The sequence below is a fragment of the Shewanella sp. S23-S33 genome (assembly GCF_043359565.1).
Taxonomy (GTDB): Bacteria; Pseudomonadota; Gammaproteobacteria; order Enterobacterales; family Shewanellaceae; genus Shewanella; species Shewanella oncorhynchi.
The window spans coordinates 1-57,671 of record NZ_JBHFFD010000047.1 but is presented as its reverse complement, the minus strand read 5'-3'; the positions used below and the strand labels follow the sequence as shown (position 1 = coordinate 57,671).

At 45.4% G+C, this 57,671-nt stretch carries 52 protein-coding genes (1 of these 52 running past the window's edge); 24 read left to right on the top strand and 28 right to left on the bottom strand.

The window, feature by feature from the left end; translation table 11 throughout:
- The 3 genes from yihI to ACHA99_RS12320 all read right to left on the bottom strand — a co-directional run.
- Positions 1-456, bottom strand: the 5' portion of a protein-coding gene (gene yihI, locus ACHA99_RS12330; protein WP_105250763.1) for a Der GTPase-activating protein YihI. The gene continues 105 nt to the left of window position 1, outside the view; the window shows 456 of its 561 coding nt (coding positions 1-456); the start codon lies at positions 454-456; its stop codon lies beyond the left edge, outside the window.
- 90 nt (positions 457-546) lie between these two features.
- A complete protein-coding gene (locus ACHA99_RS12325) occupies positions 547-1,185 on the bottom strand; it encodes a class I SAM-dependent methyltransferase (RefSeq protein WP_105250762.1) in 639 nt (212 codons plus the stop codon).
- A gap of 816 nt (positions 1,186-2,001) precedes the next feature.
- A complete protein-coding gene (locus ACHA99_RS12320) occupies positions 2,002-2,625 on the bottom strand; it encodes a cytochrome c (RefSeq protein ID WP_105250761.1) in 624 nt (207 codons plus the stop codon).
- A gap of 167 nt (positions 2,626-2,792) precedes the next feature.
- On the opposite strand from ACHA99_RS12320, the gene yihA reads away from it, so the two are divergent.
- Positions 2,793-3,452, top strand: a complete 660-nt coding sequence (yihA, locus tag ACHA99_RS12315; protein ID WP_006079362.1) for a ribosome biogenesis GTP-binding protein YihA/YsxC — start codon at positions 2,793-2,795, stop codon at positions 3,450-3,452.
- 1,022 nt (positions 3,453-4,474) lie between these two features.
- On the opposite strand, the gene polA is transcribed toward yihA, so the two are convergent.
- Entirely contained in the window at positions 4,475-7,243 is a 2,769-nt protein-coding gene (gene polA / locus ACHA99_RS12310; protein WP_393943018.1) for a DNA polymerase I, read from the bottom strand.
- A gap of 387 nt (positions 7,244-7,630) precedes the next feature.
- On the opposite strand from polA, the gene elbB reads away from it, so the two are divergent.
- Entirely contained in the window at positions 7,631-8,293 is a 663-nt protein-coding gene (gene elbB, locus ACHA99_RS12305; protein WP_393943017.1) for an isoprenoid biosynthesis glyoxalase ElbB, read from the top strand.
- Between the two features lie 88 nt (positions 8,294-8,381).
- On the opposite strand, the gene glpG is transcribed toward elbB, so the two are convergent.
- From glpG to ACHA99_RS12280, 5 genes are all read right to left on the bottom strand, one after another.
- Complete coding sequence (gene glpG / locus ACHA99_RS12300) at positions 8,382-9,227, bottom strand: rhomboid family intramembrane serine protease GlpG (protein WP_393943016.1); 846 nt, start codon at positions 9,225-9,227, stop codon at positions 8,382-8,384.
- Complete coding sequence (gene glpE / locus ACHA99_RS12295; protein WP_006084745.1) at positions 9,224-9,529, bottom strand: thiosulfate sulfurtransferase GlpE; 306 nt, start codon at positions 9,527-9,529, stop codon at positions 9,224-9,226. The genes glpG and glpE overlap by 4 nt, the downstream gene beginning before the upstream one ends.
- Before the next feature lie 101 nt (positions 9,530-9,630).
- On the bottom strand, positions 9,631-10,656 hold the full coding sequence (gene tdh, locus ACHA99_RS12290; protein WP_012090660.1) for an L-threonine 3-dehydrogenase: 1,026 nt from the start codon (positions 10,654-10,656) through the stop codon (positions 9,631-9,633).
- 11 nt (positions 10,657-10,667) lie between these two features.
- Positions 10,668-11,861: a glycine C-acetyltransferase gene (locus ACHA99_RS12285; RefSeq protein WP_006079371.1), complete on the bottom strand. Its 1,194-nt coding sequence runs from the start codon at positions 11,859-11,861 to the stop codon at positions 10,668-10,670.
- 286 nt (positions 11,862-12,147) lie between these two features.
- The gene (locus tag ACHA99_RS12280) at positions 12,148-12,795 is read right to left on the bottom strand and encodes a TetR/AcrR family transcriptional regulator (RefSeq protein ID WP_113940155.1); all 648 of its coding nucleotides are present in this window, start codon (positions 12,793-12,795) and stop codon (positions 12,148-12,150) included.
- Positions 12,796-12,937: 142 nt separating this feature from the next.
- On the opposite strand from ACHA99_RS12280, the gene waaA reads away from it, so the two are divergent.
- Positions 12,938-14,203, top strand: coding sequence for a lipid IV(A) 3-deoxy-D-manno-octulosonic acid transferase (gene waaA / locus ACHA99_RS12275; RefSeq protein WP_393943012.1), 1,266 nt, complete (start codon positions 12,938-12,940; stop codon positions 14,201-14,203).
- Between the two features lie 26 nt (positions 14,204-14,229).
- On the opposite strand, the gene ACHA99_RS12270 is transcribed toward waaA, so the two are convergent.
- Entirely contained in the window at positions 14,230-14,985 is a 756-nt protein-coding gene (locus tag ACHA99_RS12270) for a 3-deoxy-D-manno-octulosonic acid kinase (RefSeq protein WP_393943010.1), read from the bottom strand.
- A gap of 99 nt (positions 14,986-15,084) precedes the next feature.
- On the opposite strand from ACHA99_RS12270, the gene ACHA99_RS12265 reads away from it, so the two are divergent.
- From ACHA99_RS12265 to ACHA99_RS12250, 4 genes are all read left to right on the top strand, one after another.
- Positions 15,085-16,134 carry a glycosyltransferase family 9 protein gene (locus ACHA99_RS12265; protein ID WP_393943008.1) on the top strand — a complete coding sequence of 350 codons (1,050 nt, stop codon included), beginning with the start codon at positions 15,085-15,087 and terminating at the stop codon, positions 16,132-16,134.
- 24 nt (positions 16,135-16,158) lie between these two features.
- Positions 16,159-17,232 carry a hypothetical protein gene (locus ACHA99_RS12260; RefSeq protein ID WP_393943006.1) on the top strand — a complete coding sequence of 358 codons (1,074 nt, stop codon included), beginning with the start codon at positions 16,159-16,161 and terminating at the stop codon, positions 17,230-17,232.
- Positions 17,233-17,315: 83 nt separating this feature from the next.
- On the top strand, positions 17,316-18,422 hold the full coding sequence (vioA, locus tag ACHA99_RS12255) for a dTDP-4-amino-4,6-dideoxy-D-glucose aminotransferase VioA (RefSeq protein ID WP_393943004.1): 1,107 nt from the start codon (positions 17,316-17,318) through the stop codon (positions 18,420-18,422).
- Entirely contained in the window at positions 18,423-18,983 is a 561-nt protein-coding gene (locus ACHA99_RS12250; protein ID WP_393943002.1) for an acyltransferase, read from the top strand. It begins immediately after the preceding gene.
- Positions 18,984-19,058: 75 nt separating this feature from the next.
- Here ACHA99_RS12250 and ACHA99_RS12245 read toward each other — a convergent pair whose 3' ends face one another.
- Positions 19,059-19,973: a WavQ gene (locus tag ACHA99_RS12245; protein ID WP_393943000.1), complete on the bottom strand. Its 915-nt coding sequence runs from the start codon at positions 19,971-19,973 to the stop codon at positions 19,059-19,061.
- 286 nt (positions 19,974-20,259) lie between these two features.
- Here ACHA99_RS12245 and rfbB point away from each other — a divergent pair, with 286 nt between their 5' ends.
- The 7 genes from rfbB (at position 20,260) to ACHA99_RS12210 (ending at position 26,737) form a co-directional block, all read left to right on the top strand.
- Positions 20,260-21,318 carry a dTDP-glucose 4,6-dehydratase gene (rfbB, locus tag ACHA99_RS12240; protein ID WP_393942998.1) on the top strand — a complete coding sequence of 353 codons (1,059 nt, stop codon included), beginning with the start codon at positions 20,260-20,262 and terminating at the stop codon, positions 21,316-21,318.
- A gap of 91 nt (positions 21,319-21,409) precedes the next feature.
- Entirely contained in the window at positions 21,410-22,279 is an 870-nt protein-coding gene (rfbA, locus tag ACHA99_RS12235; protein WP_393942996.1) for a glucose-1-phosphate thymidylyltransferase RfbA, read from the top strand.
- Between the two features lie 47 nt (positions 22,280-22,326).
- Positions 22,327-23,208: a dTDP-4-dehydrorhamnose reductase gene (gene rfbD, locus ACHA99_RS12230; RefSeq protein ID WP_393942994.1), complete on the top strand. Its 882-nt coding sequence runs from the start codon at positions 22,327-22,329 to the stop codon at positions 23,206-23,208.
- Between the two features lie 10 nt (positions 23,209-23,218).
- Positions 23,219-23,758 (top strand): dTDP-4-dehydrorhamnose 3,5-epimerase, encoded by a 540-nt coding sequence (gene rfbC, locus ACHA99_RS12225; protein WP_263141299.1) that lies wholly within the window; start codon positions 23,219-23,221, stop codon positions 23,756-23,758.
- 20 nt (positions 23,759-23,778) lie between these two features.
- Positions 23,779-24,609: a hypothetical protein gene (locus ACHA99_RS12220; RefSeq protein WP_393942991.1), complete on the top strand. Its 831-nt coding sequence runs from the start codon at positions 23,779-23,781 to the stop codon at positions 24,607-24,609.
- A 70-nt stretch (positions 24,610-24,679) separates the two neighbouring features.
- The gene (gene coaD / locus ACHA99_RS12215; protein WP_105250747.1) at positions 24,680-25,171 is read left to right on the top strand and encodes a pantetheine-phosphate adenylyltransferase; all 492 of its coding nucleotides are present in this window, start codon (positions 24,680-24,682) and stop codon (positions 25,169-25,171) included.
- 90 nt (positions 25,172-25,261) lie between these two features.
- Positions 25,262-26,737: a capsule assembly Wzi family protein gene (locus tag ACHA99_RS12210; RefSeq protein ID WP_393942989.1), complete on the top strand. Its 1,476-nt coding sequence runs from the start codon at positions 25,262-25,264 to the stop codon at positions 26,735-26,737.
- A 72-nt stretch (positions 26,738-26,809) separates the two neighbouring features.
- Here the strand turns inward: ACHA99_RS12210 and mutM are convergent, their stop codons facing one another.
- From mutM to ACHA99_RS12170, 8 genes are all read right to left on the bottom strand, one after another.
- Positions 26,810-27,625, bottom strand: coding sequence for a bifunctional DNA-formamidopyrimidine glycosylase/DNA-(apurinic or apyrimidinic site) lyase (gene mutM, locus ACHA99_RS12205; RefSeq protein ID WP_393942987.1), 816 nt, complete (start codon positions 27,623-27,625; stop codon positions 26,810-26,812).
- A 35-nt stretch (positions 27,626-27,660) separates the two neighbouring features.
- Entirely contained in the window at positions 27,661-28,116 is a 456-nt protein-coding gene (locus ACHA99_RS12200) for a hypothetical protein (protein ID WP_393942985.1), read from the bottom strand.
- Positions 28,117-28,206: 90 nt separating this feature from the next.
- A complete protein-coding gene (gene moaA, locus ACHA99_RS12195; protein WP_393942983.1) occupies positions 28,207-29,190 on the bottom strand; it encodes a GTP 3',8-cyclase MoaA in 984 nt (327 codons plus the stop codon).
- Positions 29,191-29,206: 16 nt separating this feature from the next.
- Positions 29,207-31,018, bottom strand: a complete 1,812-nt coding sequence (locus ACHA99_RS12190) for a bifunctional molybdopterin-guanine dinucleotide biosynthesis adaptor protein MobB/molybdopterin molybdotransferase MoeA (RefSeq protein WP_393942981.1) — start codon at positions 31,016-31,018, stop codon at positions 29,207-29,209.
- A gap of 36 nt (positions 31,019-31,054) precedes the next feature.
- Entirely contained in the window at positions 31,055-31,645 is a 591-nt protein-coding gene (mobA, locus tag ACHA99_RS12185) for a molybdenum cofactor guanylyltransferase MobA (protein WP_011787491.1), read from the bottom strand.
- Complete coding sequence (locus ACHA99_RS12180; protein ID WP_011787492.1) at positions 31,629-32,339, bottom strand: ATP-binding cassette domain-containing protein; 711 nt, start codon at positions 32,337-32,339, stop codon at positions 31,629-31,631. The genes mobA and ACHA99_RS12180 overlap by 17 nt, the downstream gene beginning before the upstream one ends.
- A 3-nt stretch (positions 32,340-32,342) precedes the next feature.
- Positions 32,343-33,050: an ABC transporter permease gene (locus ACHA99_RS12175; RefSeq protein ID WP_105250740.1), complete on the bottom strand. Its 708-nt coding sequence runs from the start codon at positions 33,048-33,050 to the stop codon at positions 32,343-32,345.
- A complete protein-coding gene (locus ACHA99_RS12170) occupies positions 33,047-33,871 on the bottom strand; it encodes a substrate-binding domain-containing protein (RefSeq protein ID WP_105250739.1) in 825 nt (274 codons plus the stop codon). Before ACHA99_RS12170 ends, ACHA99_RS12175 begins: the two co-directional genes overlap by 4 nt.
- Before the next feature lie 284 nt (positions 33,872-34,155).
- Between ACHA99_RS12170 and ACHA99_RS12165 the strand changes: the two genes are divergently transcribed.
- Complete coding sequence (locus ACHA99_RS12165; RefSeq protein ID WP_219235107.1) at positions 34,156-35,538, top strand: sigma-54 dependent transcriptional regulator; 1,383 nt, start codon at positions 34,156-34,158, stop codon at positions 35,536-35,538.
- 1 nt (position 35,539) lies between these two features.
- The gene (locus ACHA99_RS12160; RefSeq protein WP_113940169.1) at positions 35,540-37,693 is read left to right on the top strand and encodes a cache domain-containing protein; all 2,154 of its coding nucleotides are present in this window, start codon (positions 35,540-35,542) and stop codon (positions 37,691-37,693) included.
- A 338-nt stretch (positions 37,694-38,031) separates the two neighbouring features.
- On the opposite strand, the gene ACHA99_RS12155 is transcribed toward ACHA99_RS12160, so the two are convergent.
- Entirely contained in the window at positions 38,032-38,490 is a 459-nt protein-coding gene (locus ACHA99_RS12155) for a GNAT family N-acetyltransferase (RefSeq protein ID WP_263179257.1), read from the bottom strand.
- 100 nt (positions 38,491-38,590) lie between these two features.
- On the bottom strand, positions 38,591-39,250 hold the full coding sequence (locus ACHA99_RS12150; RefSeq protein ID WP_105250735.1) for a 7-cyano-7-deazaguanine/7-aminomethyl-7-deazaguanine transporter: 660 nt from the start codon (positions 39,248-39,250) through the stop codon (positions 38,591-38,593).
- Positions 39,251-39,455: 205 nt separating this feature from the next.
- Here ACHA99_RS12150 and ACHA99_RS12145 point away from each other — a divergent pair, with 205 nt between their 5' ends.
- Entirely contained in the window at positions 39,456-40,196 is a 741-nt protein-coding gene (locus ACHA99_RS12145; RefSeq protein WP_173497812.1) for an ABC transporter substrate-binding protein, read from the top strand.
- 21 nt (positions 40,197-40,217) lie between these two features.
- Here ACHA99_RS12145 and ACHA99_RS12140 read toward each other — a convergent pair whose 3' ends face one another.
- Positions 40,218-41,576, bottom strand: coding sequence for an isochorismate synthase MenF (locus ACHA99_RS12140; RefSeq protein ID WP_393942975.1), 1,359 nt, complete (start codon positions 41,574-41,576; stop codon positions 40,218-40,220).
- A gap of 515 nt (positions 41,577-42,091) precedes the next feature.
- On the opposite strand from ACHA99_RS12140, the gene ACHA99_RS12135 reads away from it, so the two are divergent.
- From ACHA99_RS12135 to ACHA99_RS12125, 3 genes are all read left to right on the top strand, one after another.
- Positions 42,092-43,462: an ATP-binding cassette domain-containing protein gene (locus ACHA99_RS12135; RefSeq protein ID WP_393942973.1), complete on the top strand. Its 1,371-nt coding sequence runs from the start codon at positions 42,092-42,094 to the stop codon at positions 43,460-43,462.
- Between the two features lie 306 nt (positions 43,463-43,768).
- Positions 43,769-44,959 carry an HD-GYP domain-containing protein gene (locus ACHA99_RS12130; RefSeq protein WP_105250731.1) on the top strand — a complete coding sequence of 397 codons (1,191 nt, stop codon included), beginning with the start codon at positions 43,769-43,771 and terminating at the stop codon, positions 44,957-44,959.
- Positions 44,960-45,072: 113 nt separating this feature from the next.
- Positions 45,073-45,708, top strand: coding sequence for a paraquat-inducible protein A (locus ACHA99_RS12125; RefSeq protein WP_219254466.1), 636 nt, complete (start codon positions 45,073-45,075; stop codon positions 45,706-45,708).
- Between the two features lie 66 nt (positions 45,709-45,774).
- Here the strand turns inward: ACHA99_RS12125 and ACHA99_RS12120 are convergent, their stop codons facing one another.
- From ACHA99_RS12120 to ACHA99_RS12105, 4 genes are read right to left on the bottom strand one after another with little or no spacing between them, the layout of a single operon-like run.
- Complete coding sequence (locus ACHA99_RS12120) at positions 45,775-46,080, bottom strand: DUF3240 family protein (RefSeq protein ID WP_006079422.1); 306 nt, start codon at positions 46,078-46,080, stop codon at positions 45,775-45,777.
- Positions 46,077-49,130 carry an efflux RND transporter permease subunit gene (locus ACHA99_RS12115; RefSeq protein WP_173248412.1) on the bottom strand — a complete coding sequence of 1,018 codons (3,054 nt, stop codon included), beginning with the start codon at positions 49,128-49,130 and terminating at the stop codon, positions 46,077-46,079. The genes ACHA99_RS12120 and ACHA99_RS12115 overlap by 4 nt, the downstream gene beginning before the upstream one ends.
- 1 nt (position 49,131) lies before the next feature.
- Complete coding sequence (locus ACHA99_RS12110; RefSeq protein WP_393942970.1) at positions 49,132-50,160, bottom strand: membrane fusion-like protein; 1,029 nt, start codon at positions 50,158-50,160, stop codon at positions 49,132-49,134.
- On the bottom strand, positions 50,157-51,380 hold the full coding sequence (locus ACHA99_RS12105; protein ID WP_393942968.1) for a metal transporter: 1,224 nt from the start codon (positions 51,378-51,380) through the stop codon (positions 50,157-50,159). Before ACHA99_RS12105 ends, ACHA99_RS12110 begins: the two co-directional genes overlap by 4 nt.
- 145 nt (positions 51,381-51,525) lie before the next feature.
- Between ACHA99_RS12105 and ACHA99_RS12100 the strand changes: the two genes are divergently transcribed.
- Together ACHA99_RS12100 and ACHA99_RS12095 are read left to right on the top strand one after the other, a co-directional pair.
- Positions 51,526-52,071: a LuxR C-terminal-related transcriptional regulator gene (locus ACHA99_RS12100; protein WP_105250726.1), complete on the top strand. Its 546-nt coding sequence runs from the start codon at positions 51,526-51,528 to the stop codon at positions 52,069-52,071.
- Between the two features lie 113 nt (positions 52,072-52,184).
- Positions 52,185-52,331, top strand: a complete 147-nt coding sequence (locus ACHA99_RS12095) for a hypothetical protein (RefSeq protein ID WP_105253023.1) — start codon at positions 52,185-52,187, stop codon at positions 52,329-52,331.
- A gap of 23 nt (positions 52,332-52,354) precedes the next feature.
- Here the strand turns inward: ACHA99_RS12095 and ACHA99_RS12090 are convergent, their stop codons facing one another.
- Together ACHA99_RS12090 and ACHA99_RS12085 are read right to left on the bottom strand one after the other, a co-directional pair.
- Complete coding sequence (locus ACHA99_RS12090) at positions 52,355-53,305, bottom strand: YeiH family protein (protein ID WP_168826154.1); 951 nt, start codon at positions 53,303-53,305, stop codon at positions 52,355-52,357.
- A 286-nt stretch (positions 53,306-53,591) separates the two neighbouring features.
- Entirely contained in the window at positions 53,592-54,155 is a 564-nt protein-coding gene (locus tag ACHA99_RS12085; RefSeq protein ID WP_011845404.1) for a malate synthase, read from the bottom strand.
- A gap of 255 nt (positions 54,156-54,410) precedes the next feature.
- On the opposite strand from ACHA99_RS12085, the gene ACHA99_RS12080 reads away from it, so the two are divergent.
- Complete coding sequence (locus tag ACHA99_RS12080) at positions 54,411-55,943, top strand: DUF3612 domain-containing protein (protein WP_105250724.1); 1,533 nt, start codon at positions 54,411-54,413, stop codon at positions 55,941-55,943.
- Positions 55,944-56,617: 674 nt separating this feature from the next.
- The gene (locus ACHA99_RS12075) at positions 56,618-57,541 is read left to right on the top strand and encodes a hypothetical protein (RefSeq protein WP_113940184.1); all 924 of its coding nucleotides are present in this window, start codon (positions 56,618-56,620) and stop codon (positions 57,539-57,541) included.
- Positions 57,542-57,671: the final 130 nt, after the last annotated feature.

The window sequence follows — 57,671 nt, the reverse complement described above, 5'->3', positions numbered from 1 at the left end:
ATCCATATCGTCGCTAATGCCCAGTTTAATCATCAGAGCTTCAATTTTATTTAGCTGTTGATCTAACCACTTTTGGTCAACCTCGTTGAGGTCGCGGCCTTCTTCAAGCATATCTAACAGCTGATTTAGTCTTGGATCTTCTTCCAATTTCAGCAGTTTTTGCTCGTCAGTCAGCTTAGCTTGTTTCACTTTTGGCTGAGCGGCTTTATCTGTTACCACTGCCGCAGGAATTGCTAAAGCCACAGGCTTTTTACTGCCATGACGCGGGTCTTTTTTCTTAGCGGCCTGCTGTTGCGGCGCTTGCGCTAAAATTAAGCTTTCGTTATGACGACTACCTGATTTATTGCCAGAATCTTTACGTTTGCCAGTCGCTACAGCGCGATCTTGCTTCTTCACTCTTGGCTGTAACTTAGGGCTGTTCTCGCCGCCCTTGCGTGTTTTCTTGCTACGAGACATGGTCTTCTCAATTATTTACAACGTATGGCCTTGCAGACTAAGGGTGAGCTTGTCTACAAGGTGCGAAATTAGGCCGAGTGTTATACCAGATTATGATGTTTTTTGCATCAAAACGAGGTCCTTTGCGGCAAATAATAGTTCAAAATCGCTATTGTTTGCGAGGTACTCGAAGGTTTGTCGCTGATAAAAGCTCACATGGGTGAGGTTGTTCTTATAATGCCACTTAGCAAAACCATCTAATTCAGTCAGTAATGGTGTACTTATCGCTAACCAACCACCAGAATGCAGTAGCCGAGAGAGCAAAGTCCACTCTTTTATAGGGTTTTGAAAATGCTCAAATACCCGATAACAGCAGATAAAATCATACTCTAGCTTTAACACGTCATGATTAGGGGCAAAAAAGGGATCATATTGATTTAACTTGTGGCCCGCATTTTCTATGGTCGTCAGGCTCTCATCATCGAGTATGCGGCCAAAATTCAATCCTAATAAACTGCCCGCTTGTTGCTGCTCTAATTGCGCTAACAGCGGCAAAATAAATTGCGATAACTGTTTTTGCTTCGACGCTATGCGTGAACGACCGTATCTTTGCTTCTCTGCCGCGGGGGGTAAATGGCTATTCGCATCCGCAAAGGTTAACTCACATGTCTTGCAAACATAAAAACTCCGCTTTTTATCTTGATGAAGGAGTCGTGTCTGACTGTTATGACAAAGAGGGCATCTGGGCATTGAGTCTGCTGAAGTGGTTATTAAGGCTTTGATTGTACCAATTATATTGGTTGAGTGCACATTTTAGACATTAATGGGGTGTTATAAAAGAAAAAAGGCGGCAGTTAAACTGCCGCCTTACAAAGGGTGCTTTAGCACCTTATCCTGATTCCAAGTATCCATACTTGCTATGCGACTTTCCCGGTCGGTATCCTTCTTTTTTTTACTGCTTTCCCTGCATTATTTTTGTTAATGGTCTTCCAGACACTTTATTTTTTTCTGTCGCCATCCTGACTACAGTTTCCGTAGATGGTCTCGCGACACATCTTTTAAAGCATCGTCATCATTGACGTCGAGTTAACCATCCATGTTACTTAAGTACCTTCCTGTGATAACAAGCATCCAGCCAGTGCATCCTAAGCTTATCGCTTCCTTTGCTACAGTTTACATCATGTAAACTATGTCCTGATGGGGCAAGTTACCCTGAGTGTAAGGTGTTTTGCTAGAAGCAAATTGGCGTTATCGGCCATCCCTTACAAAATTGTGCTGACCTGGATTTCAAGTGGAAATCACGACTCTTGTTATTATTAGAGAGTGGTCTTAAGTATATTATTGTTATTGAGTATCTTTATTCTTATATCTTGAACGTTAATTATACCGAAACCTGTAAGTTATTATTAATCTTTTTGTACAAACAGATGGGTTTATCTCGGTACGGGGCTTATTAAACCGAAATCTGTGATCTATGTCAAGCACGAATCTTTGCAGTTTACGTCCACGTCAACTTTGTGGTGTAAAAAAAGGGTGACAATACACCCTTCTTTTCACTCGCGAAGATTACTTCAGGCTAGAAAGATACTTTGATAGCGCGTCGATATCGCTATCATTTAGTTTTTTAGCCACATCTTGCATCATGCCATTCAAGTCATTATGGCGGCCAGCTTCACGGAATTTTGTCAGCTGGATCTTGATGTAGTTTGCGTGTTGGCCTGCCAACGTTGGAAAACCTGCAAGCTCAGCGCCTTTACCATCTGGGCCATGACATGCCATACAAGCGGTAATGCCACGAGAAACATCACCACCCTTGTAAAGTTTAGCACCTAACTCAGGAACATCTTTTGCTTCAGCCACTTGGATTGCTTGGCTAGAAAAATATGCGCTAATGTCGAGAATATCCTGATCGCTTAGAGGCATTGCCATGCCACTCATGATAGGATCCATACGCCCATCTTTACCGCCAGTTTGTGCTGCGCTACGGAAATCATGTAGTTGCTTTTGGAGGTAAGTGGCGTGTTGGCCCGCAATTTTGGGGTACATATCGATCATACTGTTACCGTCCATACCGTGACAGGCCGAACAGACAATGATTTTCGTTTTTCCCGCTTCAGCATTACCTTCAGCAATCGCAGGTGAAGATATGGCGGCAATTACAACAGACAGCGCAAGAGCTAGCTTTTTCATGGCGTTCCAACTTCTGGTTAAATTATTATCCTGAGCTTACTAGGGTGACCCGCAAGCGTGGTAAAATATGATTAATGTGATCGGAGTAATATTTTACACGAAAACGTGGGAAAGTAAGTAATTCTTCATAAATTATGGTATTGCGTAGAAAAATTTCGGAGTAAATAGTGACTGAATCTCGTATAGATTTTCGTAGGGCAAAGTTTTTAATCAGTGCACCTGACATTGCACATTTGGATCAATATCTGCCCGGCGATGTTGGAGTTGAGATTGCATTTGCTGGCCGCTCTAATGCTGGAAAGTCTAGTGCACTCAATGCATTAACTGAGCAAAAAAGTTTAGCAAGAACCAGTAAAACACCGGGCCGTACTCAACTAATTAACGTATTTGAGTTAGATGCTCAGCGTCGTTTAGTTGACTTGCCTGGTTATGGCTTTGCGCAAGTCCCACTTGCGTTGAAAAATAAATGGCAGCAAGCATTGGGTGAATATTTGCAAAAACGCGCTTGTTTAAGTGGCGTGGTTGTCTTGATGGATATTCGTCATCCATTAAAAGATCTCGATATGCAGATGATTGAATGGGCAGTTGCTAGTGAAATTCCAGTATTAGCTTTGCTAACGAAATCAGACAAATTAGCCCAAAGTGCTAAGATGAAAACCGTAAATGAAGTGCGTCTCGCACTAAGTGAGTTTGGCGACTGGGTGCAAGTTGAACCCTTCTCATCACTCAAAGGAACCGGTAAGCCTAAAGTGTTGGCAATTCTTAATGAATGGTGTCATCCACAGTGGCTGACTGATGAGTTAGATGCAGCGAATAACGCTGAATAATATCGCCTGTTTTGGTGTACATGGTAGAATTTGACTGTGTATACCTTCTCTTTGTTTTTACTGCAATTTTTTCTCTTTTGTTCAGCCTCGTTCCCATCGGTTCTTCGTTAATTTCAAGCAAAAAAATAGCCGATGATATTATCATCGGCCAAAAATATTAGCTCTTTTGGGGAGAAGCTAAATTCAACAAGACTCAAGCACCATCAAATTAGCTTCAATGGTTCTCAATGAAACTAGCATACAGCCAATTCATCCCTTATTAAAGTAAATACTCTAAAATTTACTTAAAGTCTGAAAAAAGAGCAAAAAAAAGCCTCAGCAAACAAGTTGCTGAGGCGCCAGAATTTGGCTCATCACTATAAGTGAAATAAAGGTCTGAAAGATAGAACATCTTAACCTCTGTACCCTACGCAGAGAATATTACTCCATTTATCTTTAAATGGAAAACAGTTTTTTCAAAAAAGAGGTAATTATGTGCGCTTGATCTCAGGTTGTGAGTGAAAAAGCATCTCAAATTGATCCTAAAATTTCAGTGAAAATGGTTAATTGGCTGATTTAAAGAGAAAACTCGAAATTTATATACAAAAGTGATCAATATTTGAGATTTGATTTTTTACTCTAATCCTGACCTAAGATTTTGGTGTACGCGTGAGAGAACAACCGTTATGGCATTCTTGAGCATATATGGCTGACTTGAATGCAGTTTCAATTCGAGTAAATCACACCTTTTAATATCCATCTGCTGTGGCAGTGTATCGATGAACTCTACTGCCAAATGTATCAGGTAAAGATTGTTTGGCTGTGAGTGAATCATTTTCTGCCGATGAAGTTTGTCTAACTTAACGAGCTAATTTGTATTGTGAAAGGGTTATTTATGCTGAGTGATGAAAAGGACTCTGTATTGATGTGCTTAGAGGCGATTAAGCCGGGAGAGAGCTAATCTGAGCTCAAAATATTGAAGTCAGATTAGCTTTATTTTCAGTTAAATCATATTGATAGTGTTCTTCTGGATATTACTGAGATTAGTGGGCTTCATCCCAGTTATCACCAATGCCTGCTTCGGCAAGCAGTTCAACATCGAGATTAGCTGCTTGCGCCATCAAGGTGCAGATTGTCTTTTTAAGTGCCTCTGCTTTATCCGCATCGACTTCAAACACTAATTCATCGTGAACCTGCATGATCATAGTGATTTCGCCTTGTGTTTCTGTTTTGATCCACTGGGCAATATTGATCATGGCCTTTTTGATGATGTCAGCAGCCGTACCTTGCATTGGCGCGTTAATCGCAGCACGTTCAGCACCTTGGCGGCGCATCGCATTACGATCACGGATTTCGGGCAAGTAGAGGCGACGACCAAACAGAGTCGACACATAACCTAAGTCAGCAGCACCCGCGCGCGTTTCTTCCATATAACGTAATACGCCAGGATAACGGGCAAAGTAGGTATCGATATAGGTTTGTGCTTCATGGCGTGGGATATCAAGCTGACGCGCCAAACCAAAGGCTGACATGCCATAAATTAAGCCGAAGTTAACCGCTTTGGCACGGCGGCGTTGTTCTGTGGTTACTTCATCAAAGTCGGTACCAAATACTTCTGCAGCAGTGGCTCTATGAATGTCTTTGCCCTCGGCGAAGGCTTTGAGTAAGCCTGCATCTTGGGATAAATGGGCCATGATCCGTAGTTCGATTTGCGAGTAGTCTGCGGCCAAAATTTTACGGCCTGCTGGGGCGATAAAGGCTTGGCGAATACGGCGACCTTCTTCGGTGCGAATCGGAATATTCTGCAGGTTAGGTTCGCTTGACGATAAGCGACCTGTTGCCGCATTAGCTTGATGATAGCTAGTGTGTACGCGACCCGTTTTGGCGTTGACCATCAGTGGCAGTTTATCGGTGTAAGTGCTCTTTAACTTAGATAGACTTCGATGCTCGAGGATCACCTTTGGCAGTGGGAAATCTAAGGCTAATTCGACTAATACTTCTTCCGCGGTCGATGGCGCGCCCTTTGGGGTCTTTTTGGTGATCGGGTAACCTAGCTTTTCATAAAACAAGACTTGCAGCTGCTTAGGTGAACCAAGATTGAATTTTTCACCGGCAATGTCGTAGGCTTTTTCTTCTAAGGTATCGATTTTACGCGCCAGCTCATCGCTCTGTTGGCCGAGTAACATACTGTCGATTAATACCCCTTGACGTTCAATGTCCGACAACACTTGGATTAGCGGTAATTCGACTTCGGTAAACATGGCGGCAAGTTCGGCTTCTTTCTCGAGTCTTGGCCATAAATGTTGGTGTAAACGCAGTGTGATGTCGGCATCTTCGGCCGCATAAGGCGCAGCCGTTTCCAGTGGAATTTGGTTGAAGGTCAGCTGTTTTGTACCTTTGCCAGCAATTTCTTCAAAGCTGATATTCTTATGGCCTAAGTACTTGAGCGCTAAGCCATCCATATCATGGCGCGAAGCCACTGAGTTGAAGACATAGGATTCGAGCATAGTGTCGAAAGCGACGCCCTGTAGTTTGATCCCTGCATTGGCTAAGATACTGATGTCGTACTTAAGATTTTGACCGACTTTCTTGATCTTTGGATCCTCAAGCAGTGGACGCAGTTTTTCTAACGCCACAGTTTTATCGATTTGAGTCGGTGCACCAACGTAATCGTGGGTCAAAGGAAGATAAGCGGCTTTTCCTGTCTCAACGGCGAAGGAAATCCCGACTAATTCGGCCACCATGTAATCTAAGCTGGTGGTCTCAGTATCGACTGCCATTAAGTCGGCTTGTTTAAGCTTAGCAATCCAAGTGTCTAATTCGGTTTCGGTGAGAATGCAGTCGTACTGGGTTTCAATCGCTTCGACAGGAGATGAGTCTTCTTGTGTTTCTGTGGATGCCGCATCAATTGAGGTATTTGCCGTCATTTTATTATCTAAGACTTCGGCTAACCAACGTTTAAACTCCATCTCGCCGTAGCATTTTATCAGTTCATCTTTGTCTGCTGGCATGATGGTAAGTTCGTGCCAATCTTGCTCAAGTTCGACATCGGTTTTGATGGTGGCGAGTTCGTAAGAAAGCTTGAGCATGTCGGCATTTTCAATGATCTTTGCCGCCATAGTTTTAGAACCTCTAAAGCCGAGCTCGGCGACTTTTTCGGGTTCAGCTAATAAGTTACTCACACTGCCGGCTCCCGTGAGCATAGCGAGCGCCGTTTTCTCTCCTACGCCGGGTAAGCCGGGAATGTTGTCGGCCTTGTCGCCCATCAGTGCGAGTAAATCTATGATACGGTCTGGACCGACACCAAATTTGGTGACGACTTCTTCTGGGCCCATTATGGTGTCTGTCATGGTGTTGATGAGCGTAACGTTCTCATCCACTAACTGGGCCATGTCTTTATCACCTGTGCTGATAAGCACGGCACGGTTTTCTAAGCTGGCTTGGCGGGCAATAGTACCGATCACGTCATCGGCTTCGACGCCGGAAATCGAAATCAGTGGTAAACCTAGTGCGCGAATAATGCGATGCAAGGGTTCGATTTGCGAACGTAGATCATCAGGCATAGGTGGGCGCTGTGCTTTGTATTCGCTGTACATGTCATTGCGGAAGGTTTTTCCCTTGGCATCGAACACGACTGCGATATGGCTTGGTTGATAACGGGTCAACAAGCTGCGTAACATATTCACTACGCCATAAACGGCACCCGTTGCTTCGCCCTTTGAGTTTGTCAGGTGAGGAGGCGCATAATAGGCGCGATACAAATAAGAAGATCCATCCACAAGCACAAGTGGGTTTTTAGCGACGGTTGGCATAGGTATTTTTCGTTTATCGATGACTTAGATGGCGCTAAGCATGCCACAGAAGCACTATTTCAGCCATGGCAAAATGACTCTCAGCCTGTGGATAAGTCTGTGAGTGAAAAAGTCAACTGAGAATAATGGCGATGATTACGGCTTAGTGCGATTTTTTTAAGTTGTTGTTTTTTATGTTTATAAAAGATTTGTGTGAGTTAAATACTGTTTCTTAAAAAATCTTCCCAATTTGTGGATTTTTTATTGACTCCGTAAAATACATCTAAGGATTGGCTTAATTTTCGGCACTCGTCAGATTCGACGAATTAAGTTAGCACGATTTTTAATCAGATCAACTAGTTTGTTTATGGTTTGTTAAAACTTAATGACATAAGAAGGATATTTTTAATGAAAAAAGTCGCAGTGTTACTGAGTGGATGTGGTGTTTTCGATGGAACTGAGGTACATGAATCGGTTTTAACGCTTTTATGCTTATCCCGATCAGGGGCTCACTACCAGTGTTTTGCACCAGATATCAAACAGATGCACGTGGTAGATCATCTCACTGGCGAGGTCGATGCTGCTGCAAGTCGTAACGTGCTGGTGGAGTCGGCGCGTATCGCCCGTGGTGAAGTCAAAGCGACCACAGAATTAGATATCGCCGAATTTGATGCCTTGATCATTCCCGGTGGCTTTGGTGCGGCGAAAAATCTGTGTAACTTTGCGACGAATGGCAGTGAGTGTGAAGTGGAACCGCTGGTGACTGATTTTATCAATGAGTTCATTCTGGCGAAAAAGCCCGTTGGTTTTATCTGTATTGCTCCTATGATGATCCCGCGTTTATATCCCCAGGGTGTAAAAGGCACTATCGGTAATGATAGCGATACTGTCGCAGCGTTTAATTTGATGGGCGGTGAGCATCAAGTTGCGACAGTACATGAGATAGTCGTGGATGAAGCGAATCGCATTGTCAGCACTCCCGCTTATATGTTGGCTGGTAATATTGCTGAGGCGCATTCAGGCATCGAGAAGCTAGTCGTTAAGCTACTAGAAATGACTGATCAGAGTTAGTTTGAGCGGTTTGCAGAGGGGTGAAGCGAGTTATTGAACCAAAATAAATTTTAGGATTTATCTTGGTTCACTATATTAGATTGAGTTATTAGATTGAGCTCGAGGATTTGCGGCTATCAAATAAACCTTGGGCTAAACCTATGAATAAGCCGCCAATGTGGGCGCCGTTAGCAACCGAAACCCCTAGAATATCTGTGAATCCCAATGCCAACCATATCATCATAAAGCCCATATATGATGGTGGGAAATCTATTCCAGCTGCGGGTTTACGTATACCCATGATCCAAGTGTAACCCACCACTGCATACACAACGCCGGATAGCCCGCCAAAGTTAGGTCCACCGACATAATATTGAATAACGTTTGGCAGAGTTCCTGCGACAAACAGCAAAATGAGCAATGGTGCAGTACCAATACGGGTTTCTATTTTGCCACCTAAATACCACCACCAGAGCAAATTAAAGATGACGTGCATGGCTGAAAAATGCAGCAGGCTCGGTGTAAAAACACGCCAGAACTGGCTGAACTCTGAATGAGGTACTGCCCCAAAATAGGACAGTGCTTCGTAGGTTTGGTTGGCGAATCCTAAGTTCATCGCTGCAAAAATGAGTACGCAAGCCGCAAATATGATCAGCGTGACTGGGCCTGCGCCAGTAATAAATTGGGTGAACAACTGCAGCGAAGGGGCGCCATAATCGAGTTTGGTTTGGGTATCGCCGTGTTCCCATGAGGCTTGCAGATATTTATTGTCGTAAGGGTGAGCAATAAAGTGGGCAAACTCTTTGCGTGCTTGCTCCACATTTTTGTCATGGATGACGAGAATGGCAACACCCTGAGCCAGCGGCTCAATTTGGCAGTCAATGTCTTCCCCTTTGAGGTAATCGACAAATGCCTGCGCGGCTCTACTGTTGGGGAGTCGGCCAATTTCTATCATGCATTCGCCTCATGCCAGGCGCTATAGCCGCCGTCTAGGCTGTAAACGTCATCAAAACCTTGTTCGCATAAATATTGCGCCGCATTTTGGCTGCTCATGCCGTGGTAACAAACCACCACCAGTGGGCTATCCATATCGGCTTGGCTAATAAATTGCGCTAGGTTTTCGTTATTCAGGTTAGTTGCACCTGCAATATGGCCGTTGGTGAAGCTATTGCCATCGCGGATATCGACGATTTGCACTGGCTGTGCTTCGGTCATTTGCAGCAATTGATTAACGCTTAAGTGTTTAAAGGAAGACATAATAAAACCTGACAAAGCTAAGAGATGGAAATCAAGATGGGATAAGTGTGCAACAAGGGGCTGCGAGTGTACAGCCCCTATCTAGGTAATGCTCTGCAGGATTAATCCCAGCTGAGGATCACTTTACCCGATTGGCCCGAGCCCATAGCGTCGAAACCTTGTTGGAAATCATCAATCTTGAAGTGGTGAGTGATGATAGGTGAAATATCTAAGCCTGATTGGATAAGACTGGCCATCTTGTACCAAGTTTCGAACATTTCACGGCCGTAGATGCCTTTAATGACCAAACCTTTGAAGATCACTTTGCTCCAGTCGATGGCCATTTCACCACTTGGAATACCGAGCATAGCGACTTTGCCGCCGTGGTTCATGGTATCTAACATGGCGTGGAAGGCTGAGGGTACGCCAGACATTTCTAATCCAACGTCGAAACCTTCGGTCATGCCCAGTTCTTTCATCACGTCTTTTAGGTTTTCTTTTGACACGTTCACAGCGCGCGTGGCGCCCATTTTACGGGCCAGCTCTAAGCGGTATTCGTTGACGTCAGTGATCACCACATGGCGAGCACCTACGTGACGACATACTGCAGCCGCCATTATGCCGATGGGACCTGCGCCTGTGATCAACACGTCTTCACCGACTAAATCGAAGGATAATGCTGTGTGCACAGCGTTACCAAAGGGGTCAAAGATTGAGGCTAAATCATCGCTGATATCATCAGGGATTTTAAAGGCGTTAAAGGCGGGGATAACTAAGTATTCCGCAAATGAACCTTCACGATTGACACCCACGCCAGAGGTGTTACGGCATAAATGGGTGCGGCCTGCGCGGCAGTTACGGCAGTGGCCGCAGGTGATATGGCCTTCGCCAGACACGCGGTCGCCTATCTTAAAACCACGAACTTCTTGACCGATATCAACCACTTCGCCTACATATTCATGACCAACAACCATAGGGACTGGAATGGTTTTTTGTGACCATTCGTCCCAGTTGTAGATGTGCATGTCGGTGCCACAAATCGCCGTTTTTTTAATTTTGATCAGCAGATCGTTGTGGCCCATCACTGGCTTAGGCGCATCGACTAACCAAATACCTTTTTCGGCTTTTAACTTGCTTAGTGCTTTCATTGTCTTAAGTCCTAAATAATGCCCATTTCTTTGGCAATACGGGTAAAGGCGGTGATCGCTTTGTCGAGTTGCTCACGGGTATGTGCCGCTGACATTTGCGTACGGATACGGGCTTGTCCCTTAGGAACGACTGGGAACGAGAAGCCAATAACATAAATATGTTCTGCTAATAAGCGGTTAGCAAAGTCGCCCGCCAGTTTCGCATCACCAATCATCACAGGGATAATCGCGTGGTCGGCGCCGCCCAAAGTAAAGCCTGCTGCTGACATTTGCTCACGGAAATAACGGCTGTTTTCCCATACGGCTTCGCGCAGGGCTTGGCCTGATTTGAGCATTTCTAACACATGGATAGATGCAGTCACGATTGATGGCGCTAATGAGTTAGAGAACAGGTAAGGACGTGAACGCTGACGTAACCAGTCTATGACTTCTTTTTTACCCGAAGTGAAACCGCCCGATGCGCCGCCTAAGGCTTTGCCTAAGGTGCCAGTGATGATGTCGACTCTGTCCATCACATTGCAATATTCGTGCGTGCCACGGCCGTTTGCGCCGATAAAGCCCACAGCGTGAGAGTCATCGACCATCACTAGTGCGCCGTATTTATCGGCTAAATCACATACGCCTTGCAGGTTAGCAATCACGCCGTCCATCGAGAATACGCCATCGGTGGCGATCAAGATGTTACGGGCGCCTGCTTCTTTCGCGGCGATCAGCTGAGTTTCTAAATCGGCCATATCGTTGTTGGCATAGCGGAAACGTTTGGCTTTACATAAACGTACACCGTCGATGATAGAAGCATGGTTTAGCGCATCGGAAATAATCGCGTCTTCTGCATCTAACAAGGTCTCGAACAGACCTGCGTTTGCATCAAAACATGAAGAGTAAAGAATCGTGTCTTCAGTGCCGAGGAATTCGCTCAGGCTAGCTTCTAGCTTTTTATGTATGTCTTGGGTACCGCAAATAAAACGTACTGATGCCATACCAAAGCCGTGGCTGTCTAAACCCTGTTGGGCGGCTTTGATTAGCTCTGGGTGATTCGCTAAGCCTAGGTAATTATTCGCGCAAAAGTTAATAACTTCTTGCTGATTAACTTGAATGGCTGTCTGTTGTGGTGAGGCAATAACACGCTCGCTTTTATATAAGCCTTCGGCTTTGATGTCTGCAAGCTGTTGATTAATCTGTGCGTAGAATGAGGTAGAGGCCACCTGATATCTCCTTAGTTAACTTTATTCTGATTTTGGGAGTGGCGGCATTCTAACTCTAAACCTAATCGGCCTACAGCCTTTTTTTCATGCAGGTTCGCAAGATAAACGAGTTTAGGGCTAAAGTGGTTTTTACATTATAAAAACTAATGTGCAACATAAGTTTGCCACTGTTTGACTGAATATTCTTTTAAGCGTTGTAGAGCGAAAACGGGTTCGCACTCAGTACTATAATTGCTTTGAGTTTAGTTCCGAATGCGAGTTCCCAACATAGGCGTTTGGGATGATGTTATAGGGATTCTTGACTCGCTAGCGCGTGGTAATGTTGCTCTAGGCGAGTAAAAGTCGCAACGGAAGTCGGGGTTGCATAGGCTTTGAAAATCATCAGCACCCTTAAAACGCCTTCATAAAGTGTCGCTTTCGTAATGGTGGACGTGCTGGATTGCGTGAGTTGATAACCAATCCAAAAGCTGACGATCATCTTAATGGTATCCGCCAGTGGCGTGATTTTGTCAGCATCGACACACAGAAATCCATCTTGTGTGAGTTTATGCAGCACATGGCTTGAACGCGTTAAGACTTGCTGCTGTGCGTGCAAATAGCGTTTTTTTAGTTCTTCATCGCGGGCGAGAATATCCGCAAGATTGGCGTACATAAAGCGGAATTGCCACAAGGTATAGAACATAGCATCGAAGTAGCCGATTAACAGTTCTACATCCACTTGCTTATCTTCATAGGGTTGGAAACCCGATTCGAGATGATTCTCATATAGACTGAAAATACAGCGGATAATGTCTTCTTTATTGCGAAAATGGTAATAAAGATTCCCGGGACTCATATTTAAGTGAGCGGCAATGTGATTGGTGGTGATGTTTCTTTCGCCATGCTCGTTGAACAGTTCAAGACTGGCATAGATTATTTTGTCGCGGGTTTTCATAAGTTATCCAAATTGCTAGTGAACGCCACATCATAGATAGAGTTAACCAACGACCGCCATACTGCTGGTAAATTATCCCTAATTTGGTGCATATGCTAACATTGCCGCTATTCATCAGGCAAAACTCATAAGCACGTTTTTAATGAATCGTTTTCTCTATTCCACGATCTTATATTTATTATCCCCTTTGCTAGTCGTCTATTTAGCATTTCGTGCTATTAAAAGCCCTAATTACCGCGGTCGTTGGGGGGAGCGTTTTGGATTAACTCGACTTAAATCGACGGATTTACTGGTCCATTCTGTGTCTATGGGTGAAACGCTCGCGGCAATCCCATTGATCCGTTTGATTATGCAATCACACCCTGAGTTAAGCATTACGGTTACAACAACCAGCCCAACAGGGTCTGCCGAAGTGCGTAAAGCCTTTGGTGACTCAGTGCAACATTGTTATTTACCCTTTGACTTACCTTGGTGTGTGCGGCGTTTCTTGCGCCAAGTTTCACCTAAATCTTGCATCATTATGGAAACTGAACTGTGGCCTAATTTGGTTGCCATAGCGGCCAAGCGAGGTGTGCACTTGATGTTGGCTAATGCACGTCTGTCGGCCAAGTCGGCGGCGCAATATGCCAAGTATCCAACACTCAATCGACCCATGTTGCAACGACTCGATGTTATTGCGGTGCAAACTCAAGTGGAAGCGCAGCGTTTTATCGAGTTAGGTGTATCGCCGGACAGAGTGACAGTATGCGGTAGCTTGAAGTTTGATCTCAGTATTACGCCCGAGCGTTTAGCTAATGCCAAGCAGTTGCGTCAGGCTTGGGGACGTGAAACCTCGCCGATTTGGGTTGCAGGCAGTGTACATCCAGGAGAATTTGACGCCATGCTCACCGCCCATAGGCAATTATTGGCTCAGTGGCCCGATGCCTTGCTGATTATTGCACCGCGTCATCCTGAGCAGTTTTCTGCTGTTGCTGAGGTTGTTGCCAGCCAAGGTTTTGAATCTGTTCGCCGCAGCGGTAATTTTCCCGTGACGGCTACGACACAAGTGCTGGTAGGCGATACCATGGGTGAACTTCTGACCTTTTATGGCGCGGCGGACCAAGCCTTTGTCGGTGGCACGCTGATTAATAATGGTGGCCATAATCCCTTGGAGCCTGTTGCTATGGGCGTACCTGTTATGGTGGGGCCGAACCATTGGGACTTTGCCCAGATTACGCAGATGTTGGCGGATGCTGGAGGGTTAAGGGTTGTCGCTTCGGCGGATGAACTTGTCGCTAACTTGATTGAGTATTTTGCTAAACCTGAGTCACGCCTGCAGGCGGTGAACGCGGGATTGGCTGTGGTTGAGGCTAATCGTGGTGCCTTACAACGGCAATTTGTTTTAGCACAATCCCTCATAAAGGCTTAATTAAACGGGATAATTTGTTAAGTGGATCAGGCGCTTTGCATCGCCGCTTGGTAGCCCTGCATCAGTGATGACCAGTTATCAGCGGTGAAGGCAAGGTTTGGTAGCTTGGCTTGTTCTTTATTAAAGGAACGTAACAGTCTGTCTAGATTCGATTGCTGCCATTGCGGGCTCGGTGTTTTTAACTCACCACGGTCGAAATCGATAAGATAAAACCGCTCTGGCGTTAAGAGTTCAGTTTGTGCGGGCTGGAACAGAATATTCTTGGCATTGAGGTCGGCGTGGTACACACCACGCTGATGGAATTGGGCGATGCAAGCCCCTAATGCCTGCCATTGCTCTGTGCTCATGACCCCTTTGCCGAGTTTAGCGACTAAATCTTCGGCGCCTTCGACCCGTTCGATAATGATATCGGCGCGGTAAAATAATCCATCGCGTACTATGTTGGCGGCAATCGGCTTAGGTACAGCAAAATTCTCGTGATACAAAATGTTTAATAAGCGTAACTCGGCCATGGCGCGGGTATTTTCAAGGCCGGTATAAACGTAAGCATCTTTGCTGAATTTCTCCACTAAGCCGCCACGCCAGTAATGACGCAATACCCAATGACTGTGCTCAAATGCCACAAACCAAGTGGTGTAGCGGCCTTTGGATGAGCCGACGACAGCATTTTTAGCGCGCCAAAAATCCACCGCAAACCAAGTCGGAGCGATATCTTTTGGTGTTTCTTGGCAAAGCGCCATGTGACCTTGGGCGGTTTTTATGATCTGTATCTGAGCATTCATGGGAGATTTGTTGACTTAAGCGTGGCACCTAGGGCCATTCTACATTAAGATCCTTAGCTTGCGCCAAATAACCTTAAGAGCTAATTAGCTTCAATCCCAATGAGTTTAAATCCCAATACCATGAATTCCCTTTGTTTGCTTCGCTTATCCGCAATCGGTGACGTCTGTCATGCCGTGGCTATGGTGCAGGCGATTCAGCGGCAATATCCCGAGCTCAAAATCACATGGGTGATCGGTAAACTCGAATATCAATTGTTGAAGCATTTACCTGGCATTGAGTTTGTTATTTTTGATAAATCTCAAGGATGGCGTAGTTATTTTAATTTACGTAAGGCATTAAAAGGCCGACGTTTTGACGTGCTGCTGCATATGCAGGTTGCGCTACGTGCAACTTTGGCTTCATTGGCTATTTCGGCAAAAGTACGCATTGGTTTCGATCGTGCCCGCGCTAAAGAAGGTCAGTGGCTAGTGACAAATCACAGGGTGGAGCCCTTGGCCAAGCCCCATGTGCTCGAAGGATTTATGGGCTTCGCTAAGGCGATTGGCGTTAACGATCTTACTCCCCAGTGGCATATTCCTGTGCCAATTGCGGATACTGAATTTGCCCAGACACAGATTAAAGACAATGAAAAAGTCTTTATCATTTGCGCCGCAGCCAGTAAGGCTGAACGTAACTGGTTGCCAGAGCGTTATGCCGCCGTCGCGAGTTATGCGATTGCGAAAGGATTTAGAGTCATGCTGTGCGGTGGCCCAACTCAACTTGAGAAGGATTTAGCAGAGCAAATTTTGCAAGCGTGCCCTTCTAAAATCGATAATTTAGTGGGCAAAACCAGTTTGACTCAACTCTTAGCACTGCTAAAACGCGCCAATTTAGTGTTAGCGCCTGATACGGGCCCTGCGCATATGGCGGTGACCCAAGGCACGTCAGTCATTGGTTTATATGCCCATTCCAATCCTGGGCGCACAGGTCCTTACCTATCGCAACAATATGTGGTGAGTGCCTATGATGAGGCCATGAGATCGCAACATAGTGGACAAATTAAGTGGGGCACTCGCGCCAAAGGCGAGCATTTGATGGCTTTGATCAGTGTTGAAGCCGTGATTGAGAAGTTTGAGCTGGTGGCGCATGACACTAAAGCTTCAGAATAAATTTATTTGGATTAAAGGTTAATTATGGCTCCTCAAAAAGCCCCTAAGTTCTTGTTTATCCCAGTCTCATCGGCTGAGGGCATAGGTGAGTATATGCGCTCAATGATCATTGCCGATGAGGTGAAGAGAACTTGGCCGAATGCCGAGATTAAGTTTATTTTGAGTCAACAAGCTCCCTATGCGACTCAGTGCCCTTATCCTGCTGAGCTACTCGAAGATACGCCGACTAAACAAGTCAAGGCGGTTAACCAAATCATGTCTGATTTCCTGCCTGATATAGTATTGTTCGACGCATCGGGTCGTAAATCGCAGTTAGTCCATGCCCATAAACTCGGTGCAAAGGTAATCTTTCTCAGTCAGCATAAGCGTAAGCGTAGTCGTGGAATGAAAATTGGCCGCGCTTTAGTGACGGATTGTCATTGGGTCGTGCAACCAGAATTTGTGATTGGCCCTATTAGTTGGTTAGATCGTCTTAAGCTGAAGCTAATTAATAGACCTGAGCCTTTGAATATTGGTCCTGTCTTTACCCAGCCAGATACAATTACCCAATCGGCATTATTAGCGCAATATCAGCTAACGCAAAATGAGTTTGTATTATTCAATGCGGGTTCTGGTGGTCACAGGGTGAATGGTGAACTAGCCGCTGATATTTTTGCTAAGGCTGCCAGTGAAAGTTATAAAGCATCTGGTATTTTAAGTGTCATGGTTTTCGGCCCGAATTACCCCAATCTTCTGCCTGAGCTTGAGGGGGTAGTTGTTATTCCTCAATTGAATAATCAGCAATTTATTAATATGTTGGCTGCGGCTAAGGCTGCCGTATTGAGCGGTGGGGATACTTTATTACAAGCGATAGCGCTGCACAAACCGACATTAGCGGTTCCTGTATCGAAGGATCAGCCGCCACGAATTGAAAAGTGTGTATCAGAAAAGTACGTAATAAGTTGTGAAACTAAATCAGAAGTCATGGCGCATAAGATAGCCTTGCTCTTAGATCCTACATCAGCTAATCAGCTTATGACCTCATTAGCAAGAGGCGAGCAGCTTAACGGGCTTGATGTGGCGATGAAGGAGCTGGCATTTTTGTTAGATCTTGGCTGATTTTTATGATGAGTCATTTTTAGCCTATTAACCTTACTCTGCTGGTTTGCAATATTTCTGCATCATTTATTGAGAGAATACAAATGTCTAAACTGATCCCTGTGACTCAACCGTTCTTGCCTGAACTGAGTGAGTTTACGCCATATCTTGAAGAAATATGGCGTAATCGTTGGTTAACAAATAATGGACCGTTTCATCAAAGACTTGAACAGGAGCTTGGTGAGTATCTTGGCGTGCAGCATGTCTCATTATTTAATAATGCCACGATCGCGTTAATTACGTCTTTGCAGGCATTAAAGATATCTGGAGAGGTTATTACTACGCCATATTCTTTTGTTGCGACGAGCCATTCTATTTTATGGAACGGACTCATACCCGTTTTTGTCGATATAGATCCTAATACGTTCAATATAGACCCCAAAAAAATTGAGGCTGCGATCACACCTAAGACATCGGCTATTATGCCAGTACATTGTTATTCCAATCCGTGTGATGTTGAGGCTATCGAGGCTATTGCAGATAAACATGGACTTAAGGTCATTTATGATGCTGCCCATGCATTTGGTGTTAATTACAAAGGTCAGAGTTTACTTAACTATGGTGATTTATCGATTTTAAGCTTTCATGCTACGAAAGTGTTTAATACTTTTGAAGGTGGAGCCGTGATTAGTCCAGATGCAGAAACCAAATTGCAAATTGATAGGTTGAAAAACTTTGGTATTGAGGATGAGTTAACGGTTACCGCGGTAGGCATAAATGGAAAAATGAGTGAGATCAATGCCGCGTTTGGTTTGGTACAGTTGAAACATATTACCCAAGCGATAGAGCAACGAAAAGTTATCGATCATCACTATAGAGAGAAGCTTGCTGAAGTAGAAGGAATTACTGTGCCGATGTTATCTAAAGATAGTAACAGTAACTATTCTTATTTCCCTATTTTGGTTGAATCATCATATAGTCTGACTCGGGATGAACTTTATGAAAAACTAAAGAAAAACAATGTTTTATCTCGTCGTTATTTTTACCCGTTAATCAGTAATATGTCTATGTATAAAGGGTTGGAGTCTGCTTCAGTAGATCATCTTCCCTATGCGAATGAGACTTCAAATAAAGTATTGTGCATTCCTATTTTTAATGAAATGGAAATGATTGATGTTAATTTAGTTGTTGACTTGATAAGGAATATCTAATTGGCTTATTTGACGAGAGATGAATTAGAAAAGATGGGTTTTGCCTCCGTTGGAGAGGCGGTTTTTATTTCCGATAAAGCCTCTATCTACGGTGCTGAGAGAATTACTCTTGGCAACAATATCCGAATTGATGATTTTTGTGTGTTATCTGCCGGTATTGGCGGAATAGTCATTGGCGATTATGTACATATAGCCGTTTTTTCTTTATTGATCGGCGCAGGAAAAATCGTGCTATCTGATTTCAGTACGTTATCATCTCGTGTCAGTGTATATTCTAGTAGTGATGATTACTCTGGTGAGTATATGACAAATCCCACAGTGCCAGCAGAATTTACAAATGTAAATCATGGTGATGTATTGATTGGAAGGCATGTTGTCATAGGCAGTGGCAGTGTGATCTTACCTGAGTCCATCATTCATGATGGTGTTGCTGTTGGGGCATTATCTTTGGTTAATAACATATGCCATGAATTTGGCATATACGCTGGCGTGCCAGCAAAGAGAATTAAAGAACGGCAGCGGAAGTTACTTAATATTGCAGATATTGCAAATCTTAAGTAGGTTTTACTTTACGTAAGGATATGCCTAGTATTTATGCTGAATAAATGCCAAGCATATCCCCTGTGGCTATAGCCGTCAGGATAAATTAAAAAATGTTTTTGATTCCAGCATAAAATCAGTCACAGATTGAGCATATTGCTTATCTAGCTTTTCAAAGTGCTGTCTTTTTAGATACCTGGTCGAATTGGCGAACTCTAAGTCTTCCAATCCATAGGCTATGCCATACCGATTCTCAATGTTGGGATACCATTGTTCCTTTGTGATCCCTTCCTCTGGTACTACAATTGACTCGCAGCCGCATAAGCTCGCAAATGATGAATAGGCTGAGTATGCGTCATATGAAATAAATTGTTTCACCCTTTTGAATATGTTAGCAATTTCTTCATGTGATAAACCATCAATAAGAATTGCATCTTTTGGGTGGTATGTCTTAGGCTTTATTTTATCTTTTCGGATTGAATATGCGACACCGACTCTAGGCTCTTGCGTATTTTTTTCATTGTATATTTCATAGGGAATATGCAATATATTGAGAATGTTATTCGATAATGTCGAGCCATGGAAATGAAAGTCATTGACTAGACCATGGTCAAATTTGAAATAAAGTTCATTAGCACCATAGAAAACCTCTCCGGTAAAAAAACCTGGCTTATTTAGTAACCACCGAATGATGTTCTTTGCTTTTAAAGGATTACCAAAAATGAGTTCAGGGTAAATAACAATATCATTATCAGTGACTTCACCTTTATATATCGGCGTGTTGAATTCAGGGTTGGTTCTATATTTTCTAAATAACCCATCAATAGACTTATTAATAAGTTTTTTTAGTCCAGAGAGATCTTTTTTGCTGATTTTATATTGTTGAAAAAGAGGGGATATCACAGCATTACCACCGAGCTCATTAATGAGATGGCACAGTTTGTGTAAAACAATGACGCCTCCAGAGGTTCGATTATATGAAGGTGCAAAAATGATGTATCTCGTTTGCATTATCTAACCTATTATGTTGTTTAAGTGCATTTTATCTTAAGTTGTTGATTTTGATAGCGAGGCTAAGTATTTTAACATTGCTTAGAAAGTATTGTAACTGCTTGTGTAGGCTCGTTGGTATCTCAATGCATTCATCCTATTGTTTAGGAAAAGTCATAACAATATTTTGGGTAGGCTGTGGCTTTGTGCCTACCGTCTTGCTGTTACTTTGGTTGATCGTGTACCTTTACTGAGTGGTTTGATATCATAAACCTCATAATTTTTGTGATAATTTTTTGAGGTTGGAATGAAGATCTTAGTAACGGGTGGTGCAGGGTTTATTGGTTCAGCATTGATCCGGTATATCTTAAGTAACACCGAAGACTCGATCGTGAATCTCGATAAATTGACCTATGCGGGTAACTTAGAATCTCTGGCTGGCGTTGAATCGAATCCAAGCTATCAATTTGAAAAATTTGATATTTGTGACAGAGCAGAGTTAGACCGTGTATTTTCTGCTCATCAACCTGATGTTGTTATGCATCTTGCTGCTGAAAGTCATGTCGATCGTTCGATCGATGGTCCTGCCGCTTTTATTGAAACCAATATTATAGGCACATATCAGTTGCTGGAAGCGGCTCGTCATTATTGGCGTGGACTCGATGCCGAGCGACAGTCACAGTTTAGATTTCACCATATTTCTACCGATGAAGTGTATGGTGATTTACCGAATATGACGGATCTCTTCACTGAGACGACACCCTATGCGCCCAGTAGCCCGTATTCTGCCTCTAAGGCGTCGAGCGATCATTTAGTGCGTGCCTGGCATCGCACTTACGGCTTGCCTGTTATTGTCACAAATTGTTCGAATAACTATGGACCCTTCCATTTCCCCGAGAAGCTTATTCCATTGATGATCTTGAATGCTTTGGAAGGTAAGGACTTACCCGTTTATGGTAACGGCCAACAGATCCGTGACTGGTTATATGTGGAAGATCATGCTCGGGCACTGTATCGCGTCGTGACTAAGGGGGTTATCGGTGAGACTTATAATATCGGCGGACATAACGAGCAGAAAAATATCGATGTTGTGATGGCGATTTGTGAGTTATTGGAAGAGTTGGCACCGATAAAACCCCATAGTATCACCCGTTATAGCGATTTAATTACCTATGTTGATGATAGGCCGGGGCATGATTTACGTTATGCTATCGATGCATCTAAGGTCGCGACAGAATTAGGTTGGCAGCCCGTAGAGACCTTCGATTCAGGTATTCGTAAAACCGTTGAATGGTATCTCGCCAATCAATCTTGGTGCCAACATGTGCTTGATGGCTCATATCAGCGTGAACGTTTAGGCATTTAATCATTTCACTCAATAACTTCAATATGATCTTAGGTTTTCGGTCATTTTTGTTTTGACTGGGAAACTAGGATCTAAAATCTTAGGATTATCAATGAAAGGTATTATTCTCGCGGGTGGTTCTGGTAGCCGTTTATATCCTATCACTCGAGGTGTCTCCAAACAGCTGTTGCCTGTTTATGATAAGCCAATGATTTATTATCCATTATCGACACTTATGCTGGCAGGAATCCGTGATGTGTTAGTGATCACTACACCGGAAGATAATGCGAGTTTCCAGCGATTATTGGGTGATGGCCGCGACTTTGGTATTCACATTTCCTACGCGATTCAAGCGAGTCCCGATGGCTTAGCGCAAGCATTTATTATTGCAGAAGATTTTATTGGTAGTGACAGTGTTTGTTTAGTACTCGGCGACAATATTTTTTATGGCCAATCTTTTAGTAAAACCTTAAAACAGGTCGCTAGCCGACCTACGGGGGCGACGGTATTTGGATATTACGTCCGAGATCCCGAGCGTTTCGGAGTCGTGGAGTTTGATCAAGATTACCGCGCCATCAGTATCGAAGAAAAACCGCTCACACCGAAATCGAATTGGGCTGTGACTGGTTTGTACTTTTATGATAATTCGGTCATCGATATTGCTAAAAGCATCAAGCCCTCCGCCCGTGGCGAGCTTGAAATCACTGAGGTGAACCAAATTTACCTTAATGCCGGCAGCTTAAATGTTGAAATTCTTGGGCGTGGCTTTGCCTGGTTAGACACTGGTACGCATGAGAGTCTGCATCAGGCCTCTTCCTTTGTGCAGACAATTGAAAATGTACAAGGTCTAAAAGTGGCATGCTTAGAAGAAATTGCATGGCGAAATGGCTGGTTGAGTGATGCTGAATTGATTGCTCTCGCTCAACCTATGCTAAAAAATGATTATGGTCGCTATTTAGTCTCACTTATGGATAAGCGATAGTCCTATGACTTTTCATTCAGTTCGATTCATTGTGGGTAGATAAGCCGATGAAGATACTCGTCACAGGTGCAAAAGGACAAGTCGGTAGTCAATTGGTTGAGAAACTGAGCGGCGGCATTAATACCCACGTGGAATTATTGGCAGTGGATCGACACTTGCTGGATATTACCGATGAGCTGGCCGTAAATGCTTGCATTGAACGTTTTCGCCCTGATGTCGTGATCAATGCCGCAGCTTATACTGCAGTGGATAGGGCTGAGCAAGATGAGCTTAATGCAAAGCGTGTAAATCACTTGGGGCCTCTTTATTTAGCTGTTGCGGCCAATAAGATTAAAGCCACTATGATCCATGTTTCTACCGATTATGTGTTTTCTGGTGATGCAAAGGTTCCTTATATTGAGTCAGATACAGTCGATCCTCGAAGTGTTTACGGTGAAACTAAGCTGGCGGGTGAACAAGCTGTTATTGACGCAAATCCTCAGCATTTTGTCTTGAGAACCTCATGGGTATTTGGCGAGACTGGGGCTAATTTTGTCAAAACGATGTTGCGTGTTGGCCGTGAACGGTCGGATATCCGTGTTGTCTGTGATCAGTTTGGGAGCCCCACCTATGCGGGTGATATTGCCGACACGCTGATCGCTATGGCAAAACGCTCAATGGAGCCTGAATGTCCTTGGGGTATCTATCATTTTAGTGGCTCACCCTATGTTTCTTGGCATGAATTTGCACAGTATATTTTTGACGAGGCCTATGCCCAACGGTGTCTAAATACGCACATTAAGGTTAAGCCTATTACTACATCTGAGTACCCCACTGCCGCTAAAAGACCCTTAAATTCACGGTTGAATTGTACAAAAATTGCAACAAACCTAGGTGTTTATGCGAGTGATTGGCGATTGGCGTTTAAAGACATTAAGGCCTATTTATAGTAGTAAGACCATGAATATTATAGAAACTAACATTGTAGATGTGAAAATTATCGAGCCTCAAGTTTTCGGTGATGAACGTGGCTTTTTTATGGAGACCTGGAACCAGAGAGGTTTCCAACAAAAGGTCGCCGACTGCCTATTTGTGCAGGATAATCATTCGAAGTCTTGTAAAGGGATACTGCGCGGTTTGCACTATCAGACTGAGCAAAACCAAGGCAAACTTGTACGAGTGACCTCGGGTGAAGTCTTCGATGTGGCAGTTGATTTACGTAAAAATTCCCCGACTTTTGGCCACTGGGTTGGCATTTACTTATCAGCAGAGAATAAAAGACAGTTGTGGATTCCTGCAGGCTTTGCCCATGGTTTTTATGTCACGAGTGATGAAGCTGAATTTGTGTATAAATGTACCGATTACTACCATCCAGCCTCAGAACAGAGTATTGCCTGGGATGATCCCGAGTTAGCAATAGCTTGGCCGATAACTGTCCCTCCCATATTGTCTGCTAAAGATAAGATGGGGACGGCATTTGCCGATGCTTTTACATTTTAGTTCGTCGAGGTTTACTGTAAATGTATGATCGAAAACGCCAAGCGATAGTAATTCTTGTGAGTTATTATCCGCATTACAAGGAAAGCGCACTTAAGTACAGTGCCGATATTCTGTCAAAAATTTCCGACAAAGTTAAAATCTGCGTTGTATACAATACGGTTGGGGCGCGTTCGCAAACCACTCAATATGATCACTTTATTGATTTTGAGCTTGAAGGCAGTAATAAAGGTTGGGAGTTTTCTGCTTGGGACGAAGGGCTTGCCCATGTTCGACAGCAGATTAATATAGTAGATGATGATGTACTGATTTTTGCTAATGATACTTTTTGCCACCATTGGCCGTTTTCATCACTTAATGTGAATTTTATTAGTCAGGCTATTAATCGCGCGAGTTTTGGCGAGGTAGTGGGCGATATTAAGCATTTTAAACAGACCATTCAGTTAAACCAAGTGACGGGTGATGCATGGATGGCATCTTATTTGTTGGCAATACATATGAAGGATATCGGGCTATTACTGCCATTCGATAAGATTGGTTGCGATGATGATTTTAAAGCGTCAATTCTAGTTAATCATGGCAAAGTTGAGTTTGCCCGTAGCTGTGCTGAAATACAAAACCATTTGTCGACTTATATGTTTCCTACCAAACAAGGTAAAGGCTGGTATAACGCGAGTTGTAAAAATCCAGAGCTGATAAAGCTTAAGGTGATCGCCATTCTCAATGAGATACTATTGTCTATAACTTGTGTTCAGCGTGGCGGTAAGTTAGTTTCATTTCATCCGCAGAAGTGGATGCGATCCTTAAATCGTTTTCGGCGGAAGTGGATGGCATTTAAGCGTAAATTGAGTTAGCAGCGTGTTTTTGGGTATCTTCTTGGGTGCCTTTAATGAATATATGATAGCGGTGGGATGTACTTTTACTATGCATACAAGAGCAATTTACCCTGGGACTTTCGATCCTATCACCAATGGTCATGCCGACTTGATTGAGCGTGCGGCTAAACTGTTTAAACATGTGGTGATTGGCATTGCGGCTAACCCTTCCAAGCAGCCTAGATTCACCCTTGAAGAGCGAGTTGAATTGGTCAATCGGGTGACTGCTCATTTGGATAATGTCGAGGTGGTGGGGTTTTCTGGGTTGCTAGTGGATTTTGCCAAGGAGCAAAAGGCCAGTGTACTTGTGCGTGGGTTACGCGCGGTATCCGACTTTGAATATGAATTCCAATTAGCAAATATGAATCGCAGATTGAGTCCTGATCTGGAAAGCGTATTTTTAACGCCCGCTGAGGAGAATTCTTTTATATCTTCCACCTTAGTAAAGGAAGTCGCCCTGCATGGTGGCGATGTGAGCCAGTTTGTTCACCCTGAAGTAACGGCTGCATTGGCGGCAAAGCTTAAGTTGGTTAAACCTTAGATTTTACCTGCGAACTAGATAGTTTTTACGTAGGAGTTTTGTGTTAACTTTGAGGCATTGTTGCCTTGTGATGATACTTAAAAGGATGTTATGAAGGCTTTTTTTTCCCCCACGATCCTTGCTACTAGCATTGCCTCTGGCCTGTTTTTTTCTTCGATGCTTGCTGCTGCACCTTGGGTCGATGCCTCTGATATTTATCTTAGAGCTGACATTCAAGCACTTGCTGATGCGGGTGTGATCACTGTGCCAGTGAATACTTATCCATTGATGTGGTCAGGCATTGGTGGTGATTTAGCGAAAATTGAGCCTGAGCTGCTTTCTCCTTCTTTAGTACAAGCCTTTGCACGGGTTAATTTTTATTATCAAAATGCTGTCGATAATCGTGGTAATGCACGGGTAAAAGTATCGGCAGCATCTGATCCTGCTCGCTTTCAACATTATGGTTCTGACTATCGCGAGAAAGGTGAAGTGCTGGGCTCCTACGAGTATTTAGGATCGCGTGTTGCTTATAAGGCGACTGTGGCAGAAACCTATGATCCGCAAGATAATAAAAACTTCCGCCTTGATGAGTCTTATTTTGCCATCATTTTTGGCAATTGGATCGCAACCTTAGGCGCGGTTGAGCAGTGGTGGGGACCGGGGGTTGACTCGGCTCTACATCGTTCTAATAACGCCCGCCCTATGTCATCGTTAACCTTGAGCCGTAACAATGCCGCAGCTTTTGAAACACCTTGGTTATCTTGGATTGGCCCTTGGACCTTTAAAACCGGATTTAGCTTAACTGAAGTGGATCGTGCTGTGCCTAAGACGGCTGAGTGGGATATGCGCTTAAGTGCAAGACCGATTAAACAGTTAGAAGTGGGATTGTCTTGGTCGACCTTATTTTGTGGTGAGGGCCAAGATTGTAACTTTGACTCTTGGTGGGATTCGGTTGCGAGTAATGCTGTTTGTATCGATGGTACAAATGATTGTGCGCCAAATGAGCGCCGCGATGCAGGCCATAGAACTCAAAGTATTGATATGCGTTATGCCGATACTTTGCAGGATATCCCCGTTGGATTATATCTCGAACATAGTTGTGAAAATGGTAGTGACTGCGGCTCACTTTGGGGTATTGATACCCATTTTGGCACATCGGGTAAGCAGTTTAAGTTGTTCATGGAATATTCGGACACCTATGTAAAATGCGATGGTGATCGTGCCAATTGTTTCTATGAGGATCCTGTCTATCTGAGTGGTGCTCGCTACTATGGTCGTGCTTTGGGTTCTACCTATGATAGCGATGCACAAGTGTTCGTGGTTGGATTAGTTGGCCAGTTTAATAACAGCCGTGGTTTTACCTCGTTGCTGCGTTATGCGAAGCTGAATAAAGATGGCTCCAATGTGGCAAACACTTGGGCGCCACAACCACCAAAAGAAGATTTATTGATGCTGGAGCTTTCTTACCGTATGCCTGTGTGGAAAGGCATGTGGAGCTTAGGTGGAACAGTATCGAGATCGGAGTTTGAAGTTCAAGAAAATGATACCAATACCACGCTATTTAGCAGTTTTGAGTATCGTTTTTGACAGATATAATTGATTAAATAACGAAAAATGCCAAGCACTTGCTTGGCATTTTGGCTTATAAATAACGCAATGTTAGCGTGTTTGGCAAATGCCACAAAATACTGTGGTGCGCTGGCCTAAACGGATCTCACTCAGTAGGTTACCGCAGCTTGTGCAGGTTTCACCGCCGCGACCATAGACATGCAGTTTTTGGGCGAAGTAGCCCGGCTTGCCATCGGCATTGGTGAAGTCTTTCAGCGTGGTTCCACCCTGTTTAATGGCGTGGGCTAAGATTTGCTTCACTTCGGCAACTAAAACGGTCAAACGCTCGATATCGATTTTACCTGCTTCGGCCTCTGGATGAATACCTGCGGCAAACAGGGCTTCATTGGCGTAAATATTGCCTACACCTACTACGATATGATTATCCATCAGGCAGAGTTTGATCGCTTTTTTCTTGCCCGCTAAAGCTGCCGCTAATTGTTTGACATTAAAAGCATTAGTCAGTGGCTCTGGCCCCAGTTTGGCGAGTAATGGATGGGCTTCTTCTGGGAGTTCACACCATAGCCAAGCACCGAAACGTCTGGGATCGTTAAAACGTAAAATGCGGCCGTTGGCGAGCACTAAGTCGATATGGTCATGCTTTTCCACTGGCGTGTCGTGGGGCAAAATCCGTAAACTCCCTGACATACCCAAATGCACTATGCTGGTGCCCGCGTCAGTGTCGATTAATAGATACTTAGCACGGCGTCGCACTTGGCGTATAACTTGACCGATAATCTGTTTGGCTATGTCAGGCACAGGCCAGCGCAACGAGCCATTGCGGATCACAAGATCTATTACGGTTTGCTCGACAAGGTAGGGGGCAATACCCTGACGGGTGACTTCAACTTCTGGTAATTCCGGCATGGATTCTTTCTTATCTTAAGTAAAATTGGGTGACATTAAGTTGCGGGTTTCGCATCGAGGATCGGTTGCAGTTTAGATCTTAAACTCGGTGGTACTAAATACCAATTACCTGCGGGAGACTTTAAGGCGCCTTCATTGGGAAAATAGATCCACAGTTGAGCATCGCGGATATCTGCAATCTGGATGACTAATTCTTGCGGATTATCTGTGGTTTCTGGCGCGGCGGTTAATGGGGATACCCGTATGGTTTGCCACGCCTTTGCCCACTCATCACAGTTGAGGATTTTAGTGTCGCACTCCCATTGTGATGCTTGCTTGTGCAGCCATAACCCGTCGAGTTGCAGCTGTGAAAGCGGTGCATTATCGTCAAACAGTCGCTGAGCATCACTCGGAACATTATTGGTTTTGTTATCCATAAAAGTCAGCACGGCGACCATAAAGGCGCAGGCGACTATGATGATGTTATTCCATTGCTTACGAGTTAATGCCATAGAAATGTGTAACGCTAAGTATGGGGTGATGCTTCGAGTTTATCACGGCCAAATTGAGATGCTAGCCCTTAAGCGATGGAGTGGTGATGCTTAACCGCCTGTGGCGTTCATAAAGCGTAGGATTTGTACCTGATTATTGCTAAAGTCGTGCTGCTTAGGCTTGAGATTAATTCCCGCGAGAATAGCGACTTTTAATCTTTCAATATCAGCCGGAAATTCCCGGACTATGCTTTTGAGATCAACGGCATGTTCATTGCCTAAACACAGCAATAATTGGCCTTCGACTGTGACGCGCACGCGATTACATTCGTGGCAGAAGTTGTGGCTGTGGGGCGAGATAAAGCCGATATGGATTGGGCTGTCAGCCATAGTGTAATAACGTGCTGGGCCGCCGGTACGTTTGTTGGAAAGCTGTAGCGGATAGTGACTATTGATGATGGCTTTTACTTCATCGCTACTGCAATGACGGGCGCGTTTCCGCTCATCCATTTCGCCAAGTGGCATTTCTTCGATAAAGGCGATGTCTAAGTTACGGCCACGGCAGAAATCAACTAAATCAATAACTTCATTATCGTTCTGCTGTTTTAAAATCACCGCATTAATCTTGATACGTTCAAATCCCGCCGCAATAGCCGCATCAATACCATCGATGACTCTGTCTAATTTGCCGTTACGCGTTAGCTGAGTAAACAGTGTGGGGTTTAAGGTATCTAGGCTGATATTGAGGCGCTTTAATCCTGCATCAAACATGGGTTTAGCGAATTTTGTCAGCCTTGAACCATTAGTTGTCATGGATAAATCCGTCAGCCCAGGCAGTTTGCCAAGCAGACCCACTAGCTGGTCGCAATCGGTGCGAACTAAGGGCTCACCGCCGGTCAGGCGAATTTTAGTCACACCAAGCTCGGTAAAGGCTTGGGCAATCCAAGCTAATTCTTCGAGGTGGAGTACGTGATCCTTTGGCAGAAAACAGGGATCTTCCGTCATGCAATAAACACAGCGAAAGTCGCAGCGGTCGGTGACCGAGAGCCGTAAATATTCGACCTTACGGCCAAAGGAATCCACAATTAGACTCATAAAAACTCACTGGATCCTAAAGCAGATCCGCAAAGGGTTGAATAAATACAGTTTCACCTGCATTCACGGCTTCTGCATCATCCCCTATGATGATGAGGCAATTCCCTTTAACCATTGAACTTAACATCCCAGAACCTTGGTTGCCCGTGCTACTCACGTGTAGGCGTCCATCTTTACCAAGCTGATAAATCCCGCGAATAAATTCGGTGCGGCCTTGGCGGCTTCGTAGAGTTTCATCACTTATTGCAGGGAATAGCTGCGCTTGCCAATTCACTTCACCTGCTAATTTTCGTAAAGCGGGCTGCACAAATTGCAGGAAAGACACCATGACTGCGACTGGGTTGCCAGGTAGCCCGAAGAATAAGCTGTCATTTACTTTACCAAAGGCGAGTGGCCGACCCGGACGCATGCTAATCCGCCAGAAATCAATTTTTCCGAGGCGTGCAAGCACGGTTTTGATGTAGTCCGCATCGCCGACAGACACACCACCAGAGCTAATGACGACATCGGCAAGGTTGGCGGCTTTAGCGAGAGTTGCTTCAAGGGCGGCTTCAGAATCTTCGATAATGCCTAAATCGATAACATCACAACCGAGACGTTTTGCCATCGCTTTGATGGTAAAGCGGTTTGAGTCATAGATGCAGTTAGCTTTGAGTACTTCGCCAGGCTGGCTCACTTCATCGCCGGTGGAGAATACTGCAACAGTTGGGCGGCGATATACACTCAGGTGATTGAGTCCAAGTGAGGCTAGTAAACCTTGTTCGGCGGCGCTTAGGCGAGTAGCTTTTGCAAGTGCGACTTGGCCTTGAGCAATATCTTCTCCAGCGAGGCGAACGTGTTGGCCAGAAAGAATGCGGCCTTCAAAGCTAACAATGCCATCGACTTCCTTGGCAAGCTCTCGGGGCTGCACTGTATCGGCACCCGCGGGCACTGTTGCACCCGTCATGATGCGCACGGTCTCGCCGACTTTAAGCGTGCCCGAATATTGATGACCGGCAAGAACCTCTCCCACCAATTTTAAGGTGGCAGGCATTGGGTCTTGATAGACAAAGGCGTAGCCATCCATCGCCGAATTGGTTTGTTGTGGCACGTCAACGGGAGAAATGCTGTCGCTGGCCAGTACGCGGTTATCTAAGGCGTCTAACTCGATGTCTTCAATCTCTGCCACGGGTGAAACATGGGATAAAATTTGCGCTAAACCTTCGCTGACGCTGAGGTTTTTATTGTCGCCTATGGCGCAGGTATCCATGGCCGAAATGGGGTATTGGAGTGGCGCTTCCCAGTTTTGGGCGTACTCCATCACAAAATCGGCAATCTGGCTGACATTGTTGAGATCGAGACGGCGCAGCTCACTCGGGAGTGCGTCGTTTGGCAACTGAGTGTCGTCGCAACAGGCGATGGCGAGGATATTCTCATCTTGGGTGTAGATAAAAGGTTTACCGTGGGCGGCGCGGTGCAATTCAATTTTAGGTAATGCGAGCTTTTTAAAGCCTTCGACGAGGACGATATCGACTTTGTCGGCTTCGATTTGCTTGAGTAAATGGACTAACTCAGGATCGCCATCGCGCGCATCTTCTGTCATCAGCGCCCAGCGTACATGGGAGGCGACCAGCATTTGTCGTGCGCCCGCTTTACGCATTTCGTAACTGTCTTTGCCGGGAATATCTACGTCGAAATTATGGTGGGCATGTTTGATTACGGCTAAGCGCAGGCCACGTTGATTTAATTCGGGGATCAATTGCTTGAGTAAGGTGGTTTTCCCCGTGCCACTGTAGGCACAAAATCCGAGAACGGGAATAGCGAGCGGATTGACGAAGGGGTTACTCATTTGCACCTCTAATTTGGGTTATTGGAGCCTTTTTAGCTATTGGGTGATTTTTATCGCTAGTCGTTGTTTTTGTTCTGGCGTATTTACATTCACAAAAGCATTGGGCTGGTCGGCGAATGACGCTACGACGAAGTGATGTTTGATATACCAAAAGTCCACTTTACGCTCACCCGCCTCAAGAAACGCTTTCATCGAGTCACGTAAGCTAGGTTTTAAGAGTAAAACAACGGGTTGTTCATACTCACCGTCACTGGCGACAGCAATCTCGGCTTTTTCTGCTTCAATTGCTGCCAACATACGCGGAACAAGGTCGAGTGGCAGGAGTGGACAGTCGCAGGGTACTACCAATAAGTAGTCTGCATCTGTTTGGCCCATAGCGGTGATCATACCCGCTAAAGGTCCGAGGAAACCACTATGCTCGTCACTTATCACCTTAAAACCGAACTCAGCATAACGTGTTTGGTTACGATTTGCGTTGATCAGGATCTCCTTAACCTGAGGTTTTATTCTATCTATTGTGTGCTTAATCATGGCTTCGCCGTTTAATTCGACGAGACCTTTATCGTCGCCACCCATGCGACGGGCCATACCACCGGCGAGAATAACGGCATCAATTTGCGATGACATACAAAGGCTCCTGTGCTGGCAAAGATTCTGGCTGTTGATAAGAGGTCATCACGCGCTCACCTTCTATGTGCCACTGTTGTTCGCAGATGGCGGTTAGCGCGCAATTCTGATGGCTACTCAGTAACATTCCTGTGCCTTCGTGTTTGAGTTGTTGGATCATTTTTAATACTAGCTCTTGGGAATCCTTGTCCATATTGGAGGTGGGTTCATCGAGCATTAATAGTTTAGGTTGTAGGATCCAAGCGCGCGCAATCGCGAGGCGCTGTCTTTCGCCGCCAGAGAGATTACTGGCCCTTGCCTGCAGCAGCGACCCTAGCTGCGCCATCTCAATTGCTTGAGTAATCCGCTGTTTCGCCTTGGCTTTTGTTTCTGAGCTGAAATTCAGCCCATAGGTGAGATTATATTCCACTGTGCCGTCGAACAAATAAGGATGTTGGTGCAGATAAACGGCCTTACCTAACAATGGATTGCGTCGCCACCAAGCATTTTGGGCAAAACCGACAGCCTCAATATGGCCTTTGGTTGGTGGCATTAAGCCCGCCAGAATTTTCATCAAGGTTGATTTGCCTGTGCCATTGTCGCCTTGCAGATAAATCACATCTCCTTGGCAGAACGATAATACGTCGGCTTTGAATAGCAGGCGCGCGCCAAAGGACATTTCTACGTCACGGGCGATCAGTTTGACCTTAGTCATTGCTTAGTGGCTCCTTGGCATGGCTTTGCCGCGTAAACTACCTAAGGCAAAGTTGAGGATCAAGGCCAAGATTAGCAGCACTAGCCCGAGGGCGATAGCTTGGGCGAAGTCACCTTTGCTGGTTTCAAGTGCGATTGCAGTAGGAATATTACGGGTTACGTTTAAAATATTGCCGCCGACCATCATAGAGCAGCCGACTTCGGTCAGAATGCGACTAAAGGCCGCGACAATCGCCAGCAGTAAGGGCATGCGTAGTTCTCGGCAGACTGTCCACACTGCACGGCACCAAGAGGCGCCTAAGGTGCGTGAGGTTTCCCAAGCTCTGCGATCAACGCTAGTGAATGCGGCTTGGCTCATTGCAATTAGTACGGGGGCACAGATGAACATTTGCCCGAGAATCATTCCTTCTTGGGTAAATAACCATTTTAGATCGCCCAGAGGACCGTTGCGTGTTAGCAGTAAATACACGAGTAGACCGATAACCACTGTGGGGATTGATTGCAGAGTTTGAACTAAGTTAGTGACTATCCATTTGCCGCGAAATGGCGCAAACGCCAATACAAAGCCGAGCACCATGGAAGGAACAAGCGTGATCAGCAGTGCCGCGAAAGAAACCGAAAACGAGATCGAAATGATGGACCAAACGTCAGGGTCTAAAGAAAACAGCAGGCTTAACGCCTGCTGTAATAGTGCTAGCCAGCCGTCGTTCATTCGCTATAAGTTGCCTTGAACAATTGCTCGCCTTCGACTTTGAAGTTGTTGATCATGCTTTGACCTTCTTTGCTGATCAACCAGTCGCTGAATGCTTTAGCGCCTTTGTGGTTCAGATCTGGGTATTTAGCAGGGTTGATGAGAATGACTTGGTATGGGTTGGCTAAGGTTTTGCCACCATCGAAATCAACGGCAAGATCGAGTTTAGTTTTATAAGCCACGAAAGTACCACGGTCAGACAGAGTGTAACCTTGCATTTCGTTTGCCATCAGCAGGGTTTTACCCATGCCTTGACCGACTGAAGTATAACCTTTGAAGTTAGGAGTAACATTTGCCGCTTTCCATACTTCTAACTCTTTGATGTGAGTGCCTGAATTGTCACCACGAGAGATAAAAGGTACGCCTGATTTTGCCATTTTAACGAAGGCTTCTTCGGCCGTTTTGCTGTCACGGATTTTTGCTGGGTCGTTTTTAGGGCCAAGTACTACGAAATCATTTTCCATAATGCCACGGGGCTCAACACCAAAACCATCGGCTACGAATTTAGCTTCGGCGCTAGGCGCGTGAGTCATGACTAAATCCACGTCACCTTGCTCACCTAGTTTCAGGGCTTTACCTGTACCTGTGGCGATGACTTGAACCTTGTAGCCTGATTCACTTTCGAACTTAGGTAACAGTTCTTTCAATAGGCCTGAGTTTTCTGTGCTGGTGGTGGTGGCTAACTTGATAATTTCAGTCGAGTGAGCGGGTAAAACAGTGAACATACTGGCTGCAACAACCAGTCCCAGTAATGACTTCATATGAGATTTCATGTTTAGCATGGGTACTCCTTGGCGGAAAATAGGATTCCAACTCAAATGCCTACTGAGTGGAAGGTCTCGTAAATTGTAATACGTTCGGTTGAAAGCAAGTTAGATGCCAAGCTGAGAATGCGGTCATTTTCTTCACAGCTTAACCTAATTTGTGAGCTTGATCCCAAGCTTAACAAATACTCTACAGACAAATTGTCTCAGGACAAACTTCTGATGGTTCATAGTGACCTATTCATCTATTTTCAGTGCTAGAATTGGTCGCAAATGAGTCAAAATGTCCAGAAGCAGACAATATGAGCCAGATAGATAATAACCTCAAGCCTCTTCCATCGGCAGTATCGGTACTGATTGTTGATGATGAACCCGGAATGCGCAGTTTTTTAAATAAGGCACTCTCGAAGAAATTCGCCTTAGTCGAAACAGCAGGCAGTATCGAAGATGCGGAGCAGCTCCGTAGCCGTTGCCATTTCGATTTGCTGATCGTCGACATTCGCCTGCCAGGCCGCTCAGGTATCGAATGGCACGAAGCGCTAGATGAGCAGGGTCGTCGTTCGGACATCATATTTATGACTGGCTATGCTGACATGGAAGTCGCTATTACCGCGCTACGCGCTGGTGCGTCTGACTTCATCATGAAACCTTTCCACCTCGAACAAATGATGACTGCGGTCGATCGCTGTATCGAACGTCGCTTGCTTAAACGTGAAAACTTGATGCTGCGTCGTGAGGTTTCAATCGGTTATTCATCGACTATTATTGGCAGCAGTGAAGCCATGAAGTCGGTGAAACATATCATCGAACGTGTGGCGCCGACCAATGCCGTTGTCTTGATCCAAGGTGAGTCGGGCACGGGTAAGGAATTAGTCGCACGGCAATTGCATTTGCTTAGTGGACGTCAGGGACCTTTTGTCCCAGTTAACTGTGGCTCTATCGCCCCTGAACTGCTCGAAAGTGAATTGTTTGGCCATACCGCCGGTGCCTTTACGGGTGCGAAAGGCAATCGTGAAGGTTTATTCAGTTTTGCCTCGGGCGGGACGATTTTTCTCGATGAAATTGGCGAAATGCCACTGAAAATGCAAACGGCTTTACTCCGAGTATTAGAGCAAAAAGCGATTCGTCCTGTGGGCAGCGAGAAAGAAGTTAACATCGATGTGCGAGTGATCGCGGCCACTAACCGTACTCTGATTGATGAAGTGGATGCAGGGAATTTCCGTCGAGATTTATATTATCGGCTGAATGTGCTCGATATTTTAATCCCGCCATTACGTGATAGACCCGAAGATGTAGTGGAGTTAACCCATCATTTCACTCGCCAACTTGCCGCTGAATTAGGGGTAAGAGAAGTCGTGTGGAGCCATGAAGATATGGTGAAACTACAGCAACACGAGTGGCCTGGTAACATTCGTGAACTGCGCAACATGATTGAGCGTTGTATTTTGCTGGGCAAACCGCCAGCGGAATATTGGAAGCAGCAGATGAAGAGTGAGTCTTTATCCACATCGGGTTATCCATTGGATTGGCCATTGAAAGATGTGGAAAAACACCATGTGACTAGCGTTGTGGACTTACATTCTGGCAATAAGTCTGCCGCGGCGAGGGATTTAGGCGTTTCGCGTAAGACCTTAGATCGCAAGTATAAAGAGTGGTTTGATTTTAGTGGCGAACAGGAGTCATAGGGTGTCATTCTTCACTCACTTTTTTGGTGTCAGTTGGCAGCAAATGCAGGCCAAAGTGCGCTATCGCATATTAATCCTGACGTTACTGCCCATTCTACTGACACTGGTGAGTTTAGTGTTTATCACTATTTACTGGAACATCAGTTACACAGGTAAGCAGCTGTTTATGAAGGTTAAAGCTGACTTATCTGTTGCCGAAAACACTTTGCAGCAAGTGCAAGTACGCCAAGAAAAACAACTTGAACGTGTGGTGACGTCTTGGACTTTTCAAAATGACTTTAGGCCACTTTTCAGTGGTAAAGAATTAAGTGGCGAAGTCAGCTACCGAGCCAGTATTGATGCTTTTCTTCTTGAACAGAAAAAACAGCTAAATCTCGATTATTTGCGTTTAGTTAGTGTTGCCGAAGCGGCCGCAGACCCCGATTTACGACAAATCCTTCCTAAGTTAGACGGTTTATTACCTTACTCCGGCTTGATGGTGCTGCCGCCCGAGCGTTTAGCACGTATCGATCCCGAATTGGCTATCACTGCGAGCATTCCGATAGTTGCAACCTTGCGGGCGCAGAGCCCCGTTAAAACCGTTGAAGAACGTGGTTTATTGAGCCGTAGCCTATTGCCCGTCCCTGATATGGAAGGCAAAGTGGCTTGGTATCTCGATGGTGGGATCTTGTTTAATCGCGATACTCGAATTGTCGACCACATTCGTGATCTGGTATACGACAAAGGCACCTTGCCCGAGCGTTCCATCGGCACTGTGACCATCTTCTTAGATAACATCCGTATTTCCACCAACGTGCCGCTGCATTTTTATCCCACAGGCAATGAGACGCTGGGCCGCGCGCTTGGCAGTTTAGTGTCGGAGGAAGTGAAAGACAAAGTGTTAACTCAAGGCGAGCAGTGGGTCGATCGCGCTTTCGTATTTAACGATTGGTTTATTTCCGCTTATGCCCCCTTGGAAGATGTTCGCGGCCAACGTGTCGGTATGATCTATACCGGCTTTTCTGAATCGCCATTTATCCATAATTATTTACTCAATATCATAGAGCTAGGCACGATTCTAATGTTAGTGCTGTTGGTCTCTGGCCTGCTGGTTTATCGCGGTGCTTATAGTTTATTGCAGCCCATTGAACGTATTCACCATGTTGTACAAGCTGTGCAGTCGGGGCGCAATATTCGTATCGGTGCCTTAGGATTAGATCGGGATAACGAGTTATCGAACTTAGCCGAGCAGTTTGACAGTATGCTTGACTTGCTACAGCGTCGAAATGCCCAAATTCAAGCGGCGGCAGAACAGCTTGAAATGAAGGTTGAAGAGCGTACTCGTAGCCTGCAGGATAAAACCTTAGAGCTGCAACGTAACGTGGCATTACTAAACGAAACGCGTCAACAGCTCGTCACTAACGAGAAGCTCACTGCTCTTGGCGAATTGACCGCAGGTATCGCCCATGAAATCAATAATCCGACGGCCGTAATTCTTGGCAATATGGAATTACTGCGCTACGAACTTGGTGATAATGCTGAAGTAGTAAAAGAAGAAATTGATCTAGTCATTCAACAGGTTGGGCGGATCAGCACTATCATCCGTAGCCTGTTGCAATACAGCCGACCTGGCGAATTCAACGCACCACTAGAAATGCATCCGATGACTCCTATTATCGAAGAAATGTTGGTGTTGGTGCGACATTCGATTCAAAAACAAGAAGTCGTGCTGATCACTGAGTTGAACGCCAGTTGTCCAGTACAGGTTAATCGTCCGCAGTTGCTGCAAGTCTTGATTAATCTTGTCGTGAATGCGGCGCATGCGATGGACGGTAAAGGACGTATTTGGGTGCGAACCTATGACTGGGTGCAGCAGGATATGCCGATTGGCGTCAAAATCGAAGTGGAAGATGAAGGCTCAGGGATAGCGGCAGAGCAGCTTGGACGGATTTTCGACCCTTTTTATACCACACGTAAGGATGGCACTGGTTTAGGTCTTTCGCTCAGTTACGGCATTATCAAGCGGATTGGCGGCACAATAGAAGTGAGTTCAACTTTGGGTAAAGGGTCTTTATTTACCATAGGTTTGTATCATGAAGCGAAGGAAGATCAGCAAAATAATCCCTACGATGGCTTACACTTTGCGGGCAACTACAGCGATATGTCTGCAGATTAGTCTTATCCCGTTAGATAGACATTGTGTTGTATTTGGCTGATTAAGTTTGAATTAAAATATGTCGAGCGATTGCTGGCTTTGTATTATGTGGCTTTGCATTACTGATTTTTAGGCAAAAAAAAGCCGGATGATGAGTCCGGCCACAAAGAGTGTGTGTGAGCAATGTCGTGCTTGCAAACTCAGGAGCTCCATAACAACGTCGATTACCAGTCATCGTTGTTAAAGATGAGTTTTGGAACGCACGTTAACGATAATCATTCTCAATTGTGTTTGCAAGCTATTTATTGCAAAAAGTGCACATCTTTACAAATATCGTTTTGCCCTCATCCATTAACGGTTTAGATCGACTTGCACAGATACAGTTTATGATCGACTAAGCTTTTAGGATCGGCTGTCAGTTCAGTAATTAAATATTGATTACTGATCAACAAATTAAGCATCGCAGGAAAACGATTCATCGTTTTCACTTGAATATGATTATATCCTTGGCGGCGTGCCCAAGTTTCTTGATATTCGAGTAGACTCTGCGCTAAGCCTAAACGTCTAAAGTCGGATGCTACTCCACCCAACCAGCTGTAAAATATGGTTTCTTCTTGCTCATAACCCAGTTTAAACCCTGCCAATTCACCTTCTACATATGCGACTAAGATCAAATATGTCTTGCCCTGTAAGCGCTGGTCCAACACTTCGTTTGTGAGTGGGTGATCGAGCTCAGGGATTTGTTGGCTAAGTTGGATAAGCTGAGCGGCTAACTCGGGAGTCAAACTTGACTCTGCTTTAATTTCAATAGAATACATAGTTTACTCTCATAAAAAATCAGCCCCACTCGCGCGTTAACAGGAGCAGGGCTGAGCTATTAACTGGTTAAATTATAACAGGTCTGGCCAGTTGGGTTAATTAGGAAATTGATTCTTGCGGATTGGCTCGCAAAATCTTGTCCTGTAAGACTTTTAGCAAAACACCGTATGCCGGTAGGAAAAGGCCTAAGCTCACGATTAGCTTAAAGCCGTAATCAACGGTAGCGATTTCGGGCCAATTGGCTGCCATAAAGCTATCGGAAGAGGCGTAAAAGGCGATACTGAAAAAGACTAAAGTATCGACCAGATTTCCGACTAAGGTTGAGGCGGCTGGGGCGACCCACCAAGAGCGACTGGCTCGAATACGGGCAAAAACCTTAATATCCATCAACTGACCAATCAAATAAGCCGCGAAGCTGGCAAAGGCAATTCGGAACACAAAGGTATTCCACTGTGCAAGTGAATCAGCACCTTGAAAGCTGCCTTGATGGAACATCACTCCCATCACGTAGGAAATCATCAAAGCGGGGATCATAGCTTTGAGTATGATGCTGCGTGCGGCTTGTTGGCCAAAAATACGGACAGTGAGATCTGTGGCTAAGTACACGAACGGAAAGCTGAATGCCCCCCAAGTTGTGTGGTAGCCAAACAGTTGAAATGGCAATTGTACTAAGTAGTTGCTGACGCAAATAATCAGTATGTGAAATCCTACTAATAGGAATAAAGCGCGGCGAAGCTGCGCTGTGGTTAACATTAACATATGTGGCCTTTTTAGTTGTGTAGGGCGGGGTGAGGGAACCCGCTAATATTCAATTTATTATGTTTACGACTTTATTGCCGGTGACAGCGTGCTGAAATCGGGTCGCCATTATAGTGGTCGAGTTTTAAGATGCAAGTCTGCTGTTTAAATGTGCACATAGAATGAAAACTCTTCTACACTTTGAATACGTCGAAGGAGGATAGCCATGAGACGATTTTTTGCTACTTTTTGCTTATTTTTAGCTGTGTTACCTGTGTCAGTTTCCGCCGCTCAGCCGATAGTGGTCGATGTAGCAACGTCAACTTGGGAGGGATTTGCCAATCGTGATAAAACGGGTTACTACTTCGAGTTACTTCAGCGGATTTTCCCTGAGCCAGAATGGCAACTCAATGTGCAGTTTATGCCTTTTGCCCGCAGTTTATATCTTGTTGAGCACAATCGTACCGATATCACGCTCAGCGTTTACAAGGGTGATATTAAAAAGGGGCTATTAACAGAGAATATGGTTGAAGTGGACTCTATCGATGTGGCTGTTACTCCCGAGGTGGCAGCAGGCTGGACCGGTATTGAAAGCCTATCCCACAAGAAGGTTCAGGCCATGCTGGCCTACAGATACAATATGCTGACACCTGTGCCTATGTATTACGAAGAAAGTAGCGATATGTTGACTATGCTCAATAGCTTAAATGCTGGACGTATAGATGCCGTGCTAGATTACAAACCTAATTTACTTACGTTTGTTCCTAAATTAAAGGCGCCACAAAATTTTGTGATTATTCAAGGTGTACTCAAGGCCGAAACCTATTTTGTTTTCGCTAACACCGAGAAAGGCCAGATGTTGAAACAACATTTTGACCTTGCACATAAGCGCTTAATCGATTCGGGTGAACAGGACAGGCTTTACCTTGAAACGATTGAAAAACGAAGGGCTGATGGCGCTGAATAGTCTTAATGTTTACTAGGCTTATTACATTTCGAATAAAATCGACATTATGGTTGCGAGTTTATTTTCAAGCTCTTGCCACTCAGCTTCAGGCTCAGAACCTGCAATAATTCCCGCCCCCGCAAATAGATTAATCCGACCTGGTTCGATCAGCGCACTGCGGATCGCTACCGAAAACTCACTCTCATATTTATTGAAATAGCCGCAGGCACCGGCGTACCAACCGCGAATATAACCTTCACGTTGACGAATAAAGTTTAGCGCTGAATACCGCGGCAAGCCGCCAACTGCAGGAGTAGGATGCAGGGCTTGCAAAAGTTGGAAATCATTCACGCCCGGCTTCAATTCGGCTCGAATTGCACGGTGTAAATGTTGAATATGGTTCAGCTTAAAAATAGTCGCTAATTCATCGGCGCCAACATAATTGCTCAGCGGCGTGAGCATATTCACTATGTGACTGCGAACAAGTTGGTTTTCAACGCTATTTTTGTTGTCTTCTAATAAAGCGTTCGCCAGCGCAACATCTTCTTCTTGATTGAGACCGCGTACCGTTGTTCCAGCAAGTGCCTCGGTAAATAGTTCTTGCTGACGGCGGCGGAATAAACGTTCTGGTGAGCAAGAGATAAAAGTGCGATCTGGGCTAAATTGAAAGCCAAACTGGAAACTATTGGGATTACGGCCCTGCCAGCAAGCCAGCACCATCCAAGGATCGATAGGTTCGTTGACTTCAAGTTGTGTTAAGCGGGATAACACGACTTTTGGGGTATCTTGATTGAACTTAGGATCCACCACTTGCTCGACTAATGTCTTCCAACGTTCAAAATCAGGTTTGTCACTGCGCCCAAGTGGAACGATCTTTTTAGGTGGCGAGAGTGGCTTAGCAGGCATGACGGCTTCGATAGCGCCGATGGCCTTATCTATCTCGCTATGGTGATCATTATCAGCAAAATTAAGATTCACTAATAGGCTAAATTTGTTCCCACTGCGTCTAAATTCAATGCGCGGCAGGATAAAGCGGCTATTACCGAACTCAGGCCAAGACTCTATAGTGCGATCGAAGGCAACACCGCCATAGTAGCGAATATTCTGATTCGTCGATAAGGCTCGCTGCTCTTGGTAGGCCATGGCCAGTTGCTGATCATTGATTCCGGTTTCAAATCTAAAGTCTTTGCACGCCCCTATCGCCGCGACTTCTTCGATTCTGTCGCGCCCATGCCAGTAGATCCTTGGGTATTGAGTCTGTGATGCCAGCCATGAAATTAAAGGCATAGTGACAGTGTTTAGTGACAACTGCACTATCGGTTCCGTCGGTGGAACTTGCTTTAATTGAATGAGTTTGTCGATGAGAGACTTAAGGTCTTCAGACAGGGCATGAACGGGCAAATAGAACTCCAAAGATAACGGATGAAGGCGAAAGCTGAAGGTCACTCTGTCAGCGTCAGTAAATTCGACTCAGGTTAATGTCCTCTTTTACAAGCCATTTACCTGTAGTGATTTTAGTCTGTAAATAAGAATCTTTCGCTCAAATTAAAGGCCACGGTCGAGTGTGTCAAGATGTAAGGCCCTATCGTGTGACTTTCGCCATAGTCTCATTTTACGCTGATAAAAAATGTGACTTGAGTGGGTCTTTTTGTCGGGCAAGTCACCCTCGGTGGACATTTTGTCTCTTAGTCGCTAAATGTACTTTCCCTTTGTCGTAATTAGTCGATCTAGGTTGGTTTTTAAACGTTTTTCGGTTGAGACAGAATAATCGCGGTCCACAATAGCTGGCACATCTTAAATTTTCTACGTGACAAGTTAGATGTCTATTAACGTATGACTCGCCGTGGGAATGAAAAGACGACTAGGGTGAAGCCTTGTCATAGGCTGTTCGTTAGATCTTTATAGGCAGATATAGCATGAAACTCTTAGATCTCGAAGGCGTTAGCTTCAACTATGGCAGCCAGTTACCGACGGTATTACAGGAAATTAACTTGGCGATTGGCACAGGCCAATGCCATTGCGTGAGCGGTCCTACGGGCTCAGGAAAATCGAGTCTGCTAAACCTACTGGCGGGCGTGTTAAATCGCCCGCATGAAGGTGACATCTGGCGTTATCCTCAATTGGTTACGGGTCTGGTAATGCAAGACCCACAAACTCAGCTACTAAGGCAAACCGTTGGTGCCGAGGTGGCTTTCGCCTTAGAAACCCTCGGTATTCCCACCGAGCAAATGCTACCTAAAGTGCAATTAGCACTACGGCGCGTGGGCTTGTATCTGCGCCTCGATACCCAAGTCAGCACGCTTTCCCTCGGTCAAAAATATCGCTTAATGATCGCCGCCCAACTAGTGTCAGAGCCGCATTTACTGCTGCTCGATGAACCTTGGGCACAACTCGATGATCACGGTGTGAGTGAGCTGCTGGTCGTGCTTCGTAATCTTATCCAAGATGGTATGGCGCTAGTATTAGTTGAGCATAACGCCTCGGCATTCGCCGAGATTATTCAGCATTATTGGCAGTTAGAGGCTGGCAAGTTGTCCGAAGGCATCTATACAGTGAGCGATGCGCCACAAATTGAAGCGCCTGCGTGGCGACATCAAGCTAAATTTGAGCATTTAGGCAAAGTCTTGGTCAGCGCCGAAGCCTTTGATTTTGGGTTCGATGCTTGTCCCATGTTATTTGCGTGTCCGCAAGGATTCCAATTACAGGCGGGGGAGATAGTGACCTTAGTGGGCGACAACGGCTCTGGTAAAACGAGTCTATTGAAAACCATAGCTGGCGTGCACAGTTTAAGGCAGCGTCTTCCCCTTAAAGTGCTAGGGCGAAGGCCTAAATTGGGGATTTATGGCGCTGAATTGGGACTATTGATGCAAAGGCCGAGTCGACAATTATTCGAGTCTAACGTGCTAGCCGAAATGCAGTTTAGCCTTAGGCGCTTTGAGCTCCCCAAAGAGCGAGCGGTGCAAATGTTAGACGAGTTGGATTTATTTAGCTTAGCCCATCTGTCGCCCCACAAATTATCCTACGGCCAACAGCACTTGATTGCCTTAGCGTCACTCGCCTGTCTACGCCCTAAGGTGCTGCTTTTGGACGATCCATTGGCGGGGATGGATAAGCATTACTACGGCAAAGTGTGGTACTTGCTAAAGCGGTTAAGCTCCCAAGGTTGCGCTATTTTGCTCAGCACTCACAGAAGCATTGAACACAGCGCAGTGTCACGGCAACTGAGTTTACGTAATGGTTTATTGGTGGAAGAGTCAACTGAAATGGCTGAGCGTTATGTGGGGTAGTTGTGAGCTTTTCGCGCGTGAGGGTTGCAGGTTTTGAATGCCTAGCCCTTAGGCATTTGTTGAAATAATGAGAGATTGAAATGGGCCTAATCTACGCCTTAAGCTCTGATTTCATCGTATCTTGTTTAGGACCCTTTATTTACCAAGAAAGTCTATGGTGATTTTCTAATCCTCGTCTTAGAATGCCCCTCACGTCTGTTCTATAATAATCAAAAATAACAACAGAACATTTGAGCGTAAGTCGCTTTAATGTCGTATGGTTAAGTTGATATTTTATTCAGGCACATCATCCTTGGGGTTGTAGATATGAGTGAGTCGGCAGAATCAGTTGAACTTATCAAATTACCAGTGTCACAGCTGACATTGGGTATGTTTGTCAGTGCCATAGACAAAAATGATAAAGGTCAACTTGCTATTGCAAATGCAGGACAAATTAAGCACAAGGATGCGATTTTAAAGTTAGCTAAAAGTGGTATTAAATTTGTTTGGGTAGACGCTGATCGTTCGGCTGAACATTGTGGGTTAAAGAAAAAAATCACTAACGATAATCAAACCGACAATAAAAAAGCGCTCATTAGCCGCGATAAGCAACAAGCTCAAGCTAAAGTCATGCTTACCGAAGCGAAAGACCTCATTCGTAAAGTCTTATCTGAGACTTTCGAAGGTAAAGCCATCGAAGTAGCTCCCTTCGAAGCGTTAGCCGATACCATGATAGAGTCAGTGATGTTGGATGCTGATGCGCTTAAATGTATGTCTGCACTCCGTTCAAAAGATGCCTATCTACTTGAACATTCAGTGAATGTCGCCTTTCTACTGGTTACCTTTGGTAAATACTTAAAGCTAGATCGTGTTATGCTACGGGAAATGGCGGTCGGCGGGATTTTGCACGATATTGGCAAGATTAAAGTCGACAATAAAGTGCTGCACAAGCCGGGCAAACTGACACCGGAAGAGTTTGAACATATGAAGCTGCATCAAGTGTATGCGCTTGAAATTATGAACGAAACTACTGGTCTTTCGCAGATCAGTAAAGATATCTGCTTGATGCACCACGAAAAATTAGATGGCAGAGGTTATCCAAGGGGTTTGAAGGGGGATGAAATCCCCCGCCATGGCCGTATGAGTTGTATCGTTGATATCTTCGATGCTTTGACAGCGACGCGATGTTATAAAGAGGCTATGAGCCCTGCCGCGGCCTTTAAAATTTTACTCAGTCTAACGCCATTCCATTTGGATCAAGAATTGGTCTATGAGTTTATTCGTTGTATTGGTGTTTACCCTGTGGGTTCCTTAGTTGAATTGTCGGATGGTCGTGTTGGTATTGTTTGGGCCTCGAAAGATAGGGATGCGCTACATCCAATCGTAAAGTGTTTTTATTCTTTAAAAGTAAAACGTTACACTGATGTCGCTATGGTGGATTTATTAAAATCTGAACTTTATATTGAACGCGGTGTGTCACCGAGTACATTAGATATCGATCCGACGCCTTTCTATTAATCTTCAAATCCTACCTTAAATGCCGGTCATCTGAGTCGATGGCTGGTGTGAATGATTGCAGAGCCTGCGCTAAAAACCGTAAACTGAAAGTATTTCTCTGGTCGAGCAATGCTATGAACAGTGCTATGAAATCTCTATTTCCTATTTTTATCATTATCTTATCCTTGGCTTTGTTAATCCCTGGGGTGACTCAACCTATTTTGAGTATCAGCGGCAGTATCGATAAGGCCAAGCTGGCGGAACAAGGCATAGAGCAAGTTGCCCAAAGATTTGATGAGGACTCTGGGCGTGACAGTGCCCGCGGCATGTTAAGCATGGTCAGTGGGTTGCTTGGGTTTAATAGCCTTAAGGGCGAAGTCGAAGTGTTGCAGAAAACCCGCAGTATTTGGGGAACGGTAACCGAACTTTATCACTCTGGGAATGAGCTCGTCGCGGGATTAGTCATGTTATTCAGCGTGGTGGTGCCTGCCTTAAAGTTGAGTTTAATGCTGGCACAGCAATGTGTTAGCTCGATTGGCCTGAAGCTGAGGATTAATGCCGTCGTCAATGCACTCGCCAAGTGGTCGATGGCCGATGTGTTTGTGGTAGCGCTGATCATCACCTTTATGGCGGGGAACGCCTCAGGTGGCATGGGGGAAATGTTAAAAACACAGGCGCAATTTGAAAACGGTTTTTACTTCTTTACTGCTTACTGCATTTTATCGATTCTGAGTGGTTTTTTAGTGCGGCGTCCAACGCCAATTTTGTAGCTATTTTATAAGGCATCCCGACCTTAGCGATAAGGTCGGGATGCCGAGATTTAACCGCTCAGCGAGTTAGGACAGAGTACCATTTTGATAAATGGGCATAATCCAATAGCGACAGGGATTATGTTTGCAGACCAAAGCCAGCGCCGCGAGTAGCGCCGCTTGTTGTGCAGCGGGGTGCATGATTTCGAATTTGCAAAACTCCCGATAACCTTCCACTTGTTCCTTGATATTAAAATGGCTGTGTTCACGGCTAAAACCACAAATATTCCCTAGGCTAAAACCCGATAGAAACTCCAACTCTATCAAGGTATCGACTATGTCGTCCTTAATATCATTTTGGGCGATCAGTACTAACAGTTGTTCTGTGCTCATTTACGTTTCTCCAGCCAAAAATACAGAATTGGCAGTAAATACAGTGTGGTAATGGTTGAAGTGAGCAGGCCGCCAATCACCACAATCGCTAAAGGTTTTTGAATTTCAGCCCCAGGACCTGAGGCAAACACTAGCGGCATAAGACCAAACATGGCCGTTGTCGCCGTCATCAAAATGGGGCGTAAACGCCGCGCCGCACCTTGTTCTACCCGTTCGCGCAGATTACTGAACATGTGCTTGGTTTGTTCGTAATAGCTGACCATCACCACGCCATTGAGCACAGCAACCCCAAGTAGGGCGATAAAGCCAACCGAGGCGGGCACGGACAAATATTCCCCCGATAAATACAGGCTAACTATGCCGCCCATCATAGCGAAGGGAACGTTGGCGAGGATTAAGCCCGCTTTGGCCAGTGAGCCAAATGTGGTAAATAAAATCAAAGTGATCAGTGCGATAGCAATGGGGATCACTAACAGTAAATTGCTGGTGGCCCGCTGCTGGTTTTCAAACTCGCCACCAAAACTCACGCTATAACCGCTCGGGAGTTTGATTTCCTTTGCGATTTTAGCGTTGAGCTCTTCTACAAAACTCACAATATCGCGACCCTGCACGTTGGTGGTGATCACTGAAAAGCGATTCCCTTGCTCACGCTCGATAAGGATGGGGCCTTGCTTATAGCTTAATGTGGCGACATCACTGAGGCGTTTTAAGGAGTGATCTGGCATCACCAGTAACTGATTTTTAAGCTCATTAATGCTACTTAAGTGGCTCTGATTATTAGCCATCAGTACGGGTGTGCGCTTCTTACCTTGCAGCACTTCGGTCACTATCACGCCTTCGAGTTGGCTTTTCAGGTAGCGAGCAAACTCCATGGTGCTCATGCCAAAGCCACGGGCGAGCTCGTTATCTAAGGTGAGGTTGATAAAAGGACTGCCTTCGATCATCGCCATTTTCACATCGACGCTGCCGCTGGTGGCATTAACGAGCTGTTGGATCTGGCTCGTGAGCTGGCCTAAGGTGTCGATATCATTACCAAAGACCTTAATCGCCACGTCGCCAATACTACCAGTGAGCATTTCGGACACGCGCATTTGTATCGGTTGAGTGAAGTTAAAATTAACGCCGGGATAGTCCAATAACACAGTGCGGATCGCATCGATAAGCGCTTCTTTATTGGCAAAGCGCCATTCGCTGCGGGGCAGAAGTTCTAAGAATACATCGGTTTCATTGAGCCCCATGGGATCTAAGCCGATTTCATCCGCGCCAGTACGCGCCACCATTTGTTTGATTTCAGGAACTTTAGCCAGCAAGGTTTGCTGAATTTGCTTGTCGATGGCAATCGAAGCTTCGAGTGAAATCGACGGGGATTTCTCCAGCTGCAGGATAATGTCGCCTTCATCTAAGGTCGGCATAAAGGTTTTTCCCACTAACCCGAACAAGCCTAAGCTGACGATAAGCAAGCTAAAGGCGATCACCATAAAGCGTTTTTGATGGCTAAACGTGCTCTTGAGGCTGGCCAGATAAAGCTGTTTAAGCTTTTCAATCGCCTTAGGTTCCTTGGCGGCTTTTTCGTTGACGAGATAAGAAGCGATAACCGGAATAACGGTTAACGACAACACCAGCGCCGACAGCATGGCAAACACGATAGTGACCGCAACTGGGGTAAAGAGTTTGCCTTCGAGCCCGCTCAAGGTCAGTAAGGGCGAGAACACTATCATGACGATCACAGTGCCCGACACTACGGGAATGGCAACGTCCTTGGTCGCGCGAAAAATCAAATGCAGCCGCGGTAATCTCTGCTTAGTAGCGATAAGATTTACCATGTTTTCGACTACGACCACAGATGAATCCACTAACATGCCGATGGCGATAACTAGTCCGCCTAGGCTCATTAAGTTCGCAGAAAGATTGAAGTAATCCATCATCAAAAACGTCATCAACGCGGCAAGAGGCAGCGAGAGTGACACGACCAATGCGGCGCGCACGTTGCCTAAAAATAGCGCCAGCAAGATAATCACCAACACTACGGCTTCGAACAAGGCATTGGAGATGGTCTCAATCGCGGTATTGATCAGATTCGCGCGGTCGTAAAAGGTGTTGATCTGGCTCCCTTCTGGCAAGGTTAGGCTGATTTGATCGAGTTTTTCTTTAATGTTTTTGACTACTTGTGCGGTATTGGCGTCTTTTAGGGCGATGATCAAGGCTTCGGCGGTTTCGTTGCCGTCTTTCGTGACTGCGCCATAGCGAGCTAAGTGGCCAATTTGAATATCGGCCAAATCCTGCAGTCGATACACTCTGGCATCATCGGCCTTGATCACTAATTGTTTGAGTTCGTCGATATCATCGATGCGACCTTCGGCGCGCACTATTATGGTATCTGTACCAATAGTGAGCTTGCCCGCACCTTCGTTGTGATTATTCTCCACTATCGCCTGTTGCAGCGCCGCAAAACTTACGCCTGCGGCCGCCATAGCCGCAGGTTTGGGGGTCACACTAAAGCTTTTGGCATAGCCACCGAGGATATTCACATCGGCGACACCTGCAACGGTTCGTAGCAGCGGACGGATTTCCCATTCGAGCAACTGCCGTCTTTCCATCAGCGAAAGATTGGGATTTTCGAGTGAAAACATAAAGATTTCGCTGAGCGGCGTACTCATAGGCGCTACGCCGCCCGTCACACCTTCAGGGAAACTGTCCCACACGGCGGCGATGCGTTCGCTCACCTGCTGGCGCGCCCAATAGATATCTGTGCCTTCGTCAAAATCTAGGGTGATATCGCTGATGGCGTATTTAGTGGTTGAGCGCAGAATCGATTGATGGGGAATACCTAACAGTTCGGTTTCAATCGGCACGGTAATTTGCGCTTCGATTTCCTCCGGCGTCATGCCGGGCGCCTTGAGGATAATCTTCACTTGGGTGGGCGAAATATCGGGAAAGGCATCCAAGGGAATGGAAAACCAGGCTCGCGCTCCCGCTAACATAATGATCAGCGCCACAATCAGCACAAATAAGCGCTGCGTAAGCGAAAAGCGGATGACTGAGGTCAGCATCTTATTCGCCTCCTAAGCCAAGCATTATGCCTTTGACTGCAGCAACGGACTGGGATAACACTTGGATTTGGCTGAGTTCTTGATCGCTTTCAACGATATATTGCTCTGGGGTTGAACCGAGAATATCGATCGTAATCGAGGTGAGCGTGTCTGCGGTTTTAGTGAAGACTTGGCTGTCTTGCTCCCAACTGAATACGCTATTTTTAGGCAATAAATACACCGCCTTTTGATACTCGGGTATCACAGTGATCTGTTGTCCTAACAGTAAGTTACACTCCTGCGGCAAGGGTGATGACCAAGCGGTCACAAACGCACCTTCGGCGATGGCCGACACGGACTCAATGGCGATATGGCACTGATTGATATTCACCGCCGAGAGCGAGTGTGACTGACTCATTGGCACACTGACCTTGACGCGAATGCTGTCGCTGGGCACCAGTGAGAATAGCTGTGAACCCGCCATATAAGGCCCTTTTACTTGGTTGAGTTTAACGATCCCCGCCACTGGCGTGCCTACCACTAGGGAGTCTGTGGCGGCATCTGTGCTTTTGACTATCTCCATAAAATGCTGCATGTGCTCGTATTCGAGGTGAGTGCTGAAGTAGTCTTGGCTGATCTCTTGCCATTTTTCTGCGCTGATACTGCCATTGTTTAATAAGGGTTTATTGCGCTCATAACGGCTTTTGGCCAGTTGATATAAGCTGCTGGCGGCTTCGACTTGGGCGAGGTAGTGGAACACTTCTGGCCCAGTCAGTTTAACTATTGCTTGGCCTTTAGTGACGAGCTGGCCTTGGCCGACGAGGAAGCTGATCTGCTGGATATTTTCCGGCGTGCTGATCCAATAATCGTTACCGGGGAGGATTTCAACCTGCGCGGGCAACGGGCTGCCCTCATAACTGGCGACTTTCTGTGGTTGCACGTAGCTCAGGTCCAAATTACCGAGGGAGCTTATCGTTAAGGATTCAGCCTGCACTAAGGTGGCAACACTGGCGGATAAACAGAAAAGGCATGCGCCGTACTTGACCATCATAATGAAATTCCTAAGGCTTGCAGTTGTTGGGAGTGCAGTTGTTGCTGCGCGACTTGGTTCAGTGCTAAGCGGGATTCGGTATCGAGGGCATCCATATAGCGGCGCAGCCAGACTTCGTAGCTAACTTGATTTTGGTCTTTGACCTTGGCCAGCTCTTCTGTGATCGTGCGGCTAAGGTGTAAGGCTTGAGTCAGCAATGTTTGTTGGTCGAGCAGATTTTGTTGCTGTTGCTCTAGTTTTTTAAGCTGAGTTTTCAGCTCGATATAGGTACGGTCGAGGTTGAGCGTGTGCTCGGTATTGGCTTGTTGCCATTGGGATAATTCGGTTTGTGATAGGGCAGAACCTAAGGTCAGCGGTACAGAAACGGCGATGCCAAGCTGTTGATCATCGACTTGATTATCTGCGGTATTTTTGGCCGTGAGTGAGACTGCCCAAGGATCGTTATTCCCTGCTTGCTGACTCTGGATGATCAACAGTTGTTGCTGCTTCTGCAGGCTCAATAGTTGCCATAATGGATGCTGCGCGAGCATGTCATTGGGTTGGTTGTTGGCAGAAAGTGGCCGCGCGGTTTCGGCTATGTTCTGCGGTATTTGCTCTTGTCCGGTGAGTTGTTGATAGAGGGCACGCGCCTCGGCCTGTTGCTGGTTAAGATCGACCCGCTCCAGTGCAATATCCACCAGTTCGCGTTCTAACAAGAGTATGTGGGCAATCGGCAGTTCGCCCGCATCTGTGAGTTGCTTTTGCTGACTATGAAGCTTGTCGAGTAATTGGCTCTTGCGATCTAATTGGGCCAGTTTCACTGCAGCAAGACGATGTTCCCACAGGCTTTGTCGCAATAATCCCGATAAATACAGGCCTTGCAGCGCGGCTTGTTGCACCTGAATGCCTTGGGTGAGTTGTTTAATTTGCTTATCGCTGCTGTGCAAAGCAGGGGATTTTATTGGCAAATTGAGTGAGAGTTCCTGCTCGTAGCTGTTACCATTATCTAGGCTACCTAAGTGACTCAAGCTAATGCTCGGCAGGCCATTGAGCCAAGATGAACTGCTTAAGCTTATTTGTGATTGCGGTAACTGACCGCCTGATTGAGATAGAGAATGTAATCTTGCTTGGCTGGTGGTGAGTGCTTGAGATAGCTCGGAATGCGCGGCGTGGCACAGGAAACTGCTGCTGACTAAGGTCGCCAACAGACATAACTTGATACAAGACGTACTGACAGACATAGGACGATTCTATGGTAATAAAGTGTGCTGTTAGTGTAGGGATTGGTGGGCGAAAGTCGTGGGGGACATGTATCATAAAACCGTCTATGGTACATATGTCCCATAAATTAATGGGTTGATTTTGCTTTTATTTAGGAGTTTTTCGATGAAGGATCTTGTCATTATTGGTCTGTTGGCCTTGATCATATGCTTTAAGCTTTTTGACATCACTTCCGACATTCAATTGGGCATTCCCCAATGGCATATTGCCCAGGAAGCCATGTTATTAGTGCTCACTGTGATTGGTGCCATGTACTTAAGTTATGACCTTATTCGTCGCTCCCGCGAAGTGAAAGCGTTGGCTAAACGGTTGGAGCATGCGGATAAAAAAATCGACAATATGTCGACGCAAATGCGCTCTGCCAGACAAGAATACAGCCAAGCGGTGTCGCAGCAATTCGAGACTTGGGGCTTTACTAAGAGTGAGCAGCAAGTGGCTTTTTTATTACTTAAGGGCCTAAGCTTTAAAGAAATTGCCGAAGTGCGCCAGACTAAAGAAAAAACCGTCAGACAACAGGCATCGACCATTTACGGTAAAGCGGCAGTCGATGGACGCCATACTTTTTGCGCTTGGTTTATGGAAGATTTTATTCAAGAACATAATCAAGATCTTGCTGCGAATGAAGCGGCATCAAGCCCTAAGGCAGCTTAATCAGCGCAGGATTGGCTTAGCTGTTATAGCTATTTGTTATTGAAAATCGATATTTGCTGAGTTTTTAGTTCTAAACAATAATGAGCATCCCCTAAGTTTGCAGGAAGATGCAATTGAAAAACTGGCTGATTATCGTGTTTTGCCTGATTGCCTTGGTCGCTTCGACGCAAACCACAGGACTCGTGCGTTCACTTATCGAATTCTCCGCCTTTGTTGGCGTCCTCTACTGGGCTTGGCGAATGAAGCCGACGGCAGAGTAGATTGGCTTTGAGTTAAATCTTAGCTATTGAAAATAAACAATATACACTAAAGACGTGATACCAATTGCTGCCCACAGCATCACCCCAAGCAACAAAGGTTTGGGGCCACTCGCCCGCATTTTCTGCACTGTAATTCCTGCACCAATCAAAAACAAACACAGGACTAATGCCCGTTTCGACACCATAAATAAGGTGTCATAAACAGCGTGGAATTGTGGCAACCAATGGGCCACGGCAATGGCTAAACAATAAAAACCGATAAAATACGGCAGGTTAAGCTTGCGCTTATTGCCACCAAACAACATAGCGCTGACCAATGCTATCGGAATAATCCACAGGGCACGGGCGAGTTTTATGGTAGTGGCGGTTTTTAAGGCTTCATCGCCGTAGGCTGAAGCCGCGCCGACAACCGATGAAGTATCGTGGATGGCGATGGCACTCCACACGCCAAAATCGTATTGGCTCATATTGAGCAAGTGGCCGAGTGCAGGGAATAAAAATAGCGCGACTGAATTGAGCACAAATACGCAGGCTAACGCAGTGGCGGTTTGATCGTTACGCGCATTGATGGCCGGAGCGACTGCGGCAATGGCGCTGCCACCGCAAATAGCGGTACCAGAGGCGATTAAGTGGCCCGTGACATGATCAAATTTCAGGGCGCGGGTGAGCATAAACCCTAAGCTGAGGGTGAAAAAGATTGAGCCAACAATCAGGCCGAAGTTGTGGGTGCTCGCCTCGATCGCCGCGTTTAAGTTAATCCCAAACCCTAAGCCAATGATCGAATAAGACAGGAGTTTTTTGGTGAGTGCGGCGATATTCCATTGCACTGGCACCCAACCAAGGCTGGCTAAGGTAAAACCTAACACTAGCGCCATGGGCGATGAGATAAAAGGCGCGAGGCATAACAAACCCGCACAGATGAAAACGATGCGATGAGTCTTATTATTTTGCTGTGATGTCGATGAAGAATTCATAACGCCTTAGGCTCGAGCGATTCGGTTTATCGTTCCAACCACAGATCTTCACATTAAGCGACGGATACAAAATGGCGATCAATTGGATTGATCATGGAGACAGATGCAAGAGGGCGTTATAGCTGGGTGTATGAGCCTCAATAAAATCAATTAAACTTATCTAGTCAGTCAGTTTTATTGACTATCAGAGGATTGTGCAAAGCAGGAGGGTAAATTGAAGAAGATGAACTGAGCTCAGTTCATCTTCTTAGCTAGATAATAAATGGCGAGGTTACAAAACGTGAAATTATAAATTTACGATACTTTTCAAGTTGTAATCGCTGCCATCCTTTGCGGTAAACAACTTATCTTGGGTGTCGTTGGCGCTGGACATACCCGCATGTAATAGGCTGAGCCAATGGCGCGATGCGGCAGAACGTGACTCTGGTGTTCCGACTACCATGTTTAATGACGTTCCGATTTGGATATCTTCCAGATTGGCAACGTCTCTCGCACCTATCATGCCACTGCGGTCGAAACTGAGTTCAACGTGGCAACCTAGGTCCTGTAACACTATGGCGCAAGGCGCATCTTTAGTGCCGTTAAAGGCCACAAACTGTTTTGGCTGACGTAAACCACTGTGGCTGCCGTCGGCAAAAAAGGCCAACAGGTGTTGGTAGTAAACCACATAGCTGCTCACATCTTGGTGTGAACCAGAGTTAAGTGGAAAGAGGCGGTCGAGGAATTGTTTCGCATTAGCGATCTTCTCGTGCTCGGCGACATTCACTTGGGCCACGGCTAGCACTTCTTCTGCGATGAGGCTGTTTAGATTCGGTTGGATCTGGTTGCTCTTGATAATTGACATATTCATCGCTTGTTCCTCTCACTCTTTCAATTTAAAAAAATTCAGGGTTTTGATTTAACTTTTGGCTTATCAAAGTTTGTCTTCAATTTGGTTTGTCCGCTTTGAGTGCTTAGCCACTTTTAGTGGGAGTGGTTAAGCATTTCTTGTACTGGAATGGCTTAGCTTGTTCGCATTAGCCTTTCCTTGATTGCTTGATTTGTAGTCTAGTCTTTTTTTGACTACAATTTCACAATAAAAATTTTACACTGTGAATTTTACAAAATGCGCAATGACCAGAGCTTGATGAGAAAATCACATTTCCTAGGCACAAAAATACGTAACCTACGGAAACGTAATAATTTAACTATGGAAGATTTGTCGGCACGATGCATTCGAGTCGACGCGGGAAGTGCGCCCTCTGTGTCATATTTGTCGATGATCGAACGTGGCAAGCGTGTGCCGAGTGCCGGAATGCTGGCTGTGATCGCCGCGGTTTTTCAAAAAGACGCCGAATGGTTCTTAGACGATGTGCCCGAAGAAAACGCCATTACGCCAGACAAGGGTCGACGTGGTGGCATAAGTGGTATGGCACTCGAACCCAGCTTTTTGTTTTCCAATGATATTTTACAAATAGCGATACCTGAGATGCTGTCGCAAACAGGGATCTCAGGTCGGCAGTTTGCCCATTTATTGATCCGCGCCCATCAAGAACACCATCAAAATCATTTCCCTGATCTTGAACGTGCCGCTGAAGAAGTCGGCCTCAAACGTATGCCCTTATCTCTGGACGATATGCTGGATATTGCTAAGGGAATGGGATTAAAAATTAAGTGGATAGACAGTACGCCGCAGGAAGTTATCGATGAAATGGGCGTGAGTTCGCGTCAGTTGGTCACCTCATTTATTGAGCCGCCGAGCACGATTTATGTAAATAAAATCCTCAAAAATCGCCCCAACAGACTCAAATATGATTTAGCCGTGCACATAGGTCATTGCGTGTTGCACAACAAGGATGGCCTCAAGAGTGTGATGATCTCAGGCCGCAAATTAGAAGTGGATGAAGAGGCGGGTATGCAGTCCAATACCTTGAACGCGCAGGATATCTTGCATGCGTGGCGCGATTTTGAATCGAGCTTCTTCGCCGGTGCGCTGCTGTGCCCTAAAGTGCCTTATCGCCAATTACTCGACCGCCACGGCTATGAGATTGAAGTACACAAGCAACTGCAAGTGTCAGCCTCAGTCGCCATGCGGCGCATGACAGTGGTATCTCCTTATCCTCATTGGCATTATTTCGACGCTTACGCACCAGGCAAGCTCAAGGCCGTTTACCGTGGTAACGGGATTCCACTGCCTTGGGGCAATATGCGGTTAGTGGAAGACCCTTGTCAGCATTGGGCCGTCTTTAGGATGATCAGTGAGCCAACGGTTGGCACTTCGGCACAGATTTCGATTTTAAACGTCGGCAACGAACCCCGCATTTACTGCTGTGAGTCGATTAAAGTCGAAGACTCGGCGGGCAACCCGCATGTGCTCTGCGCTGGCATAGATTTGAATCCAGCCATTGAAGCCCAAGGCAAAGATGCCCTGTCTATCGCCCACGATTTGAAAGATGCCTGTGTCGCCAGTGGCGGTTCAGTCACCATTCCCAAACACATTAAAAGTGATCTGGTGAGCGTCGCAAAAATCCTCAATATCAACTGGATAGAGCGCGGGATCAAAAATGACGCCCGCCTTATTTGCTCTCGCGGCGCCGTGTGTCCACGTCAACCCAGTTGCTATCAAGCAGGTAAATCACAGTGTGATGGGGCGACGTAAATCACTATTTGATTTACGTTGAGTTTTGCGGCCTTACGGCCGAGAAAGTCGTGGGGCTTCACCCCACACCCGACCAAGGAGGACTGCTCGTCCTATCCTCCTTGGATGCTCCATGACGCCCCCAACGGAGTTGAAAGCTCCTTGTGCTCATTGGCAAATTTGCTATCGCTTCCGAAGTCCTCGCTTTACATCCATGTAAAGCACTCCAGTTCGGCAATCCTTGCCTCTCGCTCATAAGCGCGAAAATCACCGATTTTCATTCGCCCCTGCACCTGCGAAAGCTAGCTCGCCATCCATGGCGAGACTCACGCGAATTTACCATTCGCCCTGCGGCAACTCCGAGGGGAATAGTATTCTGCGGCATCAGGTATGAAATTTAGCCCGAAGAGATTTGCCTGTAATGTCTTTTAGTTAACTTTTTTTATACGTTCAGACCCAAGAGCATTAATAACAAATCACACTTAAAATAAAACGCACTGTTAAGTAATTTTAATATCAAGTGATTACCGTCAAGACTGCATTAATAACAACTTTCTTGTTAAAATAAACTCCTATAGCATAGAACAAATTAAAAAATTGGATGCAGCAGTATAACTGCTAAGTCCTTATATGTGCCTTGCAGTAATGTAATGCATGAGTAATAAAACGTTACTTACTACAAGATAGGATTACGTATGGCTAAGCAAATATCCCCAGCAGGAATAATGGCGCTGAAAGAGGCTCTTTGCTCTGTGTACTGGTATAAATCTGAATTAAGAGGTTTTCTCCAACTTTGCCTATCTAATCCTTCCATTCTTAATAAATTCAATTGGGAGAATTACAAGCGACAAATCGCCTCTGACATTATTGATTATCTCGTTGTAAATCAATCATCACATCTTGGTGACTTAACTAAAATTTGCTATGAGATTTGTAAAATTAATGATTTTTCGCATCTTAAATCTCTAGATGATGGTCCTCAAAAAGTAGAAAAAGCACGAAGTTCAGTAAATCAATTAAAACAACTTGTAGAGCCCCATCAAGAAATAAAAAAAGAACACGATGAGATTAAACGCCGTCAAGAGCAAGCGGCTATAAAGCTTAAAGCGAACGTTGCTGTTCGCCAAAAGCTTGAACAAATAAAAAATAGATATATGTCTTTGGTTGGGACTGATAACGCGCAAGTCCGTGGGTTCGAATTAGAGAAAATAATGTATGAATTGTTTGAGCTTTTTGATTTAGATCCGAAAGCATCATTTAAAAATCTTGGGGAGCAGTTAGATGGCGCATTTTCTCTTGATGGAACTGAATATCTCTTCGAGGCAAAGTGGCAAAAAAGCCTCGTAAATAAGGCAGATTTAGCAGTATTTTCTGACAAAGTTAAAACTAAACTTGAAAACACGTTGGGCATCTTCTTATCCATCAATGGTTTCTCTCAAGATGGCGTTGCTGCACATCAGGCTGGTGGTTCCTCTATTTTATTAATGGATGGGGGAGATTTAATGGCTGTATTTGAGGAGCGTATAGATTTCACTAGCTTGTTACTTCGTAAAAAGCGTTATGCTGCACAAACAGGGAACATTTATTTCAGTTATTACCAAATGATTAGTAATGGATAATGCCTTTTATTTAGTGTTTGCTGCTAAATTCTCTATGCGTCAAATTGAAATAGTTGTCAGCAGATATATGCTGATTATTAATGGGATTAAGCACTCGCATGTAAGTGACCGTTGGCGGCATGGATGCCGC

Bases quoted from the DNA above. Each gene is read 5' to 3' on its own strand.
- mobA (WP_011787491.1), bottom strand. From the start codon at position 31,645: ATGTCATCGCAAATTGATGCCGTTATTCTCGCCGGTGGTATGGCCCGT.
- ACHA99_RS12190 (WP_393942981.1), bottom strand. From the start codon at position 31,018: ATGAGTAACCCCTTCGTCAATCCGCTCGCTATTCCCGTTCTCGGATTT.
- ACHA99_RS12155 (WP_263179257.1), bottom strand. From the start codon at position 38,490: ATGTATTCTATTGAAATTAAAGCAGAGTCAAGTTTGACTCCCGAGTTA.
- ACHA99_RS12165 (WP_219235107.1), top strand. From the start codon at position 34,156: ATGAGCCAGATAGATAATAACCTCAAGCCTCTTCCATCGGCAGTATCG.
- ACHA99_RS12210 (WP_393942989.1), top strand. From the start codon at position 25,262: ATGAAGGCTTTTTTTTCCCCCACGATCCTTGCTACTAGCATTGCCTCT.
- ACHA99_RS12110 (WP_393942970.1), bottom strand. From the start codon at position 50,160: ATGATGGTCAAGTACGGCGCATGCCTTTTCTGTTTATCCGCCAGTGTT.
- glpG (WP_393943016.1), bottom strand. From the start codon at position 9,227: ATGATAGAAATTGGCCGACTCCCCAACAGTAGAGCCGCGCAGGCATTT.
- rfbA (WP_393942996.1), top strand. From the start codon at position 21,410: ATGAAAGGTATTATTCTCGCGGGTGGTTCTGGTAGCCGTTTATATCCT.
- mutM (WP_393942987.1), bottom strand. From the start codon at position 27,625: ATGCCGGAATTACCAGAAGTTGAAGTCACCCGTCAGGGTATTGCCCCC.
- coaD (WP_105250747.1), top strand. From the start codon at position 24,680: ATGCATACAAGAGCAATTTACCCTGGGACTTTCGATCCTATCACCAAT.
- ACHA99_RS12170 (WP_105250739.1), bottom strand. From the start codon at position 33,871: ATGCTAAACATGAAATCTCATATGAAGTCATTACTGGGACTGGTTGTT.
- ACHA99_RS12120 (WP_006079422.1), bottom strand. From the start codon at position 46,080: ATGAGCACAGAACAACTGTTAGTACTGATCGCCCAAAATGATATTAAG.
- ACHA99_RS12260 (WP_393943006.1), top strand. From the start codon at position 16,159: ATGGCTCCTCAAAAAGCCCCTAAGTTCTTGTTTATCCCAGTCTCATCG.
- ACHA99_RS12175 (WP_105250740.1), bottom strand. From the start codon at position 33,050: ATGAACGACGGCTGGCTAGCACTATTACAGCAGGCGTTAAGCCTGCTG.
- ACHA99_RS12115 (WP_173248412.1), bottom strand. From the start codon at position 49,130: ATGCTGACCTCAGTCATCCGCTTTTCGCTTACGCAGCGCTTATTTGTG.
- ACHA99_RS12075 (WP_113940184.1), top strand. From the start codon at position 56,618: ATGGCTAAGCAAATATCCCCAGCAGGAATAATGGCGCTGAAAGAGGCT.
- ACHA99_RS12200 (WP_393942985.1), bottom strand. From the start codon at position 28,116: ATGGCATTAACTCGTAAGCAATGGAATAACATCATCATAGTCGCCTGC.
- ACHA99_RS12245 (WP_393943000.1), bottom strand. From the start codon at position 19,973: ATGCAAACGAGATACATCATTTTTGCACCTTCATATAATCGAACCTCT.
- moaA (WP_393942983.1), bottom strand. From the start codon at position 29,190: ATGAGTCTAATTGTGGATTCCTTTGGCCGTAAGGTCGAATATTTACGG.
- ACHA99_RS12090 (WP_168826154.1), bottom strand. From the start codon at position 53,305: ATGAATTCTTCATCGACATCACAGCAAAATAATAAGACTCATCGCATC.
- vioA (WP_393943004.1), top strand. From the start codon at position 17,316: ATGTCTAAACTGATCCCTGTGACTCAACCGTTCTTGCCTGAACTGAGT.
- tdh (WP_012090660.1), bottom strand. From the start codon at position 10,656: ATGAAAGCACTAAGCAAGTTAAAAGCCGAAAAAGGTATTTGGTTAGTC.
- ACHA99_RS12125 (WP_219254466.1), top strand. From the start codon at position 45,073: ATGAACAGTGCTATGAAATCTCTATTTCCTATTTTTATCATTATCTTA.
- ACHA99_RS12280 (WP_113940155.1), bottom strand. From the start codon at position 12,795: ATGAAAACCCGCGACAAAATAATCTATGCCAGTCTTGAACTGTTCAAC.
- ACHA99_RS12150 (WP_105250735.1), bottom strand. From the start codon at position 39,250: ATGTTAATGTTAACCACAGCGCAGCTTCGCCGCGCTTTATTCCTATTA.
- ACHA99_RS12325 (WP_105250762.1), bottom strand. From the start codon at position 1,185: ATGCCCAGATGCCCTCTTTGTCATAACAGTCAGACACGACTCCTTCAT.
- ACHA99_RS12220 (WP_393942991.1), top strand. From the start codon at position 23,779: ATGTATGATCGAAAACGCCAAGCGATAGTAATTCTTGTGAGTTATTAT.
- rfbC (WP_263141299.1), top strand. From the start codon at position 23,219: ATGAATATTATAGAAACTAACATTGTAGATGTGAAAATTATCGAGCCT.
- ACHA99_RS12145 (WP_173497812.1), top strand. From the start codon at position 39,456: ATGAGACGATTTTTTGCTACTTTTTGCTTATTTTTAGCTGTGTTACCT.
- rfbB (WP_393942998.1), top strand. From the start codon at position 20,260: ATGAAGATCTTAGTAACGGGTGGTGCAGGGTTTATTGGTTCAGCATTG.
- ACHA99_RS12320 (WP_105250761.1), bottom strand. From the start codon at position 2,625: ATGAAAAAGCTAGCTCTTGCGCTGTCTGTTGTAATTGCCGCCATATCT.
- ACHA99_RS12105 (WP_393942968.1), bottom strand. From the start codon at position 51,380: ATGTCTGTCAGTACGTCTTGTATCAAGTTATGTCTGTTGGCGACCTTA.
- ACHA99_RS12100 (WP_105250726.1), top strand. From the start codon at position 51,526: ATGAAGGATCTTGTCATTATTGGTCTGTTGGCCTTGATCATATGCTTT.
- glpE (WP_006084745.1), bottom strand. From the start codon at position 9,529: ATGTCTTCCTTTAAACACTTAAGCGTTAATCAATTGCTGCAAATGACC.
- ACHA99_RS12080 (WP_105250724.1), top strand. From the start codon at position 54,411: ATGCGCAATGACCAGAGCTTGATGAGAAAATCACATTTCCTAGGCACA.
- ACHA99_RS12270 (WP_393943010.1), bottom strand. From the start codon at position 14,985: ATGAATGCTCAGATACAGATCATAAAAACCGCCCAAGGTCACATGGCG.
- ACHA99_RS12085 (WP_011845404.1), bottom strand. From the start codon at position 54,155: ATGAATATGTCAATTATCAAGAGCAACCAGATCCAACCGAATCTAAAC.
- elbB (WP_393943017.1), top strand. From the start codon at position 7,631: ATGAAAAAAGTCGCAGTGTTACTGAGTGGATGTGGTGTTTTCGATGGA.
- ACHA99_RS12180 (WP_011787492.1), bottom strand. From the start codon at position 32,339: ATGACTAAGGTCAAACTGATCGCCCGTGACGTAGAAATGTCCTTTGGC.
- ACHA99_RS12135 (WP_393942973.1), top strand. From the start codon at position 42,092: ATGAAACTCTTAGATCTCGAAGGCGTTAGCTTCAACTATGGCAGCCAG.
- polA (WP_393943018.1), bottom strand. From the start codon at position 7,243: ATGCCAACCGTCGCTAAAAACCCACTTGTGCTTGTGGATGGATCTTCT.
- rfbD (WP_393942994.1), top strand. From the start codon at position 22,327: ATGAAGATACTCGTCACAGGTGCAAAAGGACAAGTCGGTAGTCAATTG.
- waaA (WP_393943012.1), top strand. From the start codon at position 12,938: ATGAATCGTTTTCTCTATTCCACGATCTTATATTTATTATCCCCTTTG.
- ACHA99_RS12130 (WP_105250731.1), top strand. From the start codon at position 43,769: ATGAGTGAGTCGGCAGAATCAGTTGAACTTATCAAATTACCAGTGTCA.
- ACHA99_RS12265 (WP_393943008.1), top strand. From the start codon at position 15,085: ATGAGTTTAAATCCCAATACCATGAATTCCCTTTGTTTGCTTCGCTTA.